General features: G+C 42.6%; 19 protein-coding genes and 1 pseudogene. 5 read left to right on the top strand and 15 right to left on the bottom strand.

Going from position 1 to position 48,192, the window contains the following annotated elements; all coding sequences use genetic code 11:
* The 13 genes from UYI_RS0112060 to UYI_RS0112000 form a co-directional block, all read right to left on the bottom strand.
* Positions 1-1,557, bottom strand: a 1,557-nt coding sequence (locus tag UYI_RS0112060; protein ID WP_016866923.1) for a type I polyketide synthase, incomplete at its 3' end; no start/stop codon positions are given.
* A gap of 35 nt (positions 1,558-1,592) precedes the next feature.
* A complete protein-coding gene (panP, locus tag UYI_RS0112055) occupies positions 1,593-3,272 on the bottom strand; it encodes a pyridoxal-dependent aspartate 1-decarboxylase PanP (RefSeq protein WP_016866922.1) in 1,680 nt (559 codons plus the stop codon).
* Positions 3,273-3,591: 319 nt separating this feature from the next.
* Positions 3,592-6,957, bottom strand: a complete 3,366-nt coding sequence (locus tag UYI_RS0112050; protein ID WP_016866921.1) for a non-ribosomal peptide synthetase — start codon at positions 6,955-6,957, stop codon at positions 3,592-3,594.
* Between the two features lie 139 nt (positions 6,958-7,096).
* Positions 7,097-8,167, bottom strand: coding sequence for an LLM class flavin-dependent oxidoreductase (locus tag UYI_RS0112045; RefSeq protein WP_016866920.1), 1,071 nt, complete (start codon positions 8,165-8,167; stop codon positions 7,097-7,099).
* 85 nt (positions 8,168-8,252) lie between these two features.
* Entirely contained in the window at positions 8,253-8,558 is a 306-nt protein-coding gene (locus UYI_RS0112040) for a hypothetical protein (RefSeq protein ID WP_102205832.1), read from the bottom strand.
* A 25-nt stretch (positions 8,559-8,583) separates the two neighbouring features.
* Entirely contained in the window at positions 8,584-13,296 is a 4,713-nt protein-coding gene (locus UYI_RS0112035; RefSeq protein WP_016866918.1) for a type I polyketide synthase, read from the bottom strand.
* 2 nt (positions 13,297-13,298) lie between these two features.
* Complete coding sequence (locus UYI_RS0112030) at positions 13,299-19,871, bottom strand: non-ribosomal peptide synthetase (protein ID WP_157226331.1); 6,573 nt, start codon at positions 19,869-19,871, stop codon at positions 13,299-13,301.
* 1 nt (position 19,872) lies between these two features.
* Positions 19,873-24,732 (bottom strand): non-ribosomal peptide synthetase, encoded by a 4,860-nt coding sequence (locus UYI_RS0112025; protein WP_016866916.1) that lies wholly within the window; start codon positions 24,730-24,732, stop codon positions 19,873-19,875.
* A 6-nt stretch (positions 24,733-24,738) separates the two neighbouring features.
* A complete protein-coding gene (locus tag UYI_RS0112020; RefSeq protein ID WP_016866915.1) occupies positions 24,739-25,824 on the bottom strand; it encodes an LLM class flavin-dependent oxidoreductase in 1,086 nt (361 codons plus the stop codon).
* A 432-nt stretch (positions 25,825-26,256) separates the two neighbouring features.
* Positions 26,257-30,915 (bottom strand): type I polyketide synthase, encoded by a 4,659-nt coding sequence (locus tag UYI_RS0112015; protein ID WP_016866914.1) that lies wholly within the window; start codon positions 30,913-30,915, stop codon positions 26,257-26,259.
* A 187-nt stretch (positions 30,916-31,102) separates the two neighbouring features.
* Entirely contained in the window at positions 31,103-36,688 is a 5,586-nt protein-coding gene (locus UYI_RS0112010; protein ID WP_016866913.1) for a non-ribosomal peptide synthetase, read from the bottom strand.
* 620 nt (positions 36,689-37,308) lie between these two features.
* Positions 37,309-38,913 (bottom strand): hypothetical protein, encoded by a 1,605-nt coding sequence (locus UYI_RS32475; protein ID WP_016866912.1) that lies wholly within the window; start codon positions 38,911-38,913, stop codon positions 37,309-37,311.
* Between the two features lie 293 nt (positions 38,914-39,206).
* The gene (locus UYI_RS0112000) at positions 39,207-39,629 is read right to left on the bottom strand and encodes a hypothetical protein (protein ID WP_016866911.1); all 423 of its coding nucleotides are present in this window, start codon (positions 39,627-39,629) and stop codon (positions 39,207-39,209) included.
* Between the two features lie 208 nt (positions 39,630-39,837).
* Between UYI_RS0112000 and UYI_RS0111995 the strand changes: the two genes are divergently transcribed.
* Both UYI_RS0111995 and UYI_RS0111990 read left to right on the top strand, forming a co-directional pair.
* Positions 39,838-41,664 carry a DUF5942 domain-containing protein gene (locus tag UYI_RS0111995; protein WP_016866910.1) on the top strand — a complete coding sequence of 609 codons (1,827 nt, stop codon included), beginning with the start codon at positions 39,838-39,840 and terminating at the stop codon, positions 41,662-41,664.
* 104 nt (positions 41,665-41,768) lie between these two features.
* A complete protein-coding gene (locus UYI_RS0111990) occupies positions 41,769-41,996 on the top strand; it encodes a hypothetical protein (RefSeq protein WP_016866909.1) in 228 nt (75 codons plus the stop codon).
* Here the strand turns inward: UYI_RS0111990 and UYI_RS0111985 are convergent.
* Positions 41,971-42,300 (bottom strand): hypothetical protein, encoded by a 330-nt coding sequence (locus tag UYI_RS0111985; RefSeq protein WP_016866908.1) that lies wholly within the window; start codon positions 42,298-42,300, stop codon positions 41,971-41,973. The two genes, UYI_RS0111990 and UYI_RS0111985, sit on opposite strands and share 26 nt — an antisense overlap.
* A gap of 901 nt (positions 42,301-43,201) precedes the next feature.
* Positions 43,202-44,563, bottom strand: coding sequence for a cytochrome c peroxidase (locus UYI_RS32470; protein WP_235147941.1), 1,362 nt, complete (start codon positions 44,561-44,563; stop codon positions 43,202-43,204).
* A 1,315-nt stretch (positions 44,564-45,878) separates the two neighbouring features.
* On the opposite strand from UYI_RS32470, the gene UYI_RS32465 reads away from it, so the two are divergent.
* The 3 genes and pseudogenes from UYI_RS32465 to UYI_RS32460 all read left to right on the top strand — a co-directional run.
* Positions 45,879-46,511 carry a response regulator transcription factor gene (locus UYI_RS32465; protein WP_016866906.1) on the top strand — a complete coding sequence of 211 codons (633 nt, stop codon included), beginning with the start codon at positions 45,879-45,881 and terminating at the stop codon, positions 46,509-46,511.
* Positions 46,474-47,484 (top strand): 3-deoxy-7-phosphoheptulonate synthase, encoded by a 1,011-nt coding sequence (gene aroF, locus UYI_RS0111970; protein WP_016866905.1) that lies wholly within the window; start codon positions 46,474-46,476, stop codon positions 47,482-47,484. Before UYI_RS32465 ends, aroF begins: the two co-directional genes overlap by 38 nt.
* A gap of 67 nt (positions 47,485-47,551) precedes the next feature.
* Positions 47,552-48,192, top strand: a pseudogene (locus UYI_RS32460) (anthranilate synthase component I); the annotation flags it as partial.

Raw genomic sequence — 48,192 nt, 5'->3', positions numbered from 1 at the left:
TTTTAGTGCGTCTTCAAGGGAGTGGCAAACTACTATGCGGCGATAGTCGAAACTTCGCCGACCAACTTGTAGGGTGTAAGCCACATCAGCTAAATTCAACTGAGGGTGCTGCTGGAGATGAGAAGCCAAAGTCGCCGTAGCAGTTTCTAAAGCGGTTTCGGTTTTGGCTGAAAGCACTAACAATTGCCAAGGGCGTGAGTGTAGAGACGTGCCATGGCACGTCTCTACAGTTGGGGCTTCTTCTAGAATCACATGGGCATTAGTTCCTCCAATACCAAAAGAACTGACGCCAGCGCGGCGAGGTATACCGTTTGTTTTCCATTCGGTAAGTTTAGTATTGACGTAAAAGGGACTGTTGGCAAAATCTATCTGGGGGTTGGGCTGTTGAAAGTGTAAGCTAGGGGGTATTTGTTTATTTTTAAGGGCTTGGACAGTTTTAATTAAACCAGTTACACCAGCAGCTGTATTCAAATGTCCCACATTGGTTTTAACCGAACCAATAGCACAGAAGCCTTTTTTGTCACTACTGCGACGAAAAGCCTGTGTAAGAGCTGCAATTTCAATCGGATCTCCTAAAGGAGTTCCAGTTCCATGAGTTTCAATATAGCTGATGGTCTCGGGTTCCACTCCAGCTAAAGCAAGTGCTTCCAAAATTACTTCTCTTTGACCATCTACACTGGGGGCTGTGTAACCAACCTTTAAGGAACCATCGTTATTGATAGCTGAACCTTTGATGACTGCATGAATATAGTCACGATCAGCAAGAGCGTCTGCTAATCGCTTCAATACTACAATGCCCAAACCATCACCAAAAACAGTTCCCCTAGCATTAGCATCAAAAGCTCGACAGTGTCCGTCGGGAGAGTTAATTCCTCCTTCTTGATAGAGATAGCCAGCTTTTTGCGGTATTTGTATCGAAACACCACCGGCTAAGGCGATATCACTTTCGCCATTCAGCAAACTCTGGCACGCTAAGTGGACTGCAACCAATGATGTGGAACAAGTAGTTTGAACATTAACGCTGGGGCCGGTGAGGTTTAACTTATAAGAAGTTTGGGTTGGTAAGTGGTCTTTATCATTACCAATAAAAGTTTGGAAATCATCTACTAACTGTGTTAAGTCTCGGTTGGGGTAGAGGTTCGTAAAAAAGTAACTACTGAAAGCTACGCCAGCATAAAGACCGATGCGACCAGTGTAAGTTTCCGAGTTGTAGCCAGCATTCTCTAAAGCTTCCCAGGCAGATTCTAAAAACAGGCGGTGTTGTGGGTCTGTGATTTCGGCTTCTCTGGGAGTAAACCCAAAGAATGAAGCGTCAAATAAGTCTACATCTTCCAGTACACTGCCTGCTTTGACATAATTTGGGTCACGTAGCACAGCTGAGTCTATCCCCGCAGATACCAGTTCCTCATATGTGAAACAGGTAATCGACTCTACACCATCTCGGAGATTTTGCCAAAATTTATCAACATTGTTCGCCCCAGGAAAACGACCTACCATGCCAATGATGGCTATTTCATCGTTATCATCGAAGCTGTTAAATTGACTGAAATTATTCATAGCAAAAAATCCCCACCGATTCTCATTCACAGCAACTACGCTACGTTCTCAGCAGCTTCTAGAGAATTTGATATTGATAACTCTGAGGCAATCTGAATCTGATCATTTAAAACTGCGTCAATATCATCTTGAGTAGTAAGTGGATTGGCAAGCACTGCACGCAGTGCAGTAATAGAAATGTTTTCTCCAAAGCAGGTAATTGTTTTCGTTGTCCGTGAAATAAAAGTACGACCAGCTTGACGCTGAATTTTCTGAAGGCGTTGATTAAATTGATTAATTTGTTGATTGTCTGTTTCCGTCAATTGGTTTTTGGCAGCAAGCCCCCTAAATGGCTCCGGAATGTAACGATAAACAAGGAGATTCATCTCTGGTTCTGCCAGCAACTCAAACTCAGGCATGGCACAGATACGCGTAGCCATATACTGTGTCTTGCGGATTCCTTCATCAATCAAAAATTCATATCCCTTCAGCCCAATCAGATTTAGCCCTGCATGTAAAAATAATGCCATACCAGGTCGAGAGCCTTCCAAAGCGCGTTTCCCTAAATCGAAGGAACCCTTACGCATAGTGTAACTAGCACTCTTTTCAATTGATGCAGCCAGCTGTGGTTCGCGCAGAAAAAGCATACCAATCCCCATTGGTAGATACAGTTGTTTGTGTCCATCAATGGTCACAGAATCAGCCCGTTCAATCCCAGCAAGTTTGTGTCGATGTTGTTCAGAAAATATGAGTGGCCCACCCCAAGCCGCATCTACATGAAAATGAACATTGGCTGCTTGAGCAATATCTGCGATCGCTACAAGTGGATCAACATTACCAGAATCCGTAGTCCCAGCAACACCCACGATCGCAATAATATGCAAGTTCTGAGCGCGACAGTCTGCAACAGCTTGACGCAATGCTTGTAAGTCAACCTCATTATTGCAATTAGTGGGGACTTTAATCAAGCCATGCGTACCAATGCCTAATAAATCTGCTGCTTTATCAAAAGAATAATGCATCAAATCAGAACCTATTACCACTGCTCCCTTGTAGCCGTAGTAATCTAAAGCCGCAGCTAAACCTTCCTTTTCTACACCAGCAAAACCATCTTTTGCCCCCAAGGAAGCATTACGGGCACACCACAGCGCGATGATATTTGCTGCTGTACCTCCAGAAACCAAAATACCCAATGTACTCTGGCTATTTTGAATATGCTGAGTGTAGAAATCATCAGAAAAATTATAAATTAGCCGATGCATCATCGCCAAAGCCTGACGTTCGTAAGGACTTAAGACTTTAGCGGTTTCCATTTTGACGACATTTTGGTTCATTGCTGTCATCAGCTTTGCCAATGGTCGCACAAAATAGGGAAGAGCAGAGGTCATATGACCAATAAATCGTGGCGAAGACGTGTGTATAGAATGAGCAACAACATTATTAGCTAAATATTCAACATAGCTATCAAAATTATAAGGTTCAACAGGCACTTTACTATCACTAAACTTAGACACTAACGCATTAAAATCAACATCAGTATTAGTATTAGTCGCACCTAAAAAATCATCAACTAAAGTATTAATTTCCAGATCCATCTCACTTTCTACAGATACCGAGTGACTAGATGGCGTAAATAACTGCGTAATTTTTTCGGCAATTGTATACTGCAATGTTTGTTCAGTCTCAGCTAAATAATTTTGCTTTGTCATTTCTTGTTGACGCTTACTTAATGTCATTTGATACTCCAAAATAATTGTTGAGTAACTCTATTAAAACTAGCCCTTTTGTGGTAGATAAAAATCCCAAAAATTTTGCCCAATTAAAAGCTTTTCACCTTCGTGTCTTAGTGTCTTTGTGGTTAATAAAATGATTTTTTCACCACCAAGACACTAAGACACCAAGAAAAATAGATTACTTTAACTTACACCACCAAAGGACTACTCTATTAAGACTTACGCACCCTCTCAAATCCTTGGCGTCCTACCTTACGGAAGCCGCTATCGCGTCTAAGGCGTTTTGGCGGTTTGTTAAATTAAGCTTGTTAGGAGACTGAACTCATGTTGTTTTTCTATAATTTTGTCTGACTTCTCTACGACGCTTAATTGAAGCTGTTCTAACTTCATTACGGTAAGAATCTTTTGTCAAAGCTGCTGCTTCATTTTGCTCTTGACTTAAATATTTAGCTAAGGAGCTAATAGTTGGATATTGAAACATTTCCACCAAAGATAAATCTCGCGGCAATATTTTTTGCAACTTACTATGAACCTGAACTAAGAGTAATGATTGACCACCTAATTCAAAGAAGTTGTCATAAATACCTACTTCTTTCACATGCAGTACTTCTTGCCAAATATTAGCAATGGTTTGCTCTAGATCATTTTGGGGTGGTTGATAAGTCGTTTCCAACTCCGGACGTGTTTGGTCAGGTGCTGGCAGCGCCCTCCGGTCTACCTTACCGTTAGGTGTCAACGGCAGCGCCTCTAGCGTCACAAAAGCTGTTGGAACCATATAGTTCGGCAACTTCGACTTCAAAAAGTGGCGCAATTCGGGAATTGTCAGTGTCTGGTTTGGCTGTAGGACTACATAGGCAACTAAACGTTGAGAACCGGGTTCATCCTCCCTTATCAAAACTACACTGGTTTCAACCCCTGGATATTGGTTTAATAACGCTTCAATTTCTCCCAGTTCAATACGAAAACCACGGAGTTTGACTTGATTATCGATCCGCCCTAAAAACTCCATGCTGGAGTCCGATCGCAAGCGAACTAAGTCGCCTGTCTTGTAAAGACGTCCTCCCGCCTCTTTGTGGAAGGGGTTGGGAATAAATTTCTCGGCTGTGAGTTCTGGTCGGTTGAGATAACCACGAGCTACCCCAGCACCGCCGATATATAATTCACCTGGAACACCCACAGGAACGAGACGTTGGTGTTGGTCAAGGACATAAAATTGCGTGTTGGCAATCGGGCGACCAATAGAAACAATACTATCTGTTTGTTCTAGTTTATTTTTGTTTTCTACAATTTGCACAGCCGACCAAATAGTGGTTTCTGTGGGACCGTATAAGTTCCACACTTGCTTGCTACGTTCAAGCAACTGATTGGCAACAGAGCGATCGAGTGCTTCTCCTCCGCAAAGAATCTTCAATTGCTCACTACCTTGCCACCCAGCCCCCAGCAGTAACCGCCAAGTGGCTGGTGTGGCTTGCATGACATTTGCTTGATGCAAATCTAGTTCTTTTGACAATTGAATGCCATCGCTAGCAACTTCACGGCTAACTATAATCAAACGAGCGCCGACAATCAGTGGTAGATATAGTTCCAATGCCGCAATGTCAAAAGATAGGGTAGTGACAGATAAGAGGATATCGTCTTGAGTCAATCCTGGAGTTTGGCGCATTGTACTTAAGAAATTAACCACAGCGCCGTGGGGGATTTGTACTCCTTTTGGTCTACCTGTAGAACCGGAAGTATAAATTACATAGGCTAAGTTGTCAGTGCTGGCTTTATTTATAAGATTATCAATACTCTGTTTGCTAATTTTCTCCCAGTCGGCATCTAGGCATACTACCTTAGCTTGATGTTCTGGCAATTGCCCCGCTAACTCAACAGAAGTCAGCAGTACTGATACTTGGGCATCTTCTAACATCAAAGCTAAGCGCTGTTGCGGATAAGCTGGGTCTATTGGTACATAAGCCCCACCCGCTTTCAGGATCGCCAACAGTCCAACCAGCATTTCTGTTGAACGTGGCAAACAAATTCCTACCAGTACCTCTGGTTTGACTCCCAGCTTTTGCAAGTAGTGCGCTAGTTGATTAGCTCTTTGATTTAATTGAGTATAGGTTAATTGCTCGTCTTGAAAAACTACTGCTACAGCGTCAGGTGTGCGTTCCACCTGGGCTGCAAATAACTGATGGATACACTGGTTTGGATACTCAGTCTCGGTGTCATTCCACTCGACTAATAACTGCTGTTGTTCAGCTTCACTTAACAGTGGTAACTCCTCTAGCCGCTGTTCTGGATTGGCAACTATGCCAGAGAGTAAAGTTTGAAAGTGCTGTACCATCCTAGTGATGGTACTGTCATTGAATAAGTCGGTGCTGTATTCTACTAGTCCTGTTATCCCTTGTTCTGTATCCGAGAGGTTAAAACGCAGTTCAAATTTTGCAGTCCCATTATCAAATGCTAAAGGACTGACAGTCAAACCCGAAAGTTCTGGTGGTTCCACCTGTGCCAGCTGTAAATCAAACTTGACTTGAAACAGTGGCGTCATCTGGCTGAGACTTCGCTCTGGATTCAATTCTTCCACCAGCTTTTCAAAGGGTAAATCTTGGTGAGCATATGCCCCCTGCATAACTTCACGTACCCGATGGAGTAATTCGCGAAAGCTGGGGTTTCCAGACAAGCTAGTACGCAATACCAAAGTGTTGATTAAAAACCCTATTAATCCTTCGGTTTCAACGCGATTGCGATTAGCAATATCAGTACCAACGATGATGTCATCCTGATGAGTGTACTTGAAAAGCAAAATGTTGAAAGCTGTTAATAGTAACGTAAACAGCGTTACCCCTTCCTTTTTACTCAAATGCTTAACAGCATCCGATAGAGGTTTAGATAATACTAACGACTGTTGCGAACCTTGGTAAGTCGGAACAACTGGCCGGGGTCGATCGCTTGGCAATTTTAACACTGGCAAGTTACCCTGAAGCTGCTTTTGCCAATAATTTAGCTGCTCTTCTAACACCTGTCCCTGTAACCACTGGCGTTGCCAAATTGCCCAGTCTGGGTACTGGATTGGCAGTTCGGGAAGGGGTGAAGGTTTGCTATTGACAAAAGCTTCATAAAGTGCTTTCATTTCCCGGACAAATATTCCCATTGACCAGCGATCGCAGATGATGTGATGTACTGTTAACAGCAATACATGTTCTGCTGCATCTAATCGCAGAAGGGTCAACCGCAGCAATGGTTTCGTTAAATCAAAAGGCTGCTGCGCCTCCTTAACAACCAGCTGCTGTACCTCCTCCTCCAGATTAGAAACCTCTGTCAGATCCATGATCGGCAATGTTAAGGTCTGGGGCGGAGTAATAACCTGGATCGGTTCCCCAGAAGCATTGGTAGTAAAAGTTGTGCGTAAGGTTTCATGACGCCTGACAATTTCAGTGAAGGTTTGTTCTAGGACTGCTACATTTAATTGACCCTGAATACGCAAGGCACTAAAAACGTTATAAGCACTGTTGTCAGGATCTAATTGCTGGATAAACCATAGTCTTTGCTGAGCAAAAGATAAAGGCAAAGAATCAGAATCTTTTCTTTGAGAAATTCTGGAAATTTTTATAGAATTCAAGCCTTTTTGCTGAAGTCGCTTTTCAAATAATGCCCGCTGATCTGGAGATAGTTCTGCTATTTGTTGATACAAATCTCTCATTAATGAGTACCTGAGTTAATTTATATTTAAAGATTTGTAGTTGGGTGCTGTACAGGGGAAAAAACGAACACAGATGAACACAGATGAACACCGATAAAGCAGTGCTTTATCCAAGAGAGAAGGGCTATACGTTAATTTATTAGTTGAGTAAACTTACTTTTTCTTTTTTTGAATTACAAATATCTTTTAACTCTTTGAGATAAGATAAACTCGCCATCACTGCATCAAAATCTGAGTAAAAATCAATGAGACACGCCACTTCATTAACACCAGCCTGCTTTAAAAGTTCTATCATTCGCATACAGGTAATTTTTGAACCAATTAAAGTCCTCCCTTTCAGCCAACCTTCGTAAGCAAAGCGCAAAAGGCTGTTTATATCCGCTTCGGTGAATGTTGCCAAATTCACGTTTACGCCGGAATTCTTTGCCAGATTCTCCAGCAAATCAATGTGGGTTTTGAGGTAGTTGTAAAAAGGTTCCCTCACTTGTTCTTTGACGATATCGAAGTCTTCTCCCACAAAAGTGTGCAACATCATTGCTACTTTTTTAGCTAGAGGATCATGACCATGTTTTGCCAGAGATTCACGGTAGAGTGATATTTGAGTTGCCACCTCTTCTAGAGTTCCTCCCAAAAGAGAGGTGAGTATATTAGCCCCGATCTTGCCTGCTTCAATAAATGTTGCCGGAGATTGACAAACAATCCAAAGTGGGAACTTGGGCTGCACTGGTTTGGGAAAAGTTTTCAACTTGAAACTTCTTCCCGTAACATCTTGGAACTCTACTTGTTCACCTTGCCACAACTTTTGTACAGTCTCGATTCCACGCCACATAGCTTCTCTGCGATTAGCATGACTTTCAGTAGACAGTACAAAATCATCTACCGTCCAACCAGAGGCAAAAGCGATCGCTACTCTACCTTGAGACAAATTATCAACCACAGACCAATCTTCAGCAATCCGTGCTGGATTATGAAGTGGCATCACAACACTTCCAGCCCGTAACTGAATCTGTTCAGTTACCATCGCTAGGGCTGTACTAGTTAAAGATGGATTAGGATAAAGCCCTCCAAACGGATGAAAATGTCGTTCCGGAGTCCAAACCGCAGAAAAACCATTTTTATCTGCAAATTTAGCAGATTCTATTAATAAATTATACTTGTTTGTTTGATTTGTTGAACCATCACCGGAGAAATAAAATAAACTGAATTCCATTCTGTAACTCCTGATGTTTTGATGCGAGGGATTATTAGGTTGAAAATAGATGTGGGGGTGTAAGGGTGTAGGAAAATTAATCTTTTCATGCACTCTTTGTGGGATTTTCTCGTGATTGACTAGCTTGAAAATAGAGATTGGGAATCAACTTAACAGCAAACGCATAATCCATCGGTGTTAATCGGTGTGCATCTGTGTTCGTTATATTCTTCATCTCCTCATTGTGGGCAATAGCCCGTGAGAGTCTACCTTGAAAATAAGGAACACAGAGAAGCAGAATTGTCATGATTTGTTGTGTACCAACGTGAACGACTGACTTGAAAATAGAATTAAGATAAAAAACGAACACAGATGAACACAGATGCACACCGATGAAGCTGTAGCAATTCATGTTGGCTAATTATTAATTTCTGTGATTAGCTAGACCAAAAATCTTTAACCATTTCTGCTTGAACTTCTTCCGCTGAAAGACTCTTAACCTCTTGTAATAAAGCAACCATTTCTTCTAATTCTTCCTGTTGAGGTTGTTCTTGAGCAATAACAGCAGCAAGTCCAGCAACAGTGGATGCCTCAAACAGAATACTGTTAAGCGGTAAATCTACTTGAAAAGTTTCTCGCAGACGAGAAGTAACCTGAACAGCCAACAAAGAGTGTCCTCCTAATTCAAAAAAGTCGTCATTCACACCTACTAGAGAAACTCCAAGAATCTCTTGCCAAATGTTAGCAATGGTTTGCTCAATCTCATTTCTGGGAGCTACATAAACAGTTTGTAAATTTGGTCTTGAGTGCTTTGAAAAAGAATCTGCCTGCTGTGAGTCTTGAGAATTACTTACAGTTTCTAAAGGTTTGAGCTTCAGTGATTGATTAATTCTTGCTTGTAAATCCCCTGTGGAAACAACAACCTGATTTGCCGCACCCATAGACAAAATGCGTTGAAAAGCTTCCCAAACCTCCTGCGGTGTCATGAATAATTCTGTTGCAGTTGATCCCAACGCCACATATTCTTCTTTTTCTAAATCGGAGATAAAAGCTTGGCGATTCACACTAAACCAAGGAACAGAGTTTTGCTGGTTTTTTTGATGAACAAAGGCGTCCATGAATAGGTAAGCTGCTGCATAGGCAACTAGTCCTAATCCTCCCAAAATTGATGATAGTGAGGATTGTAAAAGATAGAAGTCAAGCTTTTTCCCTTGTAAAACTTTTTCTAATACAATAAGTCCATGTACTTTTGATTGAAATTCCTGCTCACATTCAGTCCTACCTATTTCATGAATAGATAAAGTTGACTTTTCATTACCACTGATTTCTGGTACATAAAACACTCCATGAATTTGACCAAAACGCTCATAAGCTATGGTCATAGCCTGTTGCATTTGTTCTTCATTGACAACATCAGCTTTGATGATCAGAACATCTCCGCTTAACTCTTCTAAAGTCTGGATTCTTCTGATTTGATCACTGATATTATTGTGTTGATCATGAGTTGCTAGCCATTGTCCCCACTCATTTCTTTCCGGCAATTCTGAATTTTCAATTAAGATGAGTTTGGCGTGTACTGTTTGAGCTAAATATTCTGCAAACACTAAACCCAGACCTTTGACAGGATCACCGACGATGAGGTAAATTCCCCCTTCTCTTAACCGTGTTTTTTCTGGAACTACTTCGTTCAATTGAATTGGTTCAAAGGTTTGCACCCAACGATGACCATTACGGTAAGCAACAACTAAATCAGATGGTTGTTGAGTTAGTTCAGCTATGAGTTGGTCTATAAGTTGCTTTTCCAGAAAAGTCTCCGATTCAGGGATGACGATATCAACACTGCGACAGCTCATATGTGGATATTCTTGGGCGATCGCTTTACATGGACCTAGCACTGTGGCTTTTTGTGGCTGCAACTGTTCTTGACCCACCACCTCGTGCATATTGTTGGTTACGGCTATTATTTGCAGTGGGGTAGTTAGATGGTGTTTGGTCAATTGTTGTGCTAAAAATAGCAGACTGTAGAAAACTAGATCCTGAGACTTGGAAAAGTCCTCGATTTCAAATTGTGTTTGTGCGTGTAAATTATTACTCAACAATCTAGTATTTGCTGTGACACCCCAGAAATGAGCAATATTTTGTGGAGTTTTGCCTAGTTCGCGAAGAGCTTGCACTAAGGCTTCATAATCATCCTGTTGCTGAGGATTGATTGTGTAGACCGAATCACTCAGTTTGGTGAACTCTTCTCCCATTGTGACTATAATTACATCCTGACCTGCTTGTTCCAGTCGTTTGGCGATTTGTGAACCCACTCCACATGGATCGACAAAGACCAACCAGCAGGACTTTTGCTGAGTTAACCCTTCTGTTTTCCAGGGTTCAAGCAACATTACTCGTTTCCAAGCAGGGATGTAGAACCAGTCAGCCATATTCGGCTTTCTGGTTAGTTTGATTTGAGGATGGCTATTGTCTACTTTTTGTGCTTCAATCCAGTAACGCTGGCGCTCAAAGGGATATGTTGGTAGGGGTATCCGTTGACGCGACTGCGGAGCATGAAATTTATACCAATCTACCTGCACACCCGCTAGCCAGAGTTGACCTACGGTGTTCAGCAAAAATGCTGAATCTGATTTTTGGTATTTTGGATGGCGGAGTGTTGCCAAAACTGTAGGTTCATCCGCCTTACTTTGTCTGGCAAAGGTACTTAATGTCATCCCCGGCCCAACTTCCAGCAGAATTCGTTCTGGCTGTGTCATTAACTCAGCCATTCCCTGGGCAAAGCGGACTGTTTGTCGTAGATGTTTAGCCCAGTAGGTCGGGTCAGTTGCCTCTTTTGCGGTAATCCAAGTACCAGTTAAGTTAGAAATAAAAGAAATCTGAGGAGGATTTAGTTTAATTTTTTCTACCTGGTTTGTGAACGATTCCAAGATAGAATCGATCATTGGGGAATGAAAGGCGTGGGAGGTATGCAGGCGACGACACTCCACACCTTGATTCGTGAGACGACTTTGTAAATGAGCGATCGCTTCCTCAGAACCAGAAACAACACACAAATTAGGTGCGTTACTGGCAGCGAGAGAAACCTCTTTACCAAGCCAGGGTTGCAGATCGTCTTCTGCAAGATGAACAGAAAGCATTGCACCTGTTGGAAGTTGCTGCATCAGTCGTCCACGCACAGCAACCAATGTCAAAGCATCTTCTAAGGAAAACACGCCCGCTAAACAAGCTGCTACATACTCGCCAATGCTATGACCAATCATGGCTTCCGAGTGGATGCCCCACGCCATCCACAACTGGCTGAGGGCATACTCAATCACAAACAGTGCTGGCTGGGTAATATGAGTCTGTTGCAGTTGGTGTGTAGCTGCTTCAATCTGTTCTTCACTCGGATAGAGGACATGGCGCAAATCTATACCTAAGTGAGGCTTGAGCAGTTCACAGCAGCGATTTACCTCTTCCCGAAATATGGATTCAGTTTGGTAAAGTTCTCGACCCATATTTATGTACTGCGCCCCTTGCCCAGGAAACATAAATACAACAGGTCGATTATGGAGTTCTTTTAAGTAAGTCGAACCTTGCTCTTGGTTGGCAAACTCCAATTTTTTGACTGCATCCTCAAGGTTCTGACATACTACCATGAAGCGATGCTCAAATGCTTGCCGACCTACTTGCAGAGTATAGGCAACATCAGCCAAGTTTAAATCACGATGTTGCTGAAGGTAGGCTACTAAGTTTGCTGTTGCAGTTTCCAGTGCCGTTCTGGTTTTAGCAGAGAGCAATAACAGATGCCAAGGTCGAGATTGTACAGACGCATCATGGCGCGTCTGTACAACAGGCGCTTCCTCAAGGACTACATGGGCATTAGTTCCCCCAATCCCAAAAGAACTAACCCCTGCACGACGGGGTGTGCCGTTTGTCTGCCAATCAGAAAGCGTGGTATTCACATAGAAGGGACTGTTGTCAAAATCAATCTCGGGATTGGGCTGCTGAAAGTGTAAACTGGGTGGTATTTCTTTATATTTGAGGGCGAGGACAGTTTTAATTAGTCCTGCAACACCAGCTGTGATATCTGAGTGTCCAATATTTGTCTTGACCGAACCGACAGCGCAGAAACCTTTCTTGTCAGTACTTGCACGAAACACTTGTGTGAGTGCAGAAATTTCTATTGGATCTCCAAGGGATGTTCCAGTGCCGTGGGCCTCGATGTAGGTAATTGTCTCCGGGTCAACCTCAGCCATAACTTGGGCTGCCCTAATTACTTTTGCTTGTCCATCTATACGTGGTGCAGTGTAGCTAACTTTGAAAGCTCCATCATTATTAATAGCAGAGCCTTTGATCACAGCATGAATACAATCGCCGTCAGCGATCGCATCTTCCAATCGCTTTAAAACGACGATACCCACACCATTACTAAAAACGGTTCCTTGCGCTTTAGCATCAAAGGCACGACAGCGACCGTCCGGGGACACAATACCCCCTTCTTGATAAAGATATCCTTCTTTTTGCGGCACATCGATCGCCACACCACCAGCCAAAGCAATATCACATTCACCACTCAACAGACCTCGGCAGGCTAAATGTACCGCAACTAATGAAGTTGAGCAGGCAGTTTGAATACCTACAGCCGGCCCTTCCAGGTCTAATTTGTAAGATACCCGTGTAGCCAGAAAATCTTTGTCATTGCCAAAGAAAAGTTGGTTGCGATCAATAGAACTTCTAATATTTTGATTGGAATAAATATTTAGTACATAGTTGTTTGAGCCTGCGCCAGCATAAACTCCGATCAAACCTGAGTACATTTTTGAATTGTAGCCGGCATTTTCCATAGCCTCCCAGGCACACTCTAAAAACAGACGATGTTGCGGATCAATAATCTCTGCTTCTCTAGGATTGAACCCAAAGAACTCAGCATCAAATAATTCTATGTCCTCTAATACAGCCCCAGCTTTCACATAATTGGTATCGTTGAGTAGGTCAGGGTCTATGCCGCCAGCAAGCAACTCTTCATTAGTGAAAGTAGTAATAGACTCTACGCCATTGCGTAGATTCTGCCAAAATTCTTCAATATTTTTAGCACCTGGAAAACGGCCCGCCATCCCAATAATGGCTATTTCTAAACCATTGCGACTAAATTCTACTGTATGACTCATTTTTATTGATTTCTCTTACTAATTGTCAAAAATTGCTTAATTCGTGCTTTGCCTTTTTCTAACTGTTCCGAGCGATCGCTAGTTTCCGGCAAAGATACTTGTTCATTTTGCTCCTGACTTAAATATTTAGCCAAAGAGCTAATAGTCGGATATCTAAACAGTTCTAAGATCGATAAATTTTGCTGAAATCTTTTTTGCAGCTGGTTATGAATCTGCAACAAGAGTAATGAATGACCACCCAGTTCAAAGAAATTGTCATGAATACCCACTTCATGAACATGCAGTGCTTCTTGCCAAATCTGAGCAATGATTTTTTCTACCTCAGTTTGGGGTGGTTGATAAGTCGCAGCTAACTCCGGACGTGTTTGGTCGGGTGCTGGCAAGGAATGGCGGTCTACCTTACCATTCGGTAGCAGTGGTAGAGTTTCCAGAATCACAAAAGCTGACGGCAACATATAGTCAGGCAGTTTCTCTTTCAGGAAATGATGCAGTTCACTGACCGTAATCGCCTGTTCCTTTTGAGCAACTACATACGCCACTAGTTGCTTATGATTTGGTCTATCTTCCCTTGCTATAACTACAGCATCCTCCACTCCCGAATGTTGAACTAGCGCCGCTTCAATTTCTCCTAGTTCAATCCGGAAACCACGAATTTTTACCTGATTATCTATCCGTCCAAGAAATTCTAGATTTCCATCAGCTAAATAACGAGCTAAATCCCCAGTTTTGTATAGCCGTGTTCCTACTTCAGGAAAACCCAAAGAAAATTCTTGGCTTTCTTGGCATCTACCCTTCGGGAACCCGCTTCGCGTGTATGGCGGTTCATTCTCCATCCCCATTTTATGGAACACCGAAAAAATATTTGGTATAAACCGCTCCACCGTCATCTCAGGTCGGTTGAAATAACCCCTTGCCAATCCGACTCCACCGATATACACCTCACCCGGTACACCAATAGGCACAGGCTTGAGGTTTCTATCCAGCACATATACTTGGGTATTAGCTATGGGACGACCAATCACAACCCGCGCCGGAACCCTATCTTGTGGACTTATACTGTAGCAAGTAACGTCAGCAGATACTTCCGACGAACCGTAAAGGTTTAAAAGAGTACTTTCCGGCAGCGTCTGGCGAAACTTTTGTAATAAGTTATGAGAAAGTGCTTCCCCACTTGTTACCCAAAGCTGCAACTGAGGCAGCCGCTGTTGTAAGTGAGTGTAGGTGTCCAAGAGTACACGTAGCAACGAGGGGACAACAACCAGCCGTGTAATCTTGTTGCTAGCCAGAATTTCTATGAATTGTTGCGGAGCCTTAACAACACTATCTGGTATGATAACAATCCGAACTCCTTGGAGTAGGGGCCCAAAAATTTCCCAAACCGAGTCCACAAAATTTAAGGATGTCTTTTGACAACACACCTCCCCCTGTTTAAAAGGATAGTTCTGCCACATCCAAGCAAAACGATTGACAGCGCCTTGATGCAGACCTAAAACTCCTTTGGGTTTACCTGTAGAGCCAGAAGTATAGATGACATAAGCCAGACAGTTGGCAGTAGAACTATTAATAGGGTTGTCTTGGCTTTCTTGGGCAATACTACTGCGATCGCTGTCCAGACAAACCACCCGTGCCTGATGTGCTGGAAGTTTCTCCAGCAAATGTTGTTGAGTCAGTAGCAGTGACACTTGGGCATCTTCCAACATCAAAGCTAAGCGCTGTTGCGGATAAGTTGGGTCTATTGGTACATAAGCCCCACCCGCTTTCAGGATCGCCAACAGTCCAACCAGCATTTCTGTTGAACGTGGCAAACAAATTCCTACCAGTACCTCTGGTTTGACTCCCAGCTTTTGCAAATAGTGCGCTAGTTGATTAGCTCTTTGATTTAATTGAGTATAGGTTAATTGCTCGTCTTGAAAAACGACTGCTACAGCGTCAGGTGTGCGTTCCACCTGGGCTGCAAATAACTGATGGATACACTGGTTTGGATACTCAGTCTCGGTGTCATTCCACTCGACTAATAACTGCTGTTGTTCAGCTTCACTTAACAGTGGTAACTCCTCTAGCCGCTGTTCTGGATTGGCAACTATGCCGGAAAGTAATCTCTGGAAATGCTCTGCCAGCCGTTGTATAGTTTGCGCCTCGAACAAGTCAGTGTTATACTCCACGCTGCCAATGATGCCAGAGGCTGTTTCTGCCATATACAGTGTCAAATCGAACTTGGCAGTGCCACTATCACTTTCTAAGGTACTCAAGGTCAAACTTGGTAACTCTATCTCTAAACTGTGTGCATTCTGAAGCACAAACATCACTTGAAATAGAGGTGTGTGACTTAAATTGCGCTGGGGCTGCAATTTTTCTACTAATTTTTCAAAGGGCACATCTTGGTGGGCATAAGCTCCTAAAGCTACTTCCCGCACCCGACGCAGCAACTCTCGAAAGCTAGGATTGCCAGATAAATCGGTTCGCAGCACTAAGGTATTGACAAAAAAACCGATTAACCCTTCTATCTCCCTGTGGTTACGATTGGCAATGGGAGAACCAATCACAATATCATTGTTTCCCGTGTAGCGATACAGCAGGGTTTTGAAGGCTGCCAGCAAGGTCATAAATAAGGTGCTTCCTTGTTGCTGACTCAAAGTTTTCAATGCAACAGTTTGCTCTGGAGATAGCCGGAAAGAATGGGTAGCACCCCGGAAGGATTGAACAGCAGGGCGTGGGTGATCAGTAGGTAACTCTAGAACAGCTGGCGCACCATGCAACTGCTGACCCCAGTAAGCAAGCTGAGATTCCAGTACTTCTCCTGTGAGCCACTGCTTCTGCCAAGCGGCAAAGTCTATATACTGAATTGGCAATTCAGGTAACGGGGAAGGTTGCCCGTGACAAAAAGCTTGATAAAGTGTCGCCAATTCATGCACTAGCACACTTGTTGACCAACCGTCAGAAACGATGTGGTGCATGGTCAATAGGATCACATATTCCTGTTCACTAAGGCGGAGTAATTTCACTCGCAACAGAGTATCAGTCTCCAGGTTAAAGGGCTGTTGTGCCTCTGCAAGTGCTAGTTCTTTGACTTTGGTTTCTCGTTGAGCAGCAGGTAATTCCGCCAGGTCAATGACTGTTAATAGCTGCGATGTTACCGATGAGATAAATGCTACGGGTTGCCCTTCGACTGTCTTAAAATTAGTTCGCAAGGCTTCGTGACGGCGTAGAATTTCATTAAAACTCTGCTCTAGCGCTGCTAGATTTAACTGCCCCTGTAAATGTACGGCATCGATAATGTTGTAAAAAGGACTGTCAGGCTCTAACTGAGCCAGGAACCAGAGTCGTTGTTGGGCAAAGGACAGGGGTAAATCTGCCGTCCGGGAAATACGTTGAATAGGCGGTATTTCTAATCCTAAGTCTGCTTTGGTAGCTTTTTCAATTTCCTTGGCTAGCCCCGCGACTGTTGGCTGGTTAAACAAGCAACGCAAGGGTAGTTCCACCTTAAAAACTTGCCGCAGTTGCGAAATAACACGAGTAGCCAGCAGGGAATGTCCCCCTAACTCAAAGAAGTTGTCGTGAATCCCCACTTTTTGAATGCCAAGCACTTCTGCCCAGATTCCAGCTAGCATTTCTTCAACTGGTGTGGAAGGAGCTACAATATTAGACTCAGATATTAGTTGTGTTGGGTCTGGTGCTGGTAGCGCCCGGCGGTCTATCTTGCCATTGGGTGTCAAGGGTAACGCTTCTAGGATGACAAAAGCTGTTGGCAGCATGTAGTTTGGTAGTTTTGCCTCCAAAAAGCGGCGCAGTTCGGGAATAGTCAGTGTCTGGTCTGGGTGAAGAGTGATATAGGCTACTAAAGTTTTATTTGCAGTGTCATCCTCCCGAACAATAACCACACTCGCCGATATTGCTGGGTGTTGGCTGATGACTGCTTCAATTTCTCCTAGTTCAATGCGGAAACCCCGAAGTTTCACCTGGTGGTCAATGCGACCTATGTACTCTATATCACCACTAGGTAAATAACGAGCTAAGTCCCCAGTCTTGTATAAACGCACTCCCGGTTCGTTACTGTAGGGATGGGGAATGAATTTTTCACAAGTCAAATCAGGACGATGCAAATAACCTCTAGCTAGGCTAGCGCCACCGATGTATAGTTCTCCAGAAACTCCAATCGGTACTGGCTGCAAGTGAGAGTCGAAAATATACAACTCGGTGTTAGCAAATGGGCGTCCTATTGGTACTAATTGGTCGTTAACTAACTCCTGAGTTGTGGTTTCAAACCATGAACTGTCAATTGTGGCTTCGGTCAAGCCGAAAGAGTTAATTAAGCGAGTATGGGGACCGCAAAAGTTCTGAAATTTTTGATATTCTTTTGTGTACCAAACATCAGAACCACAAATCAGCAACCGCATAAAGTCAAGTTGCTGTTGACTCTCCTCTAGGTACTGCATCAAGTTTCGCAAAACTGCTGGTACAAATTCGGCACAGTCAACTTTTTCTTCAACCATCAGGTTGTATAGGTCTTGGGGAGACAGTAGTAGGTCGCGGGGGCATAAAACCAGTTTGCCACCCGAACAAACAGCACGAACTAAATCTCCAGAAAAAACATCGAAGGAGAAACTTGCCATTTGCAGGTGACAGGTGACGTCTGTGTGTAGGTGGTAAGTTTCTTCCCAAGCAAAATAAGCATTGACGAGGCTGCTGTGCTGAATTGCCACACCTTTTGCTCGACCTGTAGAGCCTGATGTATAAATTACATAGGCTAGGTTTTCAGGTTTCGCCCCACTGATAGGATTATGTAATGTAACAGGAATATTACTGAAATAATTAGTATCAATAAGTATAACTTTAGCTGTGTGTGGTGGGAGTTCTGCGACTAGCCGTGCCTGGGTCAGCAGTACCAAAGGCTTGGCATCTTCCAACATCAAAGCCAACCTTTGTGGTGGATAGGATGGATCTAGGGGGATATATGCCCCGCCTGCTTTAAGAATTGCCAGAATAGCAATTACCATTAAGAGCGATCGCTCAACACAAACCCCCACTAATACCTCTGGTCCCACTCCCAATTTTTGCAATTCATGGGCCAATTGGTTGGCACGGCAGTTGAGTTCCCGATAAGTTAATTGCTGGTCTGCAAAAACTACGGCTACAGCATCAGGGGTGCGTTCCACCTGGGCTTCAAACAACTGATGAATGCATAGGTCTTGGGGATAATCACTCTGAGTGTTATTCCACTCCACCAATAGCTGCTGTTTTTCAGCTGCTGTTAAAAGTGATAATTCTTTCAGGCGCTGTTGGGGATTGGCAACCATAGCGTTGAGCAAAGTTGCCAGATGTCCTAGCATACGCTCAATAGTGGCAGCAGCAAAGCGTTCACCTTCATTGTAGGCAATGGTAAGCAACAGCTCTTTACCCGGGATCACACTTAGTGTCAGGGGATAGTTAGTCTGTTCAATACTACGAAAATTCTTAATTGCCAGGTCTAAACCTGGTTCTGATAAAGAAATATCTACGGGGTAGTTCTCAAAAACTATAATACTCTCAAACAGAGACAGACCTCTGTTAACTTCACTCCAGCCCTGAATTTCTACGAGTGGGCTATATTCGTACTGCCGTGTCTCAACTTGTTGGACTTGAACCTGCTTTAGCCAAGGTAGGAGGAAAGCTTCGGGATCAACTTTGACTCGGAATGGCAGTGTGTTGATAAATAACCCCACCATTGATTCGGCTTTGGGCAGGGCCGCCGGACGACCTGAGACTGTTACCCCAAATAAGACGTCTGCTTCTCCACTATAGCGGTTCAGGAGTAAAGCCCAAGCTCCCTGCACGAGAGTGTTGAGTGTTAGCTGATGTTTTTGTGCTAGTGATTGTAGTGCGGCTGTGGTTGATGCTTGTAGCCGCAGTTCTTGTTCTTTGTAGTTATCAGTAGGTGTTTGCTGATCATTCTGGTTTTCCCCTATCTTTGTGGGAGCAGTAAAACCTTTGAGAGTCTGCCGCCAAAATGTTTCAGCTTCGGAAAGATTTTGCTGTTGTAACCAGACGATGTAATCCCGGTAAGGACGTGGAGATGGGAGGAACAGAGTTTGACCTTGAGCGAAAGTTTTGTAAAAGGCCAGAACTTCTTGGAAAATTAAAGGAACAGACCAACCATCTAACAGCAGGTGATGACTGCTCCAAATGAAATGATAAGAATAGTCGGTAAGTTGAATCAGCACCAAACGCATCAGAGGTGCAACTGTCAGATTAAAGCCTTGGCAGCGATCGCTTGACAAAAAAGCCTCAATTTGTCCCTGCTGTGCAACTGATGACAAATGCCGCCAGTCCTGATGCACAAAAGGTAGTGTTACCTGACGATGCACGACTTGCACAGGTTCTTTTAAGCCTTCCCACAGGAAACAGGTCCGCAAAATTGAGTGTCGATTTACGACCTGCTGCCAAGCACGATGGAAGGCTGCAATATTGAGATTGCCTTCTATGGTGCAGCTAAATTGGTCAAAATATACTCCTGATTTGGGATCTGCAAGACAGTGAAAGAGGATGCCCTGTTGCATGGGCGAGAGGGGATAAAAATCTGCAATATTTTTCATGCCCATATCACATTCCTCTAATGACTGCGGTAATTGCATCCAGATCGGCTTGATTCCATTGGCTTTGCTGAAATTCGGCAAAATCGGAAGGAGTAAAGCCACCTGCATCGGGAGATTGACAGTGAGTAATTAGCGATCGCAATGCATCTATATAACCAACAGCCAATTTTTCCACTGTTGTATTTCGATATATCTCTTGACTAAAACTCCATTCCAAGCGCAATTGACCTGCACTCACCATTCCGTTAATTTCCAAAAGGTATGGCAGGGTTTCCTGTGGACTGTAAACGCGACCACTTGATTCTGGGGCGAACTGAAATAGAGAGGATGAAGACAAACTCTGGTCAAACTGACCCAGATAGTTAAACGCCACCTCAGCTTGAGGTAATGCTTGCAGTACTTGGGCGGCTTCATCACCTCTGAGGTAGCGCAATATCCCATAGCCCATGCCCTGATTGGGAATGCGACGCAGTTGTTCTTTAACTGCTTTTAAAGCTTCTCCAGGATGACTATCGGGACTTACTTTCAACACTACAGGAAAAACGGCAGTAAACCAACCCACAGTCCGGGATAAATCTATCGATTCTGAAAACGCTTCCCGGCCATGGGCTTCTAAATCTACTAACAAACAATCCATCCCCTGCCACTGGGCAAAGGTTTGTGCCAAAGCTGTCAGTAACACATCATTGATTTGAGTGTTGTAGGCTTGGGGAACCTCTTGTAACAAAGCTTGAGTTTCTTCTCGACTCAAAGCTACAGAGACAATTTGAGCTTTAGCCATTGTATTCTCTCCCCCTGGAAAGTCCACGGGTAGGGAAGCAATGGGTTGTTGCAGTTCTTGTTGCCAGTAATTGAGTTCTTGCTTGAATACGTCTGCTTGGGCATAGGCTTGTAGTTGTTCAGCCCACTGTTTGAAGGAAGTCGTTTTAGAAGCCAGCTGAATTCTTTGGCTACAACAGATTTGCTCATAACTCCTGTGCAAATCCTCCAACAGGATGCGCCACGACACCCCATCAACCGCTAAGTGATGGATCACAATCAGTAGGCGCTGTTGATTGCAGCCGAGGTGAAATAAGGCGACCCGAAGCAATGGCCCTTCAGATAAATTGAGGCTGGCTTGGAATTCGTTGGCAGCGTCTGCAATTGCTTGTCTTTGTTCAGTTTCCGGTAAAGACGAAAAATCTCGCTGCACCAACGGAACTACGCCATCAACATCAGCATTCATCTGCTGCCAACCAGATATACCCTTGACAAAACGCAAGCGAAGTGCATCATGGTGCTGGAGTAACGCTTGCACTGCTTTCTCTAAGCAAGTAATATCCAGTGGTTGCTTTGGTGCGAGCAGAACTGCTTGATTATAGTGGTGAGGAAAATGGAGATTTTGGGCAAAGAACCAGTGCTGAATGGGTGTCAAAGGTACTGTTCCGGTGACAATTCCTTGTTCGGCGGCAATAATCGTCTCAGTTGTACTGACTACTGCTACTAATTCCGCGATCGTCTGGTATTGAAAAATCTGCTTTGGTGTTAATTGTAGTCCGGCTTCCCGAGCTTTAGAGATCACCTGAAGACTGAGGATGGAGTCTCCACCTAATTCAAAAAAGTTATCGTTGATACCTACCTTTTCTCTACCTAGTACCTGCGCCCAAATCGCAGCTAATTGTTTTTCGACTGTAGTTTCAGGAGCGATGAAAGCTGATGCTATTTCTGGAGTTTGCTGTTCTGGTGCTGGTAGTGCTTGCAGATTTACCTTACCGTTGGGGGTTAAAGGCATGACTTCCAGGAATACGAAGGCAGCAGGAATCATGTATTCTGGTAACTTTTCTTTCACAAAGTTACGCAGGTCATGGCTGAGTGCTGAGTGATGAATATTACTATTATCTAAATCTTGTGCTTCTTGCTTAGGAATTTCCGACTGGGGGCGATCGCTACCCGCTATGAAATCCTCTTGCCCTCTGCCTTCTGCCTCCTGCCCTCTGCCTTGTTTGTTACGAACTATATAAGCTACTAAGCGTTTATTTCCCGCTTTTTCTTCTCGTGCTAAAACTGCTACTTCTCGCACGGCGGGATGTTGACTCAGCACCGACTCAATTTCTCCTAACTCGATGCGGAATCCCCTAACTTTCACTTGATTGTCAATCCGTCCTAGGAATTCGATGTTGCCGTCTTGACGATAGCGTACCAAATCCCCTGTTTTGTATAATCGCGCTCCTGGCTGATTGCTGAAGGGGTGGGGAATGAATTTATCGGCGGTCAAATCTGGACGGTTGAGGTATCCCCTCGCGACACCAGCACCGCTAATGTATAGTTCACCAACAACACCGACGGGAACTGGTTGCAAATATTTATCTAATACGTAGGTTTGAGTATTGGGAATCGGGCGTCCTATTGGCATTCTGGGTGACTGGTTGTCTGTGGACGCTAACAGTAATTTGTATGTTGTTGTGACAACAGTTGCCTCTGTAGGACCGTAGGTATTGATCAGTTCTTGGCGATCGCCTACACAATTTTGCCAAATTTCTACTTGTTTCCCCTGCGCTTGCTCTCCGCCGATAATTACTAAACGGAGTGAGTCGGGCAGCCGTAAATCTGCTGTGGAGATGTCAGACATGAGTTGTTGCCAGTAGGCAGTCGGCAAATCTAACACCGTCAGCTTTAAATCCTGGCACTTTTGCAGAAATGTCTGTCCATCACTGAGCATCTCATCAGTACGTAGAACCAAAGTTCCACCACACGTCAGGCAGGGATAAATTTCTTCTGCTGCGGCATCGAAACTAATGGAGGCAAACTGAAGCACGCGATCGCCCTGTGTCAGTCCATATTCACCAATAGCAGCTTCCGTAAAATTAACTAAAGATTTATGTGTAACTAATACACCTTTGGGTGTACCTGTAGAACCGGAAGTATAAATCACATAAGCTAAATTTTCGCTTCCAGTATTACTAAAGGGATTGCTCTGGTTCTCTTGCGAGATGGCTTGCCAGTCTGTATCCAAACAGACAACACATGCTTGATGCTCAGGCAGTTCTTTGACTAATTTTTCCTGAGTTAGAAGTACAAGCGCTTGGGAATTCGCCAAGATGTAGGCTATACGTTCCTGGGGATAGTTTGGGTCTATGGGCACATAAGCGCCGCCCGCTTTTAAGATGGCTAAGATTGCGATCGCCATCTCTAAGGAACGCTCAACATAAATCCCTACTGGCACTTCCGGTTGCACTCCCAACTTTTGCAAATAATGGGCCAGTTGGTTGGCTTTCTCGTTGAGTTCTCGGTAAGTCAACTGCTGATCTGCAAACACCACCGCCACTGCATTTGGTGTTCTTTCCACCTGGGCTGCAAACAGTTGATGAATGCACTGGTCTTTGGCATAGTCTGTTGTTGTTTGATTCCAATCTACAAGCAGCTGATTTTCCTCAAACTTAGTCAGTAAAGCTAATTTTGAGATATTCTCATCGGGGTGAGAAACAATCCCTGCCAGCAAAGTTTGCCAATGCCCGATCATCCGGTTAATGGTGTCTGCCCTAAACAAGTCGGTGCTGTATTCTAAGGCTCCCATTAGTCCCAGCTTTGTATCTTCTAAGAACAAAGTCAAGTCAAACTCAGCAAATCCACTGTCTACAATTGAGGGAGTCAATTTCAGACCAGGCAATTCTAGGGCTTGCAGTGGCGCATCCTGAAAGACGAACATCGTTTGGAACAGAGGGTTATGACTCAATGTCCGTTCTGGTTGCAGTTCTTTCACCAGTTGCTCAAACGGTAAGTCTTGATGGGCATAAGCTGCCAAGGTAGTTTCCCGTACCCGTGCTAATAGTTCTCGAAAACTAGGGTTGTTAGAAAGATTAGTTCGCAAAACCAAAGTGTTAATAAAACAACCTAGTAAATTTTCGGTCTCAATTTGGTTACGATTGGCAATGGGAGTACCAACTACCAGGTCTGTTTGTCCTGTGTAGCGATAGAGCAAAGTCTTAAATGCCGCAAGTAACACCATGAACAAAGTCACGCCTTCCTTTTGACTTAAGGACTTCAGTGCCTCTGTCAATGATTGAGGAAGGATGAGAGTTTGGCGCGCACCTCGCAAGCTTTGAACCGCCGGACGTGGATTATCTGTTGGTAAGGCGAGAACTGGAGGTAAGTTTTCCAGCTTTTGCCGCCAATAAACTAATTGAGACTTGTACGTCTCGTCATCCAAAGATTGTCTCTGCCAAAGAGCGAAATCTGCATACTGGATAGGCAATTCTGGCAAAGCTGGGGCAGTGCCATCACAAAAGGCTTGGTAAAGTGTTCCTAATTCTCGATAAAAAACTCGCCACGACCAACCATCAGAAATGATATGGTGCATGGTTAGGAGCATTAAATGTTCTTGCTCTTTTAGCCGGATGAGCGTACCTCGTAATAAAGGATCTTGACTGAGATCGAAGGGTTGAGTTGATTTTTCAGTGACTATTTGTTTGATTAATTCTGCTTGTTCAGTTTCTGAACGCTCTTGCAGGTCTATTATTGGTAATGTGACTGTTAGTGCTGGGGCAATGACTTGGATTAGTTGAGTATCTACAGTGTGAAAAGTGGTGCGCAGTATTTCATGCCGTTTAATGATTTCGTTCAGACTTTGCTCTAAAACAATACTTTTAAGATTACCTGTAATCCGAAACAGATTAGATTCATTATATAAGGGAATATCTGGTTGTAATTGGTAAAGAAACCACAACCTTTCCTGAATTAAAGATAAGGATAAGACTTCAGAAGCTTTTCTCTTAGGAATTGATGTCGACGTAATATTTTTTAAATTTAATTCTTTCTGTTTTAGACGCAGTTCAAACAGCGCTCTTTGTTCTGGAGAAAGTGCCGCAATTCTTTTTGCAAAATCATTCATAATGAATCACCCAAAAAAGCTGAGTGCTGAGTAATGTCCCACAGTCTTTTTCACTTGATACTCTTCTGTTATTTTTTGCAACTTATATAAGCTTGTCATCACAGAATCAAAATCCAAGCCAAAATCAATCAAACACGCAATTTCATCAACACCAATTGATTGCATATATTCAATAGTTTCACGACAGGTTGCGATCGTTCCTATCATGACTCGTCCTTGAAAATAGCGTTCAAAAGCAAATGATAAAAGGCTATTACGATCTTCTTCCGTAAAAGATTTTATATCTACCTGAAAATTAATTGTTTTGGCTAAGTTTTCAACTAGTCCAAAATGAGTTTTTAAATAATTGCAAAAAGGCTCCTTGACTTTCTGCTTTACTGATTGAGTATCTTCCCCAATAAAAGTATGCATCATCAGCGCTACTTTTCCACTCTTGGGATCATGCCCGTGTTGCACCAAAGATTCACGGTAAAGAGAGATTTGTTGTGCTAAATCCTCCGGAGTGGCGTATAGCAAAGAAGTTAAAACATTAGCTCCAATCTTTCCAGCACCAATAAATGTATTATCTGCTTGACAAGTAATCCAAATCGGTAATTTTGATTGTATGGGACGCGGGAACGTTTTAATATTGACAACATTTCCAGTTCCTCCTTTAAATGCAATTGATTCACCTTGCCAAAGTTTTTGGACTGTCTCAATACCCCGCCACATTATCTCTTTGCGAACTGCATAATTTTCTGGAACTAATAAAAAATCATCAGCGTGCCAACCGGGTGCAAAAGAAAGACTAACTCTACCCTTGGAAAGATTGTCAACTACACCCCATTCTTCGGCAACTCGTACGGGATGTTGTAATGGCATGACAATACTACCAGATCGTAGCTGAATTTTTTCAGTTACCATTGCCAAAGCAGCACTAATTACCGATGGATTAGGATAGAGTCCTCCAAAGGGGTGAAAATGCCGCTCAGGAGTCCAGATTGCTGCAAAATTATGTTGATCAGCAAACTTGGCTGTTTCAAGTAAGAGATGATATTTATCTACTTGGGTTGTTGACCCATCACCAGAAAAATATAGTAAGCTGAATTCCATTTTGAGTTACTTACAATTGTCTTAAAAATAAGGCAGAAGGCAGAGGGCAGAAGGGGTAAGAATTTTTATAGCAAGGTTTGTGCCATAACCTAGTGTAATTAGCTGTTTTGAAAATAGCGATCGCAGATCAAATTAGGAGCAAACCCATAATCCATCTGTGTACCCTGCGGGAAGCCGCGCTTGGGCGCGTCTACATCGGTGTGCATCTATCTGTGTACCCTTCACCGAAGCCTATGAGCGCGTCTACGTTATATTCTTCATCTCCTCGTTGTTGGCAATTGCCCGTGAGAGTCTAGTGGTCTGTTTCATTAGTTCTGAGGGATTAAAATTAAACCGCCATACACGCGAAGCGGGTTCCCGAAGGGTAGACGCCAAGTGCGCCAAGAGAAGAGGAAAAAAGGGTAATTCATCAAATTATGTAACCCATCAAAATTAATGACACAAACCACTAGCTTGTGATTCTTTAGCGAGTTGTTGTTTAATTTCATCAAGTGAAAGATTTTCTACCTCTGCTAATAGTTGTTCTATCTCTTTCAATTCTTCTGCTTTCGGTTGTTTTTCTGCAATGAAAATAGCTAGTTCAGCTACAGTGGGGGCTTCAAATAAAAGAGTACGCAGGGGTAAGTCTAATTGGAATATTTCACGCAGGCGAGAAATTGTTTGTACAGCTAGTAAAGAGTGTCCGCCTAATTCAAAGAAGTTGTCATAAATTCCTACTTTGTCAATACCTATCAGTTCTTTCCAAATATTGGCAATACTTTCCTCAATTTCGTTACGGGGAGCAACATAAGTAGTTTCTTGGAGAGTTCGTGCATGTCTTGTGCCAGATAAGTGAGTAAAATTCTCTGATTGAGAGTTAAGAAAACTTGATGAAAGAAATTGATTAAATTGGTCAATGACTAATTGTAATTCTTGTGTGGAAACTAAAATTTGAGGAAGTGGATTTGCCAAAATCCGCTCAAATGCTTCTACTGCTTCTGCTGTCAAAAGTCCATTTTTGAGAGTTTCAGAGCGCCATTTCTTAAGTTCTTTAGGAACAGCAGTATTGACTGCCATTCCCACTTCTTGCCATGCATCCCAGTTGATTGCTAATGTCAGTTTACCATTTTTCGATGTATTAAAATGAGCAAATTTATCTAAAAATGCATTGGCTGCACAATAATCTACCTGTCCAAATCCTCCAGAAATTGAACTCAGAGAAGAACAAAGTACCAAGAAATCTAAATTGATGTCTTTGAGGACTTCATTTAACACTAATGTTCCCTGCAATTTGGGAGCAAAAACACTGTTTACAATCTCTGAAGTTTTCAATTGAACTATACCACTTCCCGGAACTCCAGCTGCATGAATGACGCCATTAATTTCCCCAAATTTTTCTAGAGATTGAGCAACCGCGCTTTGCATTTGTTCATAATTAGTGACATCGGCAGGCAATATTAAAACTTCAGCCCCCAGTGTCTCTAATTCCTGCAATTTTTGAATTTTGTGGCTAGTAGGATCAGATGTATCATGAGTTGCTTGCCATGGTTGCCAATGCTCTTTTGCTGGTAATTGAGAACGTCCAACAAGGATAAGTTTAGCTTGTACTGTTTGGGCAAGATATTTGCCAAGTTCTAAGCCTATACCCCCTGTACCACCAGTGATTAAATATACTCCTTTTTGCCGTAATCGTGTTTTGCTGCTGGTAGGTTTTTCTAAAGTTATCGGTTCAAATACTTGTACCCAACGATGATGATTGCGGTAGGCGATGATAGATTCGTTGGGTTCTGCTGTAATTTCTGCCAGCAATTCTTGTACAAGATGGTCAATGCTGGAAGTCAGTAATACTACATCAATTTGACGGCATTTTATACTTGGATACTCTTGGGGTATAACTTTACAAGGTCCTAAAATAGTGGCTTTTGCAGGCAATAATTCCTCATTACCAGTGACATCATAGAGGTGATTACTCACAACTAAAAGTTGAATTGTTGAGTCACTAATATTTTGCTGTCCTAAAGCTTGTGCTAGGTAAATCAAACTCCAGAAACCATGATTTTGAATTGTTTCTAGTGACTGATTGATTGAATTAGTGAGACTCCACAAATGAATGATTGTTTCTGGTATTTTACCTTGTTGTTGAATAGCTTGGAGCAAAGTATAATAATCATCTTGTTGGGCAGGATTGATTGTGTAAGTGTTGTGGTTAACTTGGCTAAATTCCTCACCTACTAAGACTGCGATCGCATCTTGTCCTGTTTGTTGCAAATGTTGAACAATTTGCGAACCTATGGTGCATTCATCAACAAAAACCAGATAACAAGTAGACTTTTTCTTTCCAGTTTTGACTAGAGGAATTTGTTTCCACGAAGGAACATAAAACCAGTCAGCTATATTGGATTTTTTACCAAGTTTACTTTCCGCTTGTCCAGATTTTTCTACTGTTAATTGGGGTTCAATCCAGTAACGCTGACGCTCAAATGGGTAAGTTGGTAATGGTACGCGCTGACGTTGTTCGTGAGCATAAAAACCAGACCAATTGATAGTAACTCCCGCTAACCAGAGTCTACCTAAGATGTTGAGTATAAAAGCTACATCCGATTGTTTGTCCTGGGGGTGGCGTAAGCTTGGCAAAACCACCTGTCCTGCTGCTTGGTGGGAATGCTGTTTGGCGAGTGTACACAAAGTACGTCCTGGCCCCACTTCTAGGAGAATCCGATTTGGTTGTTGCAGTAATTGAGATATTCCCGCACTAAAGCGCACAGGGGAGCGTAAATGTTTTGCCCAATAATTAGGATCTGTGGCTTCTTCTGGGGTGATCCAAGTTCCTGTGACATTGGAGATAAAAGGTATCTTGGGAGGATAGAGTTTTACCTTTTTAACTTCAGCAATGAATGGTTCTAAGATCGGTTCCATCATCTGGGAATGGAAGGCGTGGGAAGTATGCAGGCGGCGACATTCTACGCCTTTGGCTTGCAGTTGTGCCGCAAAAGTGTTGACGGCGTCATGACTTCCCGAAACTACACACAAATTGGGAGCGTTGCTAGTAGCTAAAGATAACTCTTGATGAAGTAAGATTTTGACTTCTTCTTCTGGGAGTGGAACAGAGAGCATTGCACCTGTTGGTAGTTGCTGCATCAGTCGTCCCCGCATCGCAACCAGAGTTAAAGCTTCTTCCAGAGACATCACATCAGCAAGGCAAGCCGCGACATATTCGCCGATACTATGGCCAATCATGGCGCTGGGAGAAATCCCCCAGGACATCCACAACTGAGCCAGCGCATACTCAATTACAAACAATGCGCTTTGAGCGATACTGGTTTGTTTGAGTTTTTCTGCTGCTTGCACCTGATTTTCATCGGGATAGAATAGCGATCGCAAATCAACCCCTAACAAAGGTTTGAGCATCAAGCAGCAACGATCCAGATATTTACGGAATATCACCTCAGTCTGGTAAATTTCTTTACCCATTTCCACATACTGAGCGCCTTGTCCCGGGAACATGAAGGCGATGGGACGTTCTAGCGGTTCTTGAAAGTGGGTTAAAACTCTTTGTACATCGTGCCTATTTAATGTATTGACAGCATCTGCAATATCCTGGCATACCAACATACGACGATAGTCAAATTCCCTGCGCCCCACTTGCAAGGTATAAGCCACATTTGCCAAGTTTTCTTCCGGATGTTCACTCAAATGGTGAGCGAGATTTTTAGTCGCATTTTCCAGGGCAGATTCTGTTTTGGCAGAAACTAGTAACAATTGCCAAGGACGAGATTGTAGAGACGTGCCACGTCTCGTCTCTACAACTGGTGCTTCTTCCAGAATTACATGGGCATTAGTGCCACCAATTCCTAAGGAACTGACACCTGCACGGCGGGGAGATTGTAGAGACGCGAGATCTCGCGTCTCTACTTCCCATTGTGTGGGTTTTGTATTGACATAAAAAGGACTATTGGCAAAATCAATCTCAGGATTGGGCTGCTGAAAGTTCAGGCTCGGTGGTATCAATTTATGCTGGAGAGCCAGGGCGGTTTTGATGACCCCTGCTACTCCGGCAGCAGCATCTAAATGACCGATATTCGTTTTGACAGAACCTATGGCACAGAAGCCTTTTTTGTCAGTATAGTCGCGAAAAACATTGGTCAGGGCATTGATTTCAATGGGATCACCCAAATTAGTGCCTGTGCCGTGTGCCTCAATATAGCTGAGGCTTTCCGGTTCCACTCCCGCCAAAGCCAGCGCTTCTGCTATGACTTCAGCTTGACCGTTGACACTGGGTGCAGTGTAACCAATTTTACCAGAACCATCGTTATTGATCGCAGCTGCTTTAATTACTGCATATATGTGATCCCCATCTGCGATCGCATCTGCAAGACGTTTTAAAACTACCACTCCTACACCATTGCCAATAATTGTTCCCTGTGCTTTGGCATCAAAGGCACGACAGTGGCCATCTGGCGATAAAATTCCTCCTTCTTGATACAAATAACCTGTTTTTTGTGGCACTCTAATTGAAACTCCACCTGCCAATGTCATGTCGCATTGGTAATTTAATAAGCTTTGGCAAGCCAGAGTTATTGCTACTAAGGAAGTAGAACAAGCTGTTTGAATTGTGACACTCGGGCCAGATAAATTTAATTTATAAGAAACACGAGTAGTCAGAAAATCTTTATCGTTACCAATCAACTTTTGAAAACTATTCGCTGACCCGATTTGGTCACGATTTATATTAAATGATAAATAGTTATTTAAACTAGCACCTGCATAAACACCAATCCGACTTTCACACCTCATAGAATCATAGCCAGCGTTTTCTAGTGCTTCCCATGCACATTCTAAAAACAGACGGTGTTGTGGATCGGTGATTTCAGCTTCTTTAGGATTAAAACCAAAAAAAGCAGCATCAAATAAATCTATATCTTCTAATATTGCACCTGCTTTCACATAATTAGAGTTATTTAATAATCCAGGTTCGATTCCAGCAGCGATTAACTCTTCATCTGTAAACAGAGAAATTGATTCTACTCCTGAGTGCAAATTTTGCCAAAATTTTTCAATATTTTTGGCTCCAGGGAAGCGTCCTGATATACCAATAATTGCAATTCCTTCCATTGTCTTTCCTACTTTGTTAAAATATGAACGAATTATCTGCTACCTTGAAATTGTTCTGCTAAGAAAAATATTCAAAACAGGGAAAAAGCGAACACAGATGAACACAGATGTAGACGCCCGTAAGGGCGGCTTCCCGTAGGGTACACGGATAAAGCTGTATTTCATCCAAATGAGAAGTGCTATATTTTCACTGATTACGAGTTTTTTTACTTTGCTTGATCCAGAGATTTTTTCGTTGATTTAGCACTTCCATTTGTTTTTGCGCGCGATCGCGCATTGACCCAAAAGCAGGTAAATCTTCTGGCTGCTGGCTTAAATATTGGGCCAAGGAACTTATCGTTGGATGTTGAAACATGGTTACAACTGAGAAATTCCGCTGAAAAACAGCTTGCAGTTTATTAGTAACCTGAACCATCAACAATGAATTACCACCAAGGTCAAAGAAATTATCGTTGACGCCTACCTTTTCTAGATGCAGTACTGTTTGCCAAACTTTAGCTATTTCTTGTTCTATCTGAGACTGGGGAGGTTGATATGTAGATGCTAACTCGGGACGCAAGCTATCGGGAACAGGTAAGGCGCGGCGATCCACTTTGCCGTTGGGTGTGAGTGGTAATGTATCTAAGATCACAAAAGCAGAGGGAACCATATATTCAGGCAGCTTTTCTCGGAGGCGATCGCGCAATTCATCAATAGAAGGTGGATGATCTTGATTGGGAACTACATAGGCAACCAAACGGCGTTCACTGAGTCTATCCTCTGTGGCGATCACAACTACCTCCCGCACCTGTGGGTGTTGTCCCAGGACTGCTTCAATTTCTCCCAGTTCGATGCGGAAACCGCGAATTTTCACTTGGTGGTCAATTCTCCCCAGAAATTCGATGTTCCCATCAGGACGGTAACGTGCTAAATCCCCTGTCTTATAAAGGCGATTAAATTTTAGATTTTGAGATTTTGCGGAAAGTCTGTAGACACGAAGTGGCTTCCCGTAAGGGTGCGGAGGCTTCCTCCGTACTCTAACGAGAAGCCGCTTCGCGTCTACGCGAAGCGTCCCGGAGGGAACCTCAGAACTTTCCAAGACGGATTTTGGATTACTAAATTGTGTGCGATCGCAATCTTCTGGATTTTTACTACAATCCCCCAATTTATAATCTAGAATCGGTAATTCAAAATGGGTCAAGGGGTTGGGAATGAACTTTTCTTCTGTCAATTCAGGTCTATTTAGATAGCCTCGTGCCAATCCCACACCACCAATATGCAACTCACCCGGAACTCCGATAGGAACAGGTTGGAGATGTCTATCTAATATGTATATCTGGGTATTGGCAATCGGTCGACCGATAGGAACTATTTTCTCGTTGCTACCCTGTTGACAGCGCCAGGCAGTGACATCAATGGCGGCTTCGGTGGGCCCATAAAGATTGTATAATTCTGCATCCAAATACTCAAAGAAGCGTTCTTGTAGGTCAAAAGGTAAAGCTTCTCCACTACAAATGACACGTTTGAGACTCTGACATTTCTCTAATCCCGGTGCTTCTAAAAATACTTGCAGCATTGAGGGAACAAAATGCAGTGTGGTAATTTGCTCCTGTGCAATCAGTTCGACTAGATAGCTAGCATCTTTGTGACCTTCTGGTTTGGCTAAAACTAGGATTGCGCCTGTCAACAAAGGCCAGAAGAATTCCCAGACAGAGACATCAAAGCTAAAAGGTGTTTTCTGTAAAACTCTATCTGCTGGTGTTAATTGATAAGCATCTTGCATCCACAACAAACGATTGCATAAACCAAGATGAGTATTCATTACTCCCTTGGGTATGCCTGTAGAACCAGAGGTATAGATGACATAGGCGAGATTTTCTGGTTTAACTTCACCCACTAGATTCTGTTGGCTGTGAGCAGCAAAAGTTTCACTGTCTGTGTCTAGGCATATAACTTGCGCTTGGTGTGGCGGTAGTTCTTTAACTAAATGTTGTTGAGTGAGTAACACTTTTACACCAGCATCTGCCAACATCAACGCCAAACGCTCTTGAGGATAGGCGGGATCTAGGGGTAAATAAGCACCACCCGCTTTGAGGATGGCTAAGATACCAATCACCATTTCTGGCGATCGCTCCATGCAAATACCAACGACTACATCTGGTTGCACACCCAACTGGTGTAAGCTATGAGCAATTTGATTGGCTCGATGATTTAATTCCCGGTAGGTGAATGTTTCTTTGTTAAAGACAACAGCGATCGCATCGGGTGTCCGTTCTACCTGCTCCTCAAACAAATGATGAACGCACAGATTTTGCGGATACTCTGTTTTGGTATCATTCCAGTCAACTAGAAGTTGTTGTTTTTCAGGTGCTGTGAGTAAAGGTAAATCTGCAATGCACTGATCGGGATTGTTGACAACCCCTGTGAGCAATGTCTGGAAATGCCCTAGCAGCCGATGAATGGTATCGGCATTAAACAAATCAGTGTTGTATTCAGCTGTTACCACCAATCCATGATCTGTGTCTGCCACAAATAGAGTCAGGTCGAACTTTGCTGTGCCGTTTTCGCCTTCCTGACAAGTTATGGATATATCTGATAACTTGGGACTCGGTATTGGCACATTCTGGAGAACAAACATGACTTGGAAGAGGGGATTGTAGCTGAGGTCTCTATCTAGATGTAGTTCCTCGACTAACTTCTCAAAAGGCAAGTCTTGATGAATATAAGCTTCTAAGGCTGTTGATTTTACCCGGGAGAGCAATTCTCTAAAACTGGGTTGGTTGGCTAGGTCTGTACGTAGCACCAAAACATTGACAAAATATCCAATTAATGCTTTTACCTCTGTTTGGTTACGATTGGCGATCGGAGAACCTACCAAAATATCAGTCTGCCCTGTATAGCGATAAAGTAAGACTTTGAAAGCCGCAAGCATTGTCATAAACAGGGTTGCGCCTTCGCTATGACCTAGTTTTTTCAGTTCTGCTGTCAGGGTTGGGGACAGAGTTAGTTTTGCTTGAGCGCCTTTGAAGGTTTGGATAGGTGATCGCGGACGGTCTGTAGGTAGATTCAAGACAGGCAATTTACCACCCAGCTGCTGTTTCCAGTATGTCAACAGAGTTTGGATGCGATCGCTTTGCAGCCATTGCCTCTGCCAATAGGCAAAATCTATGTACTGAATAGGCAGTTCCGGCAGCGGTGAGGGTTCTCCACGAGAGAATGCTGCATACAGTGCTGCCAATTCTTGAATGAGAATGCCGATTGACCAGCCATCGGCTATGATGTGGTGCAGGGTGAGGAGCAATGTGTATTCTTGTTGGTCTAAGCGCAGTAGTTTGGCACGCAAAAGTGGTTGACTGGACAAGTCGAATGGTTGCTGAGCAAATTCAGTAGCTAGACGTCGTACTTGTTCAGCGCGTTGGTTGACTGCAACTTGCTGTAAATCCTCTGTGAGCAAGGTTAATTTAGTAGCTGGCTGAATCACTTGCAGAGGTTGTCCATCCACGACCACAAAGTTTGTTCGCAAAACTGCGTGACGTCTGATGATTTCATTTAAGCTTTGGGCGACTACTGCCTCGTTAACCTCACCTTTGCAGTTAATCAATATGGGAATGTTATATGCAGGCGAATCAGGAACAAACTGATGGATAAACCATAATCCCTGCTGAGAGAAAGATAAAGGGTGAACAGATGTAGTTTTCTGAACTTGAGTAACAGATATAGATGGGATGGAAGTTGTTGTTGCTAATTGAGTAAGTATCTTAGTGGAGAGCGATCGCGTACTCAACCCTTCAAAGAAGTCTGCTACGGATACAGTGACTTCTAGGTCAGTCTCAATCTGGTTTTTTAACTCAAAAACTCTCAAAGAATCGAGTCCCAAGCTGCTTAATGGCTGTTGCGGGTGAATTTCCTTCAGTGCGGCACCAAGGGCGCGTGCTACTTGTTCTCTGAGATAAGATTCTAAAAGTGGCTGAGACTCTTCTGGAGTCAGCGCTAAGAGAGTTTGTCGTTGTAAGCGGTTTTCTTTACCTAAATAAGCAGTATTTTCACTGATACTACTGCCGACCACATCAAGTTCACCTGCCAGAAAAGCTGCTTTGGTGGCACGACGTTGAATTTTGCCACTGGAAGTTTTAGGAATAGTACCTGGTTTAATCAAAACTACTGCATGAACTTGTACTTCATGTTCTTCAGTCACTGCTTGACGAATAGCAGTGGTGACTTCATCGATATCCGGTTTGGCGCGAAATTCCAATTCTTGCACGACGACCAGCTGTTCTTCATCATCAACCTCAACTGAAAAAGCAGCTGTACTACTTGATCGCAACGATGGATGGCTGCGTTCTGCGGTTAATTCAATATCTTGGGGATAGAGGTTGCGACCTCGAATAATGATTAAATCTTTTGCTCTCCCAGTAATGAAGAGTTCTCCATTGTCTAGAAAGCCTAGATCCCCAGTCCGCAAAAACGGCCCTTCTCCTGTATCTTTGAGGTAGGCACGAAAGGTTTGCTCTGTTTCCTCTTGCCGATGCCAATAACCCTGACCCACACTTAGTCCTGATACCCAAATTTCTCCCACTTGATTTGGTGAAAAGCGGGTTAATGTTTCAGGATTGGCAATCACAATTTGTTGTTGAGGAATAGTTTGACCGCAACTGACAAAGGTTTGGATGTCTTTATCTTGTGTATCAGCACTAACTTCAATGACCTGATTGTTTGCAAGTGCACATTTCTGGACTTTTTTCACAATCGGTAAGGCTGTCTTGCTGCCACCAGAAACCATCAGAGTTGCTTCAGCCATGCCGTAACAAGGGTAGAAGGCTTCTCGACGGAACCCACACTCTGCGAAGGTGAGCGCAAATCGCTCTAGGGTATCCTGTCGCACAGGTTCAGCGCCATTAAACGCTACACTCCAACTGCTGAGATCAAGACAAGAGCGTTGTTCTGGGGTAATCTTGTGAATACAATATTCGTAGGCAAAGTTAGGAGCGCCACTCGTTGTCCCTTTATATCTAGAAATAGCTTGCAACCAGCGCAAAGGTCGTTGCAAAAAAGATGCTGGCGACATCAGAATGCAACTAAACCCACCATATAAAGGTTGCAAAATACCACCAATCAGTCCCATATCATGGTATACGGGTAGCCAGGAGACAAATTTACTGTTGGGTGAATGTCCCATGAATTGGTAAGTGGCGGCGGCGTTGTGTAGCAGGTTGCCATGACTGAGCATGACTCCCTTGGGGATGCCCGTAGAACCTGAGGTGTATTGGAGAAAGGCTATGGTATCTGCATTGATATCGGGTTGTTGCCAAGAATCTTCTAGATCCTGTGCTAGGTTGTCGGTAACAAGCCAGCGTATATTTTCCAGGTTTGTTTGCTGTGCAAGTATGGATTGTAATGTAGGGAGTATCGCTGTTGTAGTGAGAGCGATGCTAGCCTGTGCATCTGTGCTGATAGCCTGGATTCTGGGTGCCTTGCGTTTATTTTGAGGCGGATAAGCTGGAACCGCTACAACCCCAGCGTAGAGACAACCAAAAAAAGCACTTAAGTAATCTAGTCCTGGCGGATAGAGTAGTAAGGCACGTTCCCCTTTTAAATTCAAAGCTTGGAGTTGAGATGCGATCGCTCGACTGCGCCGATCCAATTCATGATAAGTCAGGGACGATTCTTGAGTTTCTCCGTCTTCAAGGAAGGTAAATGCTGTCTGGTGTGGTTGGGTGATGCTGCGATCGCGCAGCAAATCAACAACTGTTGCACAGTGATGGGGAACTTGTAAGCCATTCAAAACTGGGATCATTTTCCGCCTTAGGCATTGAGATGCACACGAACAATAGCTGAATATGTTTTGCCTGTGGCACATTTAACTCTGTGTGAGTCAAAGTACTGGCTTCATACTTCTAAAGTTGTCGCCCAATAATGTCCAACATCGATCAAGTGCTTGTACAGTCAAGTTTTTAACTATTCAAATTCAAAATGTTTGAAATGCTTGCTGTGACTGGCTTTTCTCGATAATGTTATTGATTTGTCGACAACTCTTTTTATTTAATTGCAATTGATACTCCTTAAAGTTTTGAGTGGGACAGAAGACTGTATGGATAAGTTCAAAACCATAACATACTCTGAAAGTTCCAAAAATAGGGTTTTTCGCCACAACTTCAGGAGAACTCAATTGGGAAAACTTTGAACAGACCTTAGTGTTGCCTCATGAAAGACTCCGCGTTATTGCTTGGCCAATAATACAACTTTTTTTCCAACTAAGTTGAGATTAATTTTCAATAGTTCCTATTTACTCTATTAGGAATTTATTGCATTTGGCAATACGTTGTTTATAGGCAATGCTTATAGCAAAAGCTTTTTTGTTTTTTTTATATAATCAAAAATCATCTTATTACTTTTGGGGGATGTTAAAATATAGTTTTATATAAGTCGCAAGCTGTCAAAACTTGTGTGGTAGAGTAATAGTTCCTTAGCGATCGCTGCTAAAGGATTTGGCTGTTGATTTTGTGGTTTCGTGTGTGGTACTACTGTTAAGTAGGGGTTTAAGTTAGTTTCATCCATCCAGCCAGAATAGTATTTCACACTAGTAGATTTTGGTGAAATTTCCAGTAATTCCAAATCACCACGAATAGCATTTGCATTTCTTTTATTACCAGTAGGATCAAACGTGACACCAATACCCGTAGGGCCACCACCACTATAATTTAGAGCTACTTCATCAAAACCTCGCACAAAGCGTTCTCCATTCCAATGCCATTCAAAACCTGGCCAAAATACAAGTGGTTTTTCTGGTGGTAAAACTCGCCCAAAATTGTATCGACTAGCACCTTGATCTAACTTGACTGTAAAGCCTTGTGTTGTCCTGACTTCATAACGACCTTTGCGAGTTTGAAAATCTATAGGACTCCACCAAAGTACTTCAATTGTTTCATTATCCTGATTAGGATATAGAGTTAAAGCTGGTGTTTGACTTAATAATTCACTATAAATTGGTAAACCAGATTTTGGCAATTGAACCATTGCTGCAAACCGCCAGCAAGACCAACTTTGAGGATTGTCAACTGCTTGTAAATTAATTTGACAAACACCGTTACCCGTACCAACCCAAAGCTGATTGTTTTCCAATCTCAACTTGTCTGGGATTGCCCCTACTAAAGGGCTATTGTAAACATTGTAGGAAGTTAAAGAACCAGAATTGAGATTCTGAGGATTAGGACGATAAGCAACTAAACCTTTAGCAGCAAGATAAGGATTTCCTTCACCACTAATTTTTGTACCCATCCAAAACGTTGGATTATCAGTATTTCCTGTGACAACTAAATCAGTAATTTGATGCGATCGCAATTCTTCAGGTTTAATAAACGTAAACTTATTTGTTTGTGGTTCGTAGCCAACAATTGTTGCAATTCCATCATTACCTTCACCTTGTTCAAAGGCAACTGACCACCAAATCCGGTTTCCATAAATAACAGCAGCAGTAATTCGTGGTAAACCCAGTTGTGTACCTATATTTGTATTTGTCTGTTGTTGTAATTCTTTGAGAGTATATAAAGTTTGACGCTGGGGCTGTTTACTATTAGGAGTAATTAATTCAAAGAAGACTTTATCTTTATTTGGATCTGGTACTGTTGGTGTTAATGGCTCTCTCAGAACTCGATATCGATAAGTTTCACCTTGAAATTGAATTGTTTGGAAATCTTGAGAATACTCCGAATAATTTTGTGGCTTTAAATTCTCAGGTAAAGTTCCTGGCTGCACTGCCCAGCTATTATTACCTCGACAAAACACAAAATCTTGATTACGAGTTTGAAATTTCACAGTATCAGCATCAGCCACAACATTACGAATGTGAAAATCAAACCTTTGATAAAAATCTGCCTGTTCTCCTGGTACACTCAAAGACAAAACCGCAGGCTTTGGACAATTTTTAACTTCACCTTTTACAGCCTGAGCATTATTATCAATTGGAGCAGTACAAGCACTAACTATAAATAAAATACCCGTTATCTTAACAATACCTTTCATCTCTTTATCTTTACTCTGCGTCCTCTGCGTTCTCTGCGGTTTATTAAAAAATAGATTTTTTTCCAAAGCTTCTGTTTAGCCTTAAGACATAAAAATACTCACTAACCTGCTATACTTTACAGCTAGTGCAGTGTTAGTAAGTAAATAAAAATTGCCTCAAGACGCGATGTTTATCGCCTCTGCTACAAAAACTATCTTTTGTAAGTTGACCACAGATAACATAGATAAATTGGTAATTGGTGATTGGTGATTGGTAATTGGTAATTTTATTCCCCATTACCCTGACTCCATATCTATTCAATTAGTTCCGACTTTAATTGACTTTGCAAATATTTACCCCATTCTGCTGCTAAAGGAATTTCTGTAAAGGGAACTCGCACAGAATTAGCAGCAGGAAATACAAATTCCAACTCAATAGTCCGACCTTTGTCTGGAGGTTGATGTGTATCGACAATTTTTTCATCTACCACTAGGCGTATCTCTTCAACATCATCCAAAGAAAATGTTTCTAGTTTAATCGGGCCTTGAGGCGTTGGTTTACCCCAAGTAATAGAGTTACCTTTTTTTCCTAGTACCGCATAAATATCGTACTTCGCCTTGTCAAATTGCTCTGCCCAAGTTCGATAGGCTTCAATTTTTTGATATTCTTGAGAGCCTTGCCAAGCTAACCAGAAAAACGCTGCTAACAGAGGTAGCCATAAAAGACCATGTTCCATGATGATTTTTAACTCTAAAGTTAGGAAAAAAGAATTTTTGGAGCAAAGGTTAAAGAAACAAGACTAAAGGAAAATTACGTCTATTCCTCTTTAACCTTTACCCCTTACCCTATTTTCTAATGTGTAGCTATGATGCGAAATACAGCCACTTGGGGACTGTATAAGTTATGGTAATGAGCATACTGGCAAAAAGCGGTGATGACTTGATATGAGAAGGGTTTTATTTTTGTGCCTGTTTGTCATCGGGCTTAGTGCTGCGATATTTGGTTTCCTGAATTTTCAGGGACTAGCAGCAAAAGGCGAATTTGAGACGATTGTGCTGGATTTTCGGGAAGATATTCCCCAGGATGAATTGCAAAGGGAATTGCAAGCGATCGCTCAACAGTACAATGTTACACCCCGATTAGATAATAAATTCTCCGCCAAGGATAATGTCTATATTATCGAAGGTGATAAAAAGCGACTTAAAGAACTGCGAAAGTCTAAAATTGCCTCAGCGACAGAATTTATTGAGCCTAATTATATTTATAGAATTCCCACATTGGATGAAGACAGAGTTCCCAATGAAGGCTTCACACCCAGTGCTAACGAACCTAACGATCCAATGTATAGCAAGCAATGGCATTTGCATAACATTGGTGTTGTAGGTGCGTGGAAGGAAACTAAAGGTAGTGGGATCACAGTAGCAGTAATTGATACTGGTGTTACCCAGGTGCGTGACTTAGAAGAGACGAAGTTTGTTAAAGGCTACGACTTTGTCAATGACACAGAAGAAGCCAAAGACGACAACGGACACGGTACTCATGTTGCTGGTACGATCGCTCAAGCCACCAATAACAATTATGGCGTAGCGGGAGTGGCCTACGAGGCTAATATTATGCCCTTAAAAGTACTCAGCAGCTATGGCGGTGGTACTGTTGCTGACATTGCTGAAGCAATTAAGTTTGCCGCTGATAATGGTGCAAACGTCATCAATATGAGCTTGGGTGGTGGTGGTGAAAGCCATCTGATGAAAGATGCGATCGAATACGCCCATAACAAAGGTGTAGTAATAGTAGCTGCGGCGGGGAACGAAAACGAAAATTCTGCCGCCTATCCAGCCCGTTATCCCCGCGTCATCGGCGTGTCAGCCTTAGGGCCAGATGGCGAAAAAGCCCCCTATTCTAACTTTGGCGCTGGGGTAGATATTTCTGCTCCTGGTGGTAGCGATGCAGGTAAAGTTTTGCAACAAACTATTGACCCTGAAACTGGTGAAGGTGTGTTTCTTGGTTTACAGGGTACAAGCATGGCTTCCCCCCACGTTGCGGGTGTAGCTGCACTCATCGAAGCTGCTGGTGTGCAAGAACCAGATGAAGTTTTGCAAGTCCTCAAAGAATCAGCCAGAGCCATAGAGGAAGATAGCTTAAACTACTATGGTGCTGGACAACTCAACGCCGAAGCAGCAGTACAACTTGCCGTACGCGGACAAATCAGTTTCCAAGACTTTTTCCGTTGGTTGCGGGATAATGGCTATCTCAACCCTGGTTTTTGGATTGATGGCGGTGCAGTAGCATTATTACCTAAGATTTTGATGGTACTGGGTTCTTATCTGTTGGCTTGGTTTTTACGGGTTTATTTCCCCTTTACCTGGAGTTGGAGTTTATTGAGTGGTTTAGTTGCTGGTAGTTCTGGATTATTTTTCCTCAAAACAATCTACATATTTGACTTACCACAGTGGCCTTTCCGCTTATTGGGTAGTTCCATACCAGAACTCGGCAATACACTGCAAGGAAGCAGCACCTTAAATCCCTTATTTGCTAGCGTACTCATTCCCATTGTGTTAGTAGTACTACTGCTAGGACATCCACAATGGAAATGGTTTGCGATCGGTTCATCCTTAGGTGTCGCCGCCTGCTTAGCGGTAAGTGCGGTATTAGATCCCGCCGTTTGGGGCTTGGGAAGTGGGATGTTAGCCCGTAGCTTCCTAATAATTAATGCCCTACTTTGTTTTGGTTTAGCTCGCTTAGCCGTGAAAAACGAGGAACAATCAGCCTAAAATTCAGAGGGACAAGGGGGACAAGGGGGACAAGGAAGTAATTTTTCTCCCCATCACCCCATCACCCCATCACCCTACTTTGAAATTCAGGAGTTTTACTGAAAATGAGCATCACAGTCACAGGAACTGTCGAACGCCGTGATATAGGTACTGGCGCTTGGGCATTAGTTACCGACGACGGTACTACTTACGAAATTCTCAGAGGTGCTGATAAAAGCTTACTCAAAGCCGGACAAAAAGCCAAAGTCACAGGCGAAGTGCGTGAAGATGTCATGACGATCGCTATGATTGGCCCTGTCTTGGAAGTCAAATCTTTTGATCTGCTGAAGTAGAACCTAAAACTGCTTGCAAACGACTTCTAAATTCACCTTTGGGATGACCCCCTTTTACCTCGCCCACAATCTGAAATTCTCCTTCTGGAGAATCACAAATAATGTAGGTAGGCCATCCCATCTGTGATTTATCTGGATACTGTGTCAACAAAATCTGGCGATATTTACGGTAAGTACCCGTATCCTGCATTTTGACATCAATAAATTCTAAACCTAGTTCCTCTGCCACTTTCTTGTCATAAAATGACATTTTGTGGCAAATACCGCAGTCTTCACTAGAAAATTTGATTACAGCTAGAGGCATGTGGCTGTGTAATTACTTGACTCAGATTAAAAATTATCACATTAATACAATAATTTACAGAGAAAGTAATAAATTGTAGCCAAAATAATTGTTTTAAAAATCGACCACCGATAAACACAGATGCACACCGATGGACACAGATAGATTATCCCTTGGCAACTGAGTAGTGATTGGGGAAGAGGTGATTGATAATTGATATTTTTCTTTTTGATTACCTTAGACCTTGTACTAGCTTTTTTGTCGCCAATCAATAAATTCTAATTATTATGCTTAGTAGTTGCCTCTCCTCACACTCAGTATGTTGATCAGTTTTAATTTAGGGTATGTTAAGTGCTAGACCAAAAGCACACAGATAATCCATCTGTGTTTATCGCCTTGCACGGTGTTCGTTTTCACAATCAAACATAGAGTTTTGCAAGCAGTTTAGTATTAGTGTACAGCCACAAATCAAAATCGCTTTTCACAACTAGATGTTGTTTGCAAAGCCGTACACACGCAGAAAATATAGAAATTTTCAACTAATTAAATACCAAGTTGTCTTGCAAAAAGTAGTAATGCTCTGATACAGTTATCATTGCCTAATTATTGCAACCAAAGCGACCGTTTATAACGGCACTGCTACATAGAGTGGCTATTAAGCGATTAATTCACAAAATATCCTCTAGACTGCCAAGTGAGTAAATGCAGAACACTGTGCTACAACTGTCAAGTCCTCTCTAGTTTGGAACACTCTTGTTTTGATCTAAATATTTCTTCATTGAGTATATTATCATTAAATCATCAAGTTAATATCAGCACATATAAGTGCGTAAATCTGCTTGTTGTTTAACCTTATAATCGCCGTGGAAGAACTTCTGGAAGCTGTAGAAAAAATTCTACAAGACAAGCCTCTCAGTTTCATTCAGCGGTTTGGTGCTATACGTCCTTGCTCACGTATGTGGCTAACCGAAGCAATGGTAAACTCTGCGCCGAAATGACAACCTACACATCCTTGATCTTGGAAAGTTTGCAAGCCTCGCTGTTGCTGTTCGCTAAGGGCTGTAGTGTTTCCTTCCATAAAGCTATCAAAGGGTGTCTGATCAGAGATGAGCGTAGACTCGTATGACTGAATTGCCAACCCAAAGAATAAGGGGAAGTTGTACTCTATCAGCCTGTACTGGTTCTTTTCTGAGGAATTGGGCTGATCGATGATAGTCTGCGAACCATCAGCATTAACTTGAACCCACTTACTAGACCTCCACCACTCTGGATTAAAGGCATCCTTAATCAATTTTTCGTAGGTTATACTTTTAAGACCAGGTTCGGGGAATCTGCTTTCAGCCCCTAAAACACTATCCTCTGGATGTACAACTTGCTTGCCTAGTGGACGAAGAGGAAGCAACTTGTGACCTGTTTCCAGGGTTTCTGTTTCGGATTCCTCCTGAATTTGTCTATACTTGTGGACTCGTCCTAATTTGTCACCAATGTTCTCAAAAGTGCGACCATCAGCGGACATCTCAAAAGTACTGACTGGTGGAGCCAATGCTTGGGATGCTAAAGATGAATTCTTCAAGCTGACTTTGACAAGTTCTAGCTGATTAGGATCGCTTGCCTTGCCAACAAAGGCATTGGGATCTCTTAAACCCCAAGGATTTACACCATTAAAGATGTTTTGTGCCCTTCCATCCCAAAAATTACGGAAGTTGAATACCGCATCGATCACTGTTGGCGCGTTGCGCGGTTCGACTCGTCGCACTTGAGTGCCTCCGACATTAAAGATCAGATCCTCTTTTGGATTTACCTTGTCCTCTGCCTGACCAGGAACAACTTCAACAAACTCCGAATAGAATACCCCCTGAGATGAAACGATATCGTTACTGTCAGATATGACTGTACTGTTAGCATCATCCGGGTTTGACAGCTTATGGAATGGAAAATCTTCCGGCTTGAGCTGATAGTTCGCTGCACCACCTACTTGGAAAGTTGCATCCTGAACTATGGGATCGTCAATATTTGCACGCTCAACACCAGGATTAATCTGATTTTTAGATCTATTATCTGCTCCAGCATGGAAATGGCAGCTAGCACAGGTGGTGATGCCATCGCTACCAAGCTGCATATCCCAGAAGAGGGATTTTCCCAGCTTGATCGCGGCTGTCTTGTCTCGAATGAAGTCTCCAATATTGTCAGGCTCCGGAACAGATACAGTTTTCAGTGAAGCGATCGCAGGTGCTGGTGTTACCTGTGCCGACACAGTATGTCCACATATGACAGCTGCGGTCACTAATACCGCGATTGTTATAGCTCTTGAATACTTTGATCTTAGCCGTCGGGTAAGGTCTATAAACTTAAAACCCCACCCTTCCCCGCTCATCGAACTTTTGCCGCGGGACAATATTCGTCGTAGTATGCCCATTATGACAATTCCTACTTCTAAGTCAAAACCTACGTATTGAAAGTGGTTCGGAAACCAAAAAAACAAACAACAGCAGACATCCCAAAATAGCAATGCTATTTGAGCTGCAAGATTACTCTTTCGAGCTATCATTTGTCCCTTCTCAGATTGAGTCCGGTTGAATTCTTCGTTGTTGCGAAAAAAGCGATCGCACAGTAAAGAAATCCCAAACTGTCGCAATTTTTACCTTGCGGCAAGCCACTAACGTGCTTACACTCCGCCAGGCAGCGATCGCAATCATTTTGGATCGTTACTTAACCGGACTGAATATCATGTGTCATTTGTCATCACAAGTAAATTACGTCCGATGTGAATTAAAGGTCTCTTATCCTATATAGGTTTCCAGGCTTGTCAGAAATCACGAATTAAAAATCGGAGAAATTGTCAAGGATTTCCATACCTTATTCCTATTAGACGCAAATTTTGACAAATGACAAATAAAAATCCAGATATAAACTTCTCATAAATTGAATCTGAATACCATACATATTAGAAAAAATTATATATTGTCATTTTTAAAACTTAAAATACTAAAACATTGATATTTAAAGGATTTTTAGTTTAATTATGCTGCGAGAAATTTATATATAAAAAACAGGAAACTTTTATTGAAAAGGATTTTGATAATTTTTCAGCAATAAAAATATAATTATTTTACAGTATAAATTTAAATTATTCATCAAATAAAAATCATTAAAGGATTAGTAAACAATCAGTAAAAAAGTAGTAAAAGTCAAAAATTTTTCTTACATTTCTTACTTTTCTTACCTTTCTTACTTTAAATTTAAAGTATAAATATTGAAGCTACTAGTACGCGGAAAAAGTAGCGCAATTGCTTATATTGCAAGGCTAGTATTTGTGATTTTATTGCTTAAAATTGTGTAGAGTATTGAATGATTTTAGGCACTATTAATCGACAAACCTAATCAAAGTAAAATTGACAAACTAATGTCTGAAAAGCTTAATCATTAATACTAGCTGCCGTTCATTTGCGTCCATAGTATTAATCATTTGAACCATAGAATTTATATAAATTAAAAAAGCAAGAGCAGTGATTGTTTGGCTTGAAATTAATTTAGTTGTTCTATGGTTCAGTAAGATACTGAAGCGTTCCTTTGACCTGTACTTATAACTCTTGCTGCACATGACAAGTAGGCAATTTTGGAATGAGAAAAAAATTCTGGTAATTGAAGCCGATGCAGAAATCCGAAATTTGTTTCTAGAAAGCCTGGAAGCAGAAGGATACTGCACTATAGCTGCTGAAAATGGTCTCATTGGTGTTCAACGGGCATACGAAGAGTTACCCGATTTAATTGTAAGTGAAATTTTGATTCCCAAACTTGATGGTTACAGCGTTCTAACTACGCTGCGCCAAAACTTTGTCACAGCTATCATTCCTTTGATTTTTGTCACTGCTAACGTGACTCAAACTCAGATGCGTAAAGGCATGGAACTGGGAGCCGATGACTATCTTACTAAACCTTGTGCAGTAAATGAATTAGTGAGAGCGATCGCAGCGTGTTTGCACAAACGATCTATTCTCCAGTACTGGTACACTAAACAGTCCCACCTGTTAACAGAAGCAGCAGTAGCTAATTCTCAACAACAGTGCCATACATGTGCAGAACTACCACTAACCGATCATCAACAACAGTGCCATACATGTGCAGAACAAATGCTAGCTGACAACAGAAAACCAACAAATCATGAGTTTATATTCCCATCCGATCCCCCATTAAGTGAAGTCTTTAGTTTCAATCATAGGTTTAGTAGGTGATACCAAGGAGATAGACCCGAAACAAATTCAAAATTTAAGTCCTTTTATTGAACAAGTTTTACGGGTGGAAAAACCCTTCAAACGGGCTTCTTTAGAATTTCGTTACGGAGAACATTCTGAGGTAGTTGTACCAACCCTCAATGGATCTATCACCTTCGGTCAAAACCATCCCTTGGTGATTGTTGCTGGCCCCTGTTCCGTAGAGAACGAAGAAATGATTATAGAAACCGCACTGCGAGTCAGAGGCGCAGGAGCGCATTTTCTACGAGGAGGAGCTTACAAACCCCGTACCTCACCTTATGCTTTCCAAGGTCACGGTGAGAGTGCTTTAAGCTTGTTAGCAAAAGCTCGCTTAGCTTCAGGTTTAGGAATTATTACTGAAGTTATGGATACGAGTGACTTAGATAAGGTTGCAGAAGTCGCAGATGTCGTGCAAATTGGCGCTCGCAACATGCAGAATTTCTCCTTGCTCAAGAAAGTAGGTGCGACAGCTAAGCCAGTGTTGCTCAAGCGCGGTTTATCAGCAACAATTGAAGAGTGGTTGATGGCAGCAGAGTACATTTTAGCTGCTGGTAATCCCAACGTAATTTTGTGTGAGCGAGGAATTCGCTCCTTTGATCGGCAGTATACTCGTAACACCCTGGATATATCTGCAATTCCAGTGTTGCGATCGCTTACCCACTTACCAATCATGATTGATCCCAGCCATGCTACTGGTAAAGCAGAATATGTACCTACTATGGCGATGGCTGCTGTAGCAGCTGGAGTAGATTCACTGATGATTGAGGTTCATCCTAATCCAGCTAAGGCGCTCTCAGATGGGCCTCAATCTTTGACAGTGGAGGGATTTGAAAAATTCATGCAGGAAATGTCTCCCTTAGGCAGATTTTTCGGTCGTTGGACTCAAAATCATAGTATGCCTGCAAAGTTATCACTACAAGTTTCTTCCAGCACAGCCATTTTTTCCGGTTAATCCATCTCTGCAATGAGTAGGTGTGCAGAACTGCACGCTTTCTCCAAAAGTTTTCGAGGAATTACCAATGTACTTGGATACCCATTGCTACAAAACTAAAGGTGAAATTTTTGTTTCTCGCTCGGTGACAAAAACTTCAATGGAATCTGCGATTGAAGAAGTTCTGTTGCGTCTAGATTCCCAACGTGGAGGATTGCTAAAAAGCAGCTACGAATACCCAGGACGGTATAAAAGGTGGGCGATCGGTTTTATCAATCCACCCCTAGAATTTGTTACCCGAGATAACAATTTCAGACTCACAGCCCATAATGAGCGAGGTATGGTGCTGCTAGAGTATTTAGCAGAACGTCTATACAATTTAGCGCAACTTCAGGATGTTACCTGGAAAATAAATCATGTAACTGGCTGTGTTCGACCAACAGAACGTTTCTTTTCAGAAGAAGAAAGAAGTAAGCAACCATCTGTCTTCAGTATTATCCGAGAAATTCTGCATACTTTCGCAAGCTCAGAAGATGAGCATCTAGGACTTTACGGTGCTTTTGGCTACGACTTAGTGTTTCAGTTCGAGCAAATGCCAAAGCATTTGCAACGTGCCGAAGACCAACGGGATTTGGTACTGTATTTACCTGATGAATTGTTGATTGTTGACTATCATCAGCAAAGTGCATTTTGTTTGCAGTATGAATTCGTCACCAAAAATGGTAGTAG

Source organism: Fischerella muscicola PCC 7414 (assembly GCF_000317205.1).
Lineage (GTDB): Bacteria > Cyanobacteriota > Cyanobacteriia > Cyanobacteriales > Nostocaceae > Fischerella > Fischerella muscicola.
Note: the sequence above shows the minus strand (reverse complement) of the source record. Positions and strands in the feature narration are given on the sequence as shown.

Bases quoted from the DNA above. Each gene is read 5' to 3' on its own strand.
- UYI_RS0112010 (WP_016866913.1), bottom strand. From the start codon at position 36,688: ATGATCCCAGTTTTGAATGGCTTACAAGTTCCCCATCACTGTGCAACA.
- panP (WP_016866922.1), bottom strand. From the start codon at position 3,272: ATGACATTAAGTAAGCGTCAACAAGAAATGACAAAGCAAAATTATTTA.
- UYI_RS0112015 (WP_016866914.1), bottom strand. From the start codon at position 30,915: ATGGAAGGAATTGCAATTATTGGTATATCAGGACGCTTCCCTGGAGCC.
- UYI_RS0112035 (WP_016866918.1), bottom strand. From the start codon at position 13,296: ATGAGTCATACAGTAGAATTTAGTCGCAATGGTTTAGAAATAGCCATT.
- UYI_RS0112050 (WP_016866921.1), bottom strand. From the start codon at position 6,957: ATGAGAGATTTGTATCAACAAATAGCAGAACTATCTCCAGATCAGCGG.
- UYI_RS0112020 (WP_016866915.1), bottom strand. From the start codon at position 25,824: ATGGAATTCAGCTTACTATATTTTTCTGGTGATGGGTCAACAACCCAA.
- UYI_RS0112040 (WP_102205832.1), bottom strand. From the start codon at position 8,558: ATGAATTGCTACAGCTTCATCGGTGTGCATCTGTGTTCATCTGTGTTC.
- UYI_RS0111990 (WP_016866909.1), top strand. From the start codon at position 41,769: ATGAGCATCACAGTCACAGGAACTGTCGAACGCCGTGATATAGGTACT.
- UYI_RS32475 (WP_016866912.1), bottom strand. From the start codon at position 38,913: ATGAAAGGTATTGTTAAGATAACGGGTATTTTATTTATAGTTAGTGCT.
- UYI_RS0112025 (WP_016866916.1), bottom strand. From the start codon at position 24,732: ATGAATGATTTTGCAAAAAGAATTGCGGCACTTTCTCCAGAACAAAGA.
- UYI_RS0111985 (WP_016866908.1), bottom strand. From the start codon at position 42,300: ATGCCTCTAGCTGTAATCAAATTTTCTAGTGAAGACTGCGGTATTTGC.
- UYI_RS0112000 (WP_016866911.1), bottom strand. From the start codon at position 39,629: ATGGAACATGGTCTTTTATGGCTACCTCTGTTAGCAGCGTTTTTCTGG.
- UYI_RS0111995 (WP_016866910.1), top strand. From the start codon at position 39,838: ATGAGAAGGGTTTTATTTTTGTGCCTGTTTGTCATCGGGCTTAGTGCT.
- UYI_RS0112045 (WP_016866920.1), bottom strand. From the start codon at position 8,167: ATGGAATTCAGTTTATTTTATTTCTCCGGTGATGGTTCAACAAATCAA.
- UYI_RS0112030 (WP_157226331.1), bottom strand. From the start codon at position 19,871: ATGGGCATGAAAAATATTGCAGATTTTTATCCCCTCTCGCCCATGCAA.
- UYI_RS32465 (WP_016866906.1), top strand. From the start codon at position 45,879: ATGACAAGTAGGCAATTTTGGAATGAGAAAAAAATTCTGGTAATTGAA.